This window comes from Bartonella sp. AP150HLJHH, assembly GCF_042196385.1.
Lineage (GTDB): Bacteria > Pseudomonadota > Alphaproteobacteria > Rhizobiales > Rhizobiaceae > Bartonella.
The window spans coordinates 57672-115342 of record NZ_JBHIQC010000003.1; the positions used below are offsets into that span (position 1 = coordinate 57672).

46 protein-coding genes and 5 pseudogenes (1 of these 51 only partly in view) are annotated in these 57671 nt (G+C 39.3%); 30 read left to right on the top strand and 21 right to left on the bottom strand.

Annotated features, from left to right (window positions below):
- Window positions 1-1041: 1041 nt before the first annotated feature.
- Window positions 1042-1791 (top strand): annotated as a pseudogene (locus ACFING_RS02575) (tyrosine-type recombinase/integrase); the annotation flags it as partial.
- 331 nt (window positions 1792-2122) lie between these two features.
- Here ACFING_RS02575 and ACFING_RS02580 read toward each other — a convergent pair.
- The 4 genes from ACFING_RS02580 to ACFING_RS02595 all read right to left on the bottom strand — a co-directional run bounded on the left by ACFING_RS02580 (window position 2123) and on the right by ACFING_RS02595 (window position 5529).
- Entirely contained in the window at window positions 2123-2311 is a 189-nt protein-coding gene (locus tag ACFING_RS02580) for a hypothetical protein (protein WP_375629671.1), read from the bottom strand.
- Window positions 2312-2697: 386 nt separating this feature from the next.
- The gene (locus ACFING_RS02585) at window positions 2698-3282 is read right to left on the bottom strand and encodes a CarD family transcriptional regulator (RefSeq protein WP_273790499.1); all 585 of its coding nucleotides are present in this window, start codon (window positions 3280-3282) and stop codon (window positions 2698-2700) included.
- Between the two features lie 303 nt (window positions 3283-3585).
- Window positions 3586-3927 carry a ferredoxin FdxA gene (fdxA, locus tag ACFING_RS02590; protein ID WP_015856977.1) on the bottom strand — a complete coding sequence of 114 codons (342 nt, stop codon included), beginning with the start codon at window positions 3925-3927 and terminating at the stop codon, window positions 3586-3588.
- 21 nt (window positions 3928-3948) lie between these two features.
- Window positions 3949-5529: a hypothetical protein gene (locus ACFING_RS02595; RefSeq protein ID WP_375629674.1), complete on the bottom strand. Its 1581-nt coding sequence runs from the start codon at window positions 5527-5529 to the stop codon at window positions 3949-3951.
- A gap of 577 nt (window positions 5530-6106) precedes the next feature.
- Here ACFING_RS02595 and ACFING_RS02600 point away from each other — a divergent pair.
- The gene (locus ACFING_RS02600; RefSeq protein ID WP_375629677.1) at window positions 6107-7018 is read left to right on the top strand and encodes an RNA polymerase factor sigma-32; all 912 of its coding nucleotides are present in this window, start codon (window positions 6107-6109) and stop codon (window positions 7016-7018) included.
- A 325-nt stretch (window positions 7019-7343) separates the two neighbouring features.
- Here ACFING_RS02600 and ACFING_RS02605 read toward each other — a convergent pair whose 3' ends face one another.
- On the bottom strand, window positions 7344-8906 hold the full coding sequence (locus ACFING_RS02605; RefSeq protein ID WP_375629680.1) for a M48 family metalloprotease: 1563 nt from the start codon (window positions 8904-8906) through the stop codon (window positions 7344-7346).
- Between the two features lie 147 nt (window positions 8907-9053).
- Between ACFING_RS02605 and ACFING_RS02610 the strand changes: the two genes are divergently transcribed.
- The 4 genes from ACFING_RS02610 to rimJ all read left to right on the top strand — a co-directional run bounded on the left by ACFING_RS02610 (window position 9054) and on the right by rimJ (window position 13173).
- Complete coding sequence (locus ACFING_RS02610) at window positions 9054-9689, top strand: thiamine diphosphokinase (RefSeq protein WP_375629683.1); 636 nt, start codon at window positions 9054-9056, stop codon at window positions 9687-9689.
- 100 nt (window positions 9690-9789) lie between these two features.
- Window positions 9790-10176, top strand: coding sequence for a hypothetical protein (locus ACFING_RS02615; RefSeq protein WP_375613186.1), 387 nt, complete (start codon window positions 9790-9792; stop codon window positions 10174-10176).
- Window positions 10176-12038: an ABC-F family ATP-binding cassette domain-containing protein gene (locus ACFING_RS02620; RefSeq protein ID WP_375629752.1), complete on the top strand. Its 1863-nt coding sequence runs from the start codon at window positions 10176-10178 to the stop codon at window positions 12036-12038. Before ACFING_RS02615 ends, ACFING_RS02620 begins: the two co-directional genes overlap by 1 nt.
- A 571-nt stretch (window positions 12039-12609) precedes the next feature.
- Window positions 12610-13173 (top strand): ribosomal protein S5-alanine N-acetyltransferase, encoded by a 564-nt coding sequence (gene rimJ, locus ACFING_RS02625; RefSeq protein WP_375629686.1) that lies wholly within the window; start codon window positions 12610-12612, stop codon window positions 13171-13173.
- Between the two features lie 545 nt (window positions 13174-13718).
- Here rimJ and ACFING_RS02630 read toward each other — a convergent pair.
- Entirely contained in the window at window positions 13719-13979 is a 261-nt protein-coding gene (locus tag ACFING_RS02630; protein ID WP_005774567.1) for a DUF2312 domain-containing protein, read from the bottom strand.
- A 262-nt stretch (window positions 13980-14241) separates the two neighbouring features.
- On the opposite strand from ACFING_RS02630, the gene ACFING_RS02635 reads away from it, so the two are divergent.
- Complete coding sequence (locus ACFING_RS02635) at window positions 14242-14730, top strand: DUF1036 domain-containing protein (protein WP_273790491.1); 489 nt, start codon at window positions 14242-14244, stop codon at window positions 14728-14730.
- The gene (pyk, locus tag ACFING_RS02640; RefSeq protein WP_375629688.1) at window positions 14727-16163 is read left to right on the top strand and encodes a pyruvate kinase; all 1437 of its coding nucleotides are present in this window, start codon (window positions 14727-14729) and stop codon (window positions 16161-16163) included. The genes ACFING_RS02635 and pyk overlap by 4 nt, the downstream gene beginning before the upstream one ends.
- A 1493-nt stretch (window positions 16164-17656) precedes the next feature.
- Here pyk and ACFING_RS02645 read toward each other — a convergent pair.
- Complete coding sequence (locus ACFING_RS02645; RefSeq protein ID WP_375629691.1) at window positions 17657-18046, bottom strand: cell division protein ZapA; 390 nt, start codon at window positions 18044-18046, stop codon at window positions 17657-17659.
- 12 nt (window positions 18047-18058) lie between these two features.
- Window positions 18059-18334 (bottom strand): DUF4164 domain-containing protein, encoded by a 276-nt coding sequence (locus ACFING_RS02650; protein WP_005774573.1) that lies wholly within the window; start codon window positions 18332-18334, stop codon window positions 18059-18061.
- A gap of 334 nt (window positions 18335-18668) precedes the next feature.
- Between ACFING_RS02650 and tkt the strand changes: the two genes are divergently transcribed.
- The 6 genes from tkt to ACFING_RS02680 all read left to right on the top strand — a co-directional run bounded on the left by tkt (window position 18669) and on the right by ACFING_RS02680 (window position 26599).
- Window positions 18669-20675, top strand: a complete 2007-nt coding sequence (tkt, locus tag ACFING_RS02655; protein ID WP_375621006.1) for a transketolase — start codon at window positions 18669-18671, stop codon at window positions 20673-20675.
- Between the two features lie 202 nt (window positions 20676-20877).
- Window positions 20878-21885, top strand: a complete 1008-nt coding sequence (gene gap / locus ACFING_RS02660; protein ID WP_375629694.1) for a type I glyceraldehyde-3-phosphate dehydrogenase — start codon at window positions 20878-20880, stop codon at window positions 21883-21885.
- A gap of 513 nt (window positions 21886-22398) precedes the next feature.
- Window positions 22399-23592, top strand: a complete 1194-nt coding sequence (locus ACFING_RS02665; protein ID WP_375621050.1) for a phosphoglycerate kinase — start codon at window positions 22399-22401, stop codon at window positions 23590-23592.
- Window positions 23593-23698: 106 nt separating this feature from the next.
- Window positions 23699-24730, top strand: coding sequence for a class I fructose-bisphosphate aldolase (locus ACFING_RS02670; RefSeq protein WP_375621004.1), 1032 nt, complete (start codon window positions 23699-23701; stop codon window positions 24728-24730).
- 662 nt (window positions 24731-25392) lie between these two features.
- Entirely contained in the window at window positions 25393-25830 is a 438-nt protein-coding gene (locus ACFING_RS02675) for a hypothetical protein (RefSeq protein ID WP_375629697.1), read from the top strand.
- A 613-nt stretch (window positions 25831-26443) separates the two neighbouring features.
- Window positions 26444-26599, top strand: coding sequence for a hypothetical protein (locus tag ACFING_RS02680; protein WP_375613193.1), 156 nt, complete (start codon window positions 26444-26446; stop codon window positions 26597-26599).
- Window positions 26600-27773: 1174 nt separating this feature from the next.
- Here the strand turns inward: ACFING_RS02680 and ACFING_RS02685 are convergent.
- Entirely contained in the window at window positions 27774-29564 is a 1791-nt protein-coding gene (locus tag ACFING_RS02685) for an ABC transporter transmembrane domain-containing protein (protein ID WP_375621002.1), read from the bottom strand.
- A 187-nt stretch (window positions 29565-29751) separates the two neighbouring features.
- Between ACFING_RS02685 and rpmE the strand changes: the two genes are divergently transcribed.
- The 5 genes and pseudogenes from rpmE to ACFING_RS02710 all read left to right on the top strand — a co-directional run bounded on the left by rpmE (window position 29752) and on the right by ACFING_RS02710 (window position 33908).
- Entirely contained in the window at window positions 29752-29973 is a 222-nt protein-coding gene (gene rpmE, locus ACFING_RS02690) for a 50S ribosomal protein L31 (protein WP_005774581.1), read from the top strand.
- Window positions 29974-30259: 286 nt separating this feature from the next.
- A complete protein-coding gene (locus ACFING_RS02695; RefSeq protein WP_375629700.1) occupies window positions 30260-30589 on the top strand; it encodes an ATP-binding cassette domain-containing protein in 330 nt (109 codons plus the stop codon).
- Window positions 30590-30673: 84 nt separating this feature from the next.
- Window positions 30674-30920, top strand: a pseudogene (locus ACFING_RS02700) (ABC transporter); the annotation flags it as partial.
- Between the two features lie 917 nt (window positions 30921-31837).
- Entirely contained in the window at window positions 31838-32005 is a 168-nt protein-coding gene (locus ACFING_RS02705) for a hypothetical protein (RefSeq protein ID WP_273790483.1), read from the top strand.
- Window positions 31965-33908, top strand: coding sequence for a hypothetical protein (locus ACFING_RS02710; protein ID WP_375629705.1), 1944 nt, complete (start codon window positions 31965-31967; stop codon window positions 33906-33908). Before ACFING_RS02705 ends, ACFING_RS02710 begins: the two co-directional genes overlap by 41 nt.
- 122 nt (window positions 33909-34030) lie before the next feature.
- Here ACFING_RS02710 and ACFING_RS02715 read toward each other — a convergent pair.
- From ACFING_RS02715 to ACFING_RS02765, 11 genes and pseudogenes are all read right to left on the bottom strand, one after another.
- Window positions 34031-34769: pseudogene (locus ACFING_RS02715) on the bottom strand (inositol monophosphatase family protein); the annotation flags it as partial.
- A gap of 8 nt (window positions 34770-34777) precedes the next feature.
- Entirely contained in the window at window positions 34778-35569 is a 792-nt protein-coding gene (locus ACFING_RS02720; protein WP_375629708.1) for an inositol monophosphatase family protein, read from the bottom strand.
- An 11-nt stretch (window positions 35570-35580) separates the two neighbouring features.
- Window positions 35581-36156 carry an elongation factor P gene (gene efp / locus ACFING_RS02725; RefSeq protein WP_015856958.1) on the bottom strand — a complete coding sequence of 192 codons (576 nt, stop codon included), beginning with the start codon at window positions 36154-36156 and terminating at the stop codon, window positions 35581-35583.
- A 441-nt stretch (window positions 36157-36597) separates the two neighbouring features.
- Window positions 36598-36993 (bottom strand): annotated as a pseudogene (locus ACFING_RS02730) (helix-turn-helix domain-containing protein).
- A gap of 338 nt (window positions 36994-37331) precedes the next feature.
- Window positions 37332-37730 carry a hypothetical protein gene (locus tag ACFING_RS02735; protein ID WP_375629711.1) on the bottom strand — a complete coding sequence of 133 codons (399 nt, stop codon included), beginning with the start codon at window positions 37728-37730 and terminating at the stop codon, window positions 37332-37334.
- A 630-nt stretch (window positions 37731-38360) separates the two neighbouring features.
- Window positions 38361-38729 (bottom strand): helix-turn-helix domain-containing protein, encoded by a 369-nt coding sequence (locus ACFING_RS02740; RefSeq protein ID WP_375629713.1) that lies wholly within the window; start codon window positions 38727-38729, stop codon window positions 38361-38363.
- 606 nt (window positions 38730-39335) lie between these two features.
- Window positions 39336-40379, bottom strand: coding sequence for a tetratricopeptide repeat protein (locus ACFING_RS02745; RefSeq protein WP_375629715.1), 1044 nt, complete (start codon window positions 40377-40379; stop codon window positions 39336-39338).
- A gap of 365 nt (window positions 40380-40744) precedes the next feature.
- A complete protein-coding gene (locus ACFING_RS02750; RefSeq protein WP_375629717.1) occupies window positions 40745-41110 on the bottom strand; it encodes a helix-turn-helix domain-containing protein in 366 nt (121 codons plus the stop codon).
- Window positions 41111-41357: 247 nt separating this feature from the next.
- Window positions 41358-41609, bottom strand: a complete 252-nt coding sequence (locus ACFING_RS02755) for a hypothetical protein (RefSeq protein ID WP_375629720.1) — start codon at window positions 41607-41609, stop codon at window positions 41358-41360.
- A 64-nt stretch (window positions 41610-41673) separates the two neighbouring features.
- The gene (locus ACFING_RS02760) at window positions 41674-42414 is read right to left on the bottom strand and encodes a TIR domain-containing protein (RefSeq protein WP_375629722.1); all 741 of its coding nucleotides are present in this window, start codon (window positions 42412-42414) and stop codon (window positions 41674-41676) included.
- A 310-nt stretch (window positions 42415-42724) separates the two neighbouring features.
- Window positions 42725-43387, bottom strand: a complete 663-nt coding sequence (locus ACFING_RS02765; RefSeq protein WP_375629725.1) for a thiamine phosphate synthase — start codon at window positions 43385-43387, stop codon at window positions 42725-42727.
- A gap of 365 nt (window positions 43388-43752) precedes the next feature.
- Between ACFING_RS02765 and ACFING_RS02770 the strand changes: the two genes are divergently transcribed.
- The 11 genes and pseudogenes from ACFING_RS02770 to tolB all read left to right on the top strand — a co-directional run bounded on the left by ACFING_RS02770 (window position 43753) and on the right by tolB (window position 55898).
- A complete protein-coding gene (locus ACFING_RS02770; RefSeq protein WP_375611754.1) occupies window positions 43753-44895 on the top strand; it encodes an OpgC family protein in 1143 nt (380 codons plus the stop codon).
- A 180-nt stretch (window positions 44896-45075) separates the two neighbouring features.
- Window positions 45076-45594, top strand: coding sequence for a DUF1465 family protein (locus ACFING_RS02775; RefSeq protein WP_375629728.1), 519 nt, complete (start codon window positions 45076-45078; stop codon window positions 45592-45594).
- 22 nt (window positions 45595-45616) lie between these two features.
- Window positions 45617-45842, top strand: a pseudogene (locus tag ACFING_RS02780) (DUF1465 family protein); the annotation flags it as partial.
- A 1327-nt stretch (window positions 45843-47169) separates the two neighbouring features.
- A complete protein-coding gene (gene ruvC / locus ACFING_RS02785; RefSeq protein WP_375613206.1) occupies window positions 47170-47685 on the top strand; it encodes a crossover junction endodeoxyribonuclease RuvC in 516 nt (171 codons plus the stop codon).
- A gap of 13 nt (window positions 47686-47698) precedes the next feature.
- On the top strand, window positions 47699-48313 hold the full coding sequence (ruvA, locus tag ACFING_RS02790) for a Holliday junction branch migration protein RuvA (RefSeq protein ID WP_375611757.1): 615 nt from the start codon (window positions 47699-47701) through the stop codon (window positions 48311-48313).
- A 13-nt stretch (window positions 48314-48326) separates the two neighbouring features.
- On the top strand, window positions 48327-49421 hold the full coding sequence (ruvB, locus tag ACFING_RS02795) for a Holliday junction branch migration DNA helicase RuvB (RefSeq protein ID WP_375613207.1): 1095 nt from the start codon (window positions 48327-48329) through the stop codon (window positions 49419-49421).
- A 211-nt stretch (window positions 49422-49632) separates the two neighbouring features.
- The gene (gene ybgC / locus ACFING_RS02800) at window positions 49633-50073 is read left to right on the top strand and encodes a tol-pal system-associated acyl-CoA thioesterase (protein ID WP_375611759.1); all 441 of its coding nucleotides are present in this window, start codon (window positions 49633-49635) and stop codon (window positions 50071-50073) included.
- 1684 nt (window positions 50074-51757) lie between these two features.
- Entirely contained in the window at window positions 51758-52471 is a 714-nt protein-coding gene (gene tolQ, locus ACFING_RS02805; RefSeq protein WP_375606538.1) for a protein TolQ, read from the top strand.
- 15 nt (window positions 52472-52486) lie between these two features.
- Window positions 52487-52939: a protein TolR gene (gene tolR, locus ACFING_RS02810; protein ID WP_375611761.1), complete on the top strand. Its 453-nt coding sequence runs from the start codon at window positions 52487-52489 to the stop codon at window positions 52937-52939.
- Between the two features lie 107 nt (window positions 52940-53046).
- Window positions 53047-54534 (top strand): cell envelope biogenesis protein TolA, encoded by a 1488-nt coding sequence (locus tag ACFING_RS02815; protein ID WP_375629731.1) that lies wholly within the window; start codon window positions 53047-53049, stop codon window positions 54532-54534.
- A 38-nt stretch (window positions 54535-54572) separates the two neighbouring features.
- Window positions 54573-55898, top strand: a complete 1326-nt coding sequence (gene tolB, locus ACFING_RS02820) for a Tol-Pal system beta propeller repeat protein TolB (RefSeq protein WP_375613209.1) — start codon at window positions 54573-54575, stop codon at window positions 55896-55898.
- Between the two features lie 1067 nt (window positions 55899-56965).
- On the opposite strand, the gene ACFING_RS02825 is transcribed toward tolB, so the two are convergent.
- Window positions 56966-57671, bottom strand: partial view of a YebC/PmpR family DNA-binding transcriptional regulator gene (locus ACFING_RS02825; protein WP_254492472.1) — the 3' portion only. It continues 41 nt past the right edge of the window; only the last 706 of its 747 coding nucleotides appear in the window; the start codon falls outside the window, past its right edge; the stop codon is at window positions 56966-56968.

The following is a 57671-nucleotide window of genomic DNA, read 5'->3' on the forward strand; positions in this document are numbered from 1 at the left end:
GTATTGATATAAGTTAGCTCAGTAATAAAATCATTTTGTATCGCACTTAATCTTTATTGACTGTAGAGAGAATCCTATTAGACCGTAAAATATCGTCGTTTAAGGCGGTTGATCCATGTAAGGCTTTAAGCATACCGGTGTTTTTTATGAGAATATTTAAGGCAATGGTTTGTCTATAGGCTTATATTGTGACATGTGATTCTCCTTAAAAAAATAGAGATCGACATCACATTGATTTATAAAGATCATTTGTTGTTTTGCACCTTGAATGGAAGGTCTATCATAGGATTTTCTCATTTCAAATTTTCCCCCATGTTGAATCAATGACAATCACTTGCTTTTCGGTCACAAGTGGGGCTGGCATGTGGGTGAAAACTCTATAAAAAAGGAAAAATGTTTATAATGCATATTTTCAAATGTAAGAATTGTTGTAACATTGGGGTTAAGTGTATGCTGATGCCAGCGTGCTTTCTTATGAGCAGAAAAGAGAAAACCGTTACAAGACAGAAGGTGTACACATTCAATAACCTTTAGTGCTTTTTATGATAAAGGTACATGAGACTTTTCTATGAATATCACGCTGTATTTTCATGTTTTTGAACTAAGAATTGTCTATATATTTTTCTTATTTTTGTGAATATAAGGGATTTGTTGCGAACAGCTTGTAAAAATAAGTAAACTTAAAACCAAATATGTTATGTGTGGGGGTGAGCAAAGTATTTTATCAAAGCCGGTACGACTCTCCAGTTCATAGCTTGTTTATGAATGATTTTATGGTGTTGCTTACCTAAGTTTATGATTTTTTGTTATCTGTTCATAATTAGACAACATATTGATTTATATATATAATTCACTTTTTTCTATTGAATTAGAACCCCGAATAACGTAAGATTCACTCATTTCAAATCTCTCTATCTAGAATCAATCAAAACCACTCGTTTGCACGTCACAAGTGGGATGAGTGTGTGGATAAAATTTGTATAAGAAAGAACTAAAAATGGTTCTTATGAAGAGTCTTAAGAGCCAAGGGTTGTCGCAACATTGGGGGCTAGCAAATATAATGATGGTGCCGGCTTGCTTCTTCATAAACGTAAAGATGGTGGTGCTCAATGGCTTTATCGTTATACCATTCATGGTCGGCGCCGTGAAATGGGCTTGGGTGCCTTGCGAGATGTTTTTTTAAAACAAGCCCGTGAATTGGCAACTGGATGGTGGGCTGTTTTACGTGAGGGGCGTGATCCCATTAAAGAACGTGAGAAACAAAAGCGTGAGGCAATGCGCAATCTCCATTATTTAAAAGATATCGTGTTGGATGCTTTTGAAAGCCGTAAAGCTGAATTAAAAAATGATGGTGAGGCTTGTGATTGGTTTTCACCCTTACACCTTTATATTTTCCCCAAATTAGGCTGTCTGCCTGTTTCAGAGATTACGCAAACAGAGATACGCAATACCCTTGCCTCTATTTGGCATACAAAAGCTGCAACAGCAGATAAAGCACTGAAGCGTCTTAATCTTTGTCTCAAACATGCGGTTGCATTGGGTGTGGATGTTGATTTACAAGCAACGATAAAAGCACGCGCGCTCTTAAGGTAAGCAACGTCATAAAACTATTAATAGACTAGCCATGGATTGGAAAGAAGTCACTGCCTTTTATCAGTTACTCTGTAAAACATAACATAACTGGCTTTGCGTTTGCTTGTCCTGATAGGCGTTCGTACTAATCCTTTGCGTCATATTCGTGAAGATCAGATTGAAGATGATAACTGGACAATTCCTGCTGAGAATATCCAATCTTTAGCGGTCTGTTTAAAATAGAGATTGAGACTTTTAAGAGTTCTATGAATCGTTCTAGATTTTTTGTGTTCGATTGGAATAAGAATATTGCGTATATCTCGTAATCTCTGAAATAAGAAACCTCATTTGGGAAAAATATGAAATTGAAAGGGGCAATGCTAACGTTCATTTTTATTGTTATTTTTTAAGTTAGTTTTACAGCTTTCAAAAGTATTTGGAATGCCTTTTACAGAATGGAGATGATGGTTTTAGTTCATGCTTTTTTTATCGCGTTCTTTAATGGGGGGAATGCTTCTCATGCAAAATAGAGCGCCCAAGACAAAATATCTTATGTTGTACTGTCACGCATTTTTTTAAAGGAATATTTTTCAATATTTGTGGCATTCATTTTATGACGGCGTTTTTGAATGTTACAATGGTTTTGTAGAAGGGGGTCAATGGTAAAGTTTCGGTGTAGTGTATAAACGGCACTATGATCTTTACGCTTAATAAAAAAGCAAGCCCCGCCCTTACACATCTTGCCAGATTCCAATGTTGGTATATCCTTTGGTGTTTGAGACAGTGTCTCGCTCTTTTTGTACAGTTTTTACCCACAGATCAACTCCACTTGTGATTGACAAGCAAGTGATTTGATTGCTTCAACATGAGAGAAATTTGAAATGAGAAATCTTACCATATTCAAGATTCTAATTTAATAATGAATAATGCTAGATTATGATGATTAATCAGTTTATTATCTATGAAGAAAGAAAATGAGGAAGAGGAATTTGTCGAAAAGTTAGATTGTTTATAGATTGGCGCTGGTTAAGAAACTTTGTCCTTAAGGGCAGAGAGGATGTTAAAAAATAAAACCAGCTTTTCGCTGGTTTTATCGAAATATCATCATTATGATGAAAGAGTGTATTATGCAGCGTAGACAGCTTTACTGTTTTCATCTGTTTCTTCTCTCTCAGTTTTAAACTCGCGTTCCGGCTTGTTGGAGAGATGCATCTCTATGAGATTGATAGCTTCTGTTTCAGAAAGACTATTAATAACCGCAATTTCGCGGGCCATTCTTTCAAGAGCAGCTGTATAAAGTTGGCGCTCAGAGTAAGATTGTTCAGGTTGTAGATTAGAGCGGAAAAGATCACGGACCACTTCAGCGATACAAATAAGATCTCCTGAGTTGATTTTAGCATCATATTCTTGTGCACGACGTGACCACATGGTCCGTTTAACGCGTGCTTTTCCGCGTAAAACTTTTAAGGCACGTTCGACAGAATCACTAGCAGATAATTTACGCATTCCAACGGAAAGGGCTTTTGCAATGGGGACTTTGACATCCATCTTATCTTTCGCGAAATGAATGACAAAAAGTTTTAATTTATGTCCTGCAACTTCTTGATCTTCAATCGCTATAATTTGTCCTACTCCATGCGTAGGGTAGACGATATATTCAGAGGTTGCAAATTCTTTGGTCTTGGAAGACGTTCCATGTTGGGATGCCATATTTTAGTTTACTCCCTTATGATCAACAAATGTATCGGAAAACAGGTTATAAACCTGAGGGTTGAGTTTTCTTTAACCAAGTATATTGTACCAATTAAGTGAGCATAAAAGCCGAGTACTTTTAAATCAAAAAAAAATACACCGCTTTACTATAACAAGCAAAGAAAAATACTTAGAAAGATGATCATGTTAAAATAACACTAACATCAAAATTTAAAAGAATCAATCATTTCGCTTAAGGATTTTTTATTTTTACAAGAGAAGTCTTTCAATCGTTGAAGGAGGAGAGTGTACACTTTATCATTACTCTTCGCCACTTCCTGGATTTTCTGAAAAATACTTTTCTAATTTATTTGGAACACCATCCATTTCTTTTGCTTGAGGAAGAGGATCTTTTTTGGTGGTTAGATTAGGCCATTTGTTTGCATAATGAAGATTGAGTTCTAACCACTTTTCTAATCCTGGTTCTGTATCAGGTAAAATCGCTTCTGCTGGGCACTCTGGCACGCAAACACCACAATCGATGCATTCATCGGGGTGAATAACAAGCATATTTTCCCCTTCATAAAAACAATCAACTGGGCAGACTTCAACGCAATCCGTATATTTGCAGTGAATGCAGTTGTCGGTTACTACGTGGGTCAAGATCAAACTCCATTTGTTACTTTAATTCTCTTTAGAGGAAAGTGTGTGCGTGTTTTTATGATTGGTGAGTTGATCGCGTAGTACAGCTAGTTTCGCAAAAGGTGAATCAGGATTAAGGCGCTTTTCTTTTTGAAAGGGCTTATGATTTGCATGTTTTCCTTGGGATTTGTGGAACTTATGAGAGCGTTTTGCTTGTGATGGTGCTTCTTGAGGGGAATTTTCATTTTTGTATTCCGCTTTTTTTACAGCGTTCTTCGATTTATTTTGCCACTTATTTCCTAATTTATCACGTTTTTTTTGTGCATGGTGGGGAAATTGATGCTTATAATGCCATAACAAAATAACTTTATCTTCTTCTGTAGAGCGCGGGGATTTGGCAAAATTCCCAACAGGTTCAGCTGCTGGTAAACGATTGGTTTTATGGAGATGTTTTTCAATACCAGAGGATGCAGTGTTTGGGTATGAGATATTTTTTTCTTCTCGTGTTGTTTCTAAATCGCTTATTGTTTGCCATTGACTTCCAACGCATTCTGCTGCAGGAACATCTTGCATTGCCCTATTGACAGGGGAAGAGGCTTGGTGTGCAAAGAGATTTTGTTCAAAAACAGTATTGCTTATGCTGTACGATTGATAACCAAGTCCTTTGAGGATTTCTTCCATATCGTTTCCGTTGGCCCCAAGAATGGACATCATGGCTGGTGTAACAAAAAAACTTTTGCCATCATAGGCTCCATCGGGTCTGGGATCACTTCCTTGTTTCCAATGAAGTGCGGGACGGATGAGATTGGCAAGACGTTCTAAAATATCAATCCGTACAGCACGTTGTCCTAAGATTCGGTAGCCGGCTAATTGATAAAATTGGCGGTTATAGGTAGGGTCAACAATTAAAGAGGTTCGACCAGCAGATAATGCTGAAAAAACTTCACCCAAACCAGTTTGATCTTGTCCCGCATTTTGAAGATTCCACAGGAGAGTAATGGCTTGAACCGGAGCAGGTTTAAGCATTCCGGCAACATAGATATGAAAAGCGCCAAAACGCACGCCTAGACGCCGAAGAACGGCACGTGATTCTTGCGCAAGGTTTTTGACAATGTCTAAGACTTCGCGGCGTGGTAAAATCCCTAAAGAGTTAAAAAGTTGTAAAGCAAGACTGTTTGTTGAATCCGTTAAATTATCAGCATTGCGCAAATCAAACAGGGGTTTTAAAGTCGTTTCAAAATGAAAGGTGACAAAGCGTTCTAATCGTTTCACAACGTTATTGCGGGATTCTCCCGTGAGTTGTTCATCTGCTAAAACAATCAGTTTTGGTTTGAAAAAATCTTCTGTTGCTACAAGTTGTCCTACGGGTTGACCAATCCAGCGCACAATTCCATCAGAACTGAGGGTAAAATCTCCATTTGCAGAAGCACAAAAACGTGTCGCGCGTTTGGAAAAAGCAAGAATCAAACTCTCATTCTCTGTTGAAATTTGCTTCTCAGCTATTTGATCGGTACTGTTTTTGTTGGCATAAAAACGAAAACCTTCAAATTTACCCCTTCCGTGTTTTTCAATGAGAATATCATCTTGAAGAATCTCATTCTGTTGAACAATCTTGCTATCCATGATCATTTTCTTTCTCAGTGTGACACTGGTCAAAAGCTTTTTGCGACAATTTCATAATGGTGCTCTTTCTTTAACACGTTTGTTGCGTTTGCTTCAATCACTCTTGTCATTTTTTGCTGTTTCTTTGCGCCTTTAAAACTTGAATGATTCTTTTTTCATTCAGTTTTCATTCAGTTTGGATGCTTTATATTTGCAAATTACACTTATTAGTTGTATTGTAAAGCTAAAAGCATAAATAAATTCTTCAATTTAAAAGGAAACGGAACCGGTTATCAAAAAACGGCATTTCTTTTGCATGATCACTTTATTTTTTTGCTGTTTTGTCATGAAAAGTGAAGAGAAAGTTTTTTCAAATATTTCATAGGCTAAAAGGCATATTGTAAAGGCATTTTGCAGGTGAAATTGTGTCTTATGACAAGAAGTTTTACCATGACAGTAAAAAAAAACAATTGCGATTATAAAATTACACGTTAAAGTAGTGGTCACAGAAGTTAACAACTTTTGCGTTCTTTTTAAGCGAAGAACAATGATGTCGTTGCCAAATCAATTTTGATAATTTTAATCGCAAGGGGTTATTATGGGTAATCTTTCAAATGCTGTTTATAAAAGCAGCAAAAATTATAGCGATGCAGACAAAAGCTTAGGACGTAATATGATGCGTTCTGCTATGCAAGCACCTTATCTTGAACGACAAAAAGAGCATGATTTGGCTCTGCGGTGGAAAGACAAACGTGATGATGATGCCATGCATCAAATTGCAGCGGCTCATATGCGTTTAGTGATTGCTATTGCTAATCGCTTTAAACGTTTCAAAATGCCATTGGGGGATTTGGTACAAGAAGGGTATGTGGGACTATTGGAAGCAGCTGCACGTTTTGAACCTGATCGGGAAGTGCGTTTTTCAACATATGCAACGTGGTGGATACGCGCTTCTATTCAAGATTATATTTTGCGAAATTGGTCAATCGTTCGAGGGGGAACGAGTTCTTCGCAAAAAGCACTTTTCTTTAATCTTCGGCGTTTGCGTGCAAAACTGATACAAGATGATAGTGCTTTGTCAAAACAGGATATTTTTCGCACAATCGCTGAAAAACTCGGTGTTTCCGTGCGCGATGTTGAAACGATGGATTTTCGTTTTTCCAGTTCTGATAATTCCTTGAGTGTTTCTGTTTCTGAGAACAGTGATAATCCCATTGCTAAGATGGATATTTTGGTGGATGATAGTCCTCTTCCTGATGCTTTAATTGAGCAAGTCATTGATGGTCAACGGCGTACACAATGGCTTTACGATGCGTTGCAAATTCTCAACGAACGGGAGTTGGAAATTATTCGCTTTCGTCGCTTAAATGAAGAGGGGGCGACTCTTGAAGTTTTGGGTGAAAAGTTAGGAATCTCGAAAGAGCGCGTGCGTCAAATTGAAGCTAGGGCTTTGCAAAAATTGCGTTCTGCTCTCCTTACGGTTCATTCAGAAGATGCTTACGATATATAAGCAGTGAAAGGCTTTGGGGGGGGGAGGAAAGAGAATGTATTAAGTGGGGGCATATGAGAATATGATAAAGTCAGTTTTAGGGGGTGTTCATATTTGTTTAGGAATATGCCTCCTTGGGGGCGCTACTGATAAACAGAGGAAGATAGGGGGCACAGTTAGTTGGAGGAAATATGTATCACACGGAGGCCTATAAAGGCATGATGAAGTTGGATTTTAAAGTGTTCCTCTTTATTTTCGAATATGCTTTAAGGCGGAGGGCGTGATACAGACAGAAAAGAATCAAAACTGTAAAAGAATCAAAACTGTAACGGATGAGAAGAAAGGCTTATTCTGTAATAATTTTCACTTTTGTACCTGCAGGTAAAGTTTGCGCTGGTGAGAGGGCGTTGAGGATGCGAAAGAGTTTTTCTTTATAGGGTGTGTATTGCATTTTATCTGCAAGATTGGCAACGGTTTCTCCTTGTTTAACACGGACAACACGGATTTTTAAGGGCTGCAATTTTTTTAACTGTGAAGATGAAAGAGAATGAAAGCTTTGTAGCGTTTTTTGGGCAACCTCTGCAAAATTTCGAGAATTATGTGGAGCGGCCGTCAAAAAACGAAAGATGTGGTTGTTGAATGGAATGACAACCACATCAAATTGCCATTGATCATTGGTAGCATGGGCCCGCGCTCCAAGTAAACTTTGGCTTTGAAAACCTTGACTTGTAAGTCCTTGAATTGTGATGGGGCGGATAGATGATTGGTCTAGACCGATAATCCAGCCGCTTTTCAAATAATCACTCGCAGATATTTCAGCAGGATGTGGAATAGCATCAAAACGAATCGCAATTTTATCTGGTCCACTGGCCCAAACAGTGTGTGCTGAATGTTCTATTGTAAAATTGTTTGGAACAGAAAAAGCTATGCGCAATTGTGGGTGAATAAATTGGTTGCCTCGTACAAAACCTGTATAAAAGCCTCCTCCAAAAATTATGCCATCAATGCTTTTGAGAAAAGAACCATGATCGGATATTTTACTATTCCCTTTACTGATTTTACGCGCTTTTTCTATCGCAAGCCGAATGCGTTGAGGGGTAGTTGGGTGGGAGGCTAAAAAATCTAGAGAGGCATTTTGGGTGCCAGAAATATTACGAAAAGCACTATAGGCTTCCATTGTTTGAAGAAAGCGCGGTGAAGCAAAAGGATCATATCCTGCTTGTTGGAGCATTTCGAGCGCAAGGGAATCAGCTTCCAGCTCTTGATTGCGGGAAAATTGCGCGAGTTGTTGCTTGTTTTGCATAGGGTTATGAAGTTTTTTGCCAATAGAAGAAAGAAGACGTGAAGACATGTGATTGGTCATCTTTAATTGGGCTTCTTTTTGCAGGCGTAAAATGCCATGATTGGCTCTGATATGTGCTATCTCATGGGCTAAAATGGCTGCAACTTCTGAAGAATCATTGGCTAATGCCAGCATACCACGAGTGATGTAGATCGAGCCGTTGGGGAGCGCAAAAGCGTTGATAGTTTCTGAGTTTAAAATTGTTACAGAATAGCTTTGATGAGAACTATGGGATGCAACTGCCAGTTTACAGACAATCTTTGCTAAAAGGTGTTCAAGTTTTGCATCATGATAAGCGCCACCATACATTTGCAAAATACGTGGGTGTTGCAGAGCGCTTAATGTGACATAGATATTGTGGTTGTTGGTACGTTTGATCGTTTTAGAAGAAGTGGAAGAAAGCCTATCATTTTGAGAAAGTGGTGTATGACAAGCCGAAAGGAGAAACGTTAGACTTATGAGAGTGGCTTTATACAGGCAAGAGCGAAAAAGAAAATTGCGGTGAAAAATGGGGTGCGTTGGACCATGGTGCACATTATTTCTGCGGAGTAATTTGGCAAATTGCATGTGTATCTTTGTATCGTATGTTTCTTTAAGAAAGGCATTAAGAATAAGGATTCGTTTGGCTATATCACGCTTTTTGTTTATAAAAAATGACTCTCACTTATAAAAAGATGCACTGTAAAGAAAATTTTGTGAAAGGCAAAGTATGGCATGACAACATTTACGATATTATTAAATGGGGATGTTCATATCACTGATCGTTTGCTTAATCAAATTCAAAACAGTCGGGTAATTGCTGCTGATGGTGGTATGCGTCATGCGGCAGCGCTTAATGTGACGCCTGAGTTGTGGTTAGGGGACTTTGATTCATCAGATGAGAACTTAATCCGTCAATATAGTCATGTTCCGCGTGAAGTTTTTCCCTCTGATAAAGATATGACAGATAGTGCTCTGGCATGTGAAAGAGCGCTGCAAAATGGCGCTAAAAAGCTTATTTTGTGCGGTGCTTTGGGAGGGGAGCGAAGTGATCATAGCCTTTCTCATATGACGCAAGCGTTGATGATGGCTGAAAGGGGTATTTCAGTGTTGTTGACAAGCGGTTCGGAAGAAGGTTGGCCGGTTTTGTCAAAACCTTGTTCGTATGATTTGCCTAAGGGATGTTTGTTTAGTATTATCGGCTTTTCTGATTTAAAGAGCTTAACTCTTAAAGGGGTAAAATGGCCAATTTGTGACAAAAATGTGTCATTTGGCTCTTCTTTAACACTTTCTAACCGTATTTGTGGAACCTTTTCTTGCCATTTAGGTTCTGGAAAAGCTATATTGTTAGCGTCTGTATCTATTCCATAAAGCTCTTCCAATATATTCTGAATAAGGCAGGGGGGGGCCTAGTGATGAAGTGCCGACATAAACGATATATGTATTGATCTTGAGAAGGAAAGGTTTTGATATGTTAAAATCAATTTTTAAAGTGGCCGTTGTTTCAGCCATTGGTTTCAGTTCAGTCGCTTGTACTACAAACGATGAACGCGTTGCACGTTACGGCGTAGGAGGAGCAGCAATCGGTGCTTTGGCTGGAACTGCTATTGCTGGAAGTACGCCTGGAGCAGCACTTACCGGTGCAGCATTTGGTGCTTTGGCTGGAACAGTAACAGGTGCAGCTGCAAATCAAAGAAAACAACAAAGACAGGCATCACAATTGTGCACGTATCGTGGTCGTAGAGGGCATGTTTACCAAGCACCTTGTGGACAGAGAGTTCCTGTACGGCAATTGTGTGCTTACCGTGATGCAAGAGGGGTGATGTATAAAGCACCTTGTCCGCGCCGCGTTCGTTAATGGCGGTGCCGCTTCTGCGGCTTGACCGCATTTTCTTAAATTTTGGAAAAACGCCTTTGCTCAATCAAGCTTCTTTATCGGTTGAGCAGGGGGCGCGTATTGCGTTGGTTGGCCGTAATGGTTGTGGAAAGTCGACCTTATTAAAAATTGCCGCAGGAATATTAGAACCTCATGGTGGCGAAATTTTTCGCCACCCGCGAGTAACGCTCCGTTATGTCTCACAAAATCCGGATTGTTCAGGATTTGAAGATATTAATGCTTATATGGAAGCGGGGCTGGATGATATATCTGATGTTCAGTGGATTAATACGCTTCGCACAAATTTAGGGTTTTCTGGGACGGAAAAATTGGAAACGCTTTCGGGAGGCGAAAAGCGGCGTGTTTCATTGTTACGGGCCATTGCTGCAAAACCCGATATTTTGTTCTTAGATGAACCAACCAATCATCTTGATTTACCAACTATTGAATGGCTGGAAGCTGTTTTGGCTTCTTTGCGTTCAGCGATTGTGGTGATTTCCCATGATCGACGATTTTTAGAAAATGTTACACGGTCAACGGTATGGCTTGATCGTGGCACAACCAAAAGACTGGAAAAGCGTTTTTCTGAGTTTGAAAATTGGCGTGATAAAGCACTGGAAGAAGAAGCCATCGAACAGCATAAATTGGGGCGCCAAATTGCTCGTGAAGAGCAATGGTTGCGTTATGGCGTGAGCGCACGGCGTAAGCGTAATGTACGGCGCTTAGGCGAATTAAAAGACTTAAGACAGCGTCATCAAACCTATAAAGGGCAGCCAGGAAATGCACTTTTGACAGCAGCAAAAAGTCATGATTCTGGGCAATTGGTGCTTGAAGCAAAGAAAATTTCAAAATCCTATGGTGATCGCATTATCGTGAAAGATTTCTCTTTGCGCATTCAGCGGGGTGATCGAATCGGTTTGGTAGGACCCAATGGAATCGGAAAGACAACGCTCCTTTCTGCATTAATTGGGCAAGAAGCCGTGGATAGTGGAACGGTGAGGCATGGCTATAACCTCTCTATGGCATTGCTTGATCAGCAACGTATTTTAAATGAAGAAGAAACTTTAGCGCATTATTTAACGGGAGGAAGAGGTGATACTCTTGTGATCAATGGGCTGGAGCGGCATGTCGTTTCTTATATGAAAGACTTTTTATTTTTACCGGAACAAGCTCGCACTCCCCTTAAAGAATTTTCAGGGGGAGAAAGAGCACGCCTCATGCTTGCACGACTTCTTTCTCGTCCTGCAAACTTTTTGATTCTTGATGAACCGACCAATGATTTGGATATGGAAACTTTGGATTTGTTGCAAGAATTTATTGCTGATTTTGCGGGGACAGTATTGTTGGTCAGCCATGACAGAGACTTTTTAGATCGTACTGTAACGCATATGTTGGCACCTCAAGGTGATGGTCATTGGGTTTTGTATGCGGGCGGCTATAGTGATATGATGGCGCAGAACCAGCATGCTCTTCGCTTACAACGCAAAAGAACAGAATTATCGCAGCGTAAAGCACCTTCAAAATCTCATGCGGGAGAGCTTTCAAAACAGGATACATCAATAGATCATAGCTTGATAGGGCGAGAGAAAAAAACACGAAGTAAATTGTCTTATAAGCAGGTTTATGCATTGGAAAAATTGCCTGAAGAAATTGCTGTTTTACAGGACGAAATCAAAAAAATTGAGCAAGAACTCTCTGATCCAGCCCTTTATCGCAGTGATAAAGAGCGTTTTGAGCGTTTATCAACAACGTTGGAAAAAAAGAAAAATACTTGCACACAAAAAGAAGAAGAATGGTTAGAACTTGAAATTTTACGCGAAGAAATGGAAGCGTGTTCACGGTAATGTTTCAGATATTAATATCTAAACATTTTAATTCGTATTGCATCATCGCTTTTCTTTAATTTGTTACAAGAGTTTGTGGCTGATTTAGCGGGAACAGTGTTGTTGACGAGTTATGGCAGAGACTTTTTAGATTGCACTGTAACATATAGCATCTCAAGGCGATGGTCATTAGGATTTGTATATGGGGGGACAGTGATATGATAGCGCAAAACAAACATGCTCTGAGCTTACAAGGCAAAGAAACAAAACTACCTTTGCCGTGAGTTTTTTCAAAATTTCGTATATGGAAATATGCCAGTTCCATTGCATATTTTGCTCGCTCTTAGTGTTGCTATAGCGCCCCTTGGAATTTGAGAGCATTCATAAGAAACATGCCCTTGTCTTTACCTTATGCTTTAAACATACCACCCCCGCTTATGATGGAAAAGCAAATGATCCTCATTAATTCTAACGTAAGAAGTGTTGTGATGAGGAAAGCTTACTGTATTTGATGTTATAATTTAAGTTTAAAAATGATGATTTGTTAAGATAAATCAACGTGTTATTGCAACATTTCTAGGAGGAGAAAATGATGGCAATTAAAACAAAGCGAACAATTTCCACATTGATCAGTTTAGAAGATGCAGCTGAACTGTCTTCTTATTTCCTCCGTAATGCGAATCATCTGCGTCCTTTTGAACCTGTTAGATCTGATGGTTACCACAGCCTAACAGCTTGGGAAACACGAGCCAATGCATTTGCTTATGAAAGCGCACAGGGACAAGCATACCGATATGCTGTACGATTAAAAAATGAAAACACAGTCATCGGTGTTGTGAATTTTACAAATGTGGTTCGGGGTGTTTTTCAAGCCTGTCATCTTGGTTTTTCTCTTGATGAAAAACAACAAGGCAAAGGTCTCATGTTTGAGAGTTTATCGGCTCTAATACGCCATATCTTTCATGTTTATCATCTGCATAGAGTGATGGCAAATTATAGACCTGAGAACATAAAAAGCGAACGTTTATTAAAACGCCTTCATTTTGAAAAAGAAGGCTATGCCAAAGACTATTTGATGATTTCTGGAAAATGGAGAGATCACATTCTAACCTCTCGAATCAATGATCTTTATGAGTCCGTTAATAGATTCGAATAAAGTTTTGTTAAGGGTCTTTTTATCAAATGTGTAAATATGCTGCACTTTTCCCTATCCTAAAAGACGAAGATCCTTAACCACCTCTTCTTTTGTAAACAGTTCAGACTCTCGTTTAGCGGATTTCAACGGCTGACCGCTTTCATATGTTTCTTTGCGTAGATAATAAATTGATTTATCATCATAATTCATTTTTTTCAATTTGAAGAGAGTCCTCAATATCGGAAGACTTTCTCATTTCAAATTTATTGATGTTTAATCATAAAAACACCTCTCTTGCACATCACAAACTGAGTTGGCATAGGTTGGCATACAAGTGAGGGTTTATGTGGATAAAAATTATTGAAGAACAAGAATAAAAATTCTCTGTATAAATCCTTTTAAATGTGAGGGCTGTTGCAATATTGTGTATTCTGTGACCGATAGTCTCGTTACAAGTTACACAAACGGCTTATTGTTGGGTGAAATTTTTATACATTCATTTATTTTTTGCCATTTGTTTTTTGTATTTTCTTTTCTTAAGAAAATTTCCAATGTTATCAATGGTTTTAATTCATACCAAGCGCATTTTTATAAAGTTCAATGATTGCTTCTTCTTCCATTCTTTCATGCTCTTCTTTTTTACGCAGCCGTATAATGCTTCGAACAGCTTTACTATCAAAACCAGAGCCTTTAAGTTCAGTGTAAACGTCTTTAATATCATCAGAAATGGTTTTTTTCTCTTCTTCTAGTCGTTCAATACGTTCGATAAAAGAGCGTAATTGGTTTACGGATATAGCGTGTGTTTGATCGGTTACTGTATCGTTCATTGTATTTTTCTCCAAGTTATATATTTTAAGTTGTTTTTCGACGACGAATTTATGTTAAAAAAGCTTGAAAACAAAAAGTAAATCAAGCTACACAGCTTTTTTACAAATTGACTTTAAATATTTTGTAAAATTTTTAAGATATATGCATTGATAAAAGGGCTATAAAAAGAAAAATATAAAAATATACGTTTTAGATTTGAAAAGCTTTAAAAAAAGAAATGTGTAATTTGTTTTGAGAATTTGGCATTATAGAGGAAGTTTTGTGATTTTAAAAAAGCGATATTGGGTGTTTCAGAAAGGATTAAAAGTTTTTCTCTTGAGCATTTTGCTCTTGTTTCCCCTTGTTGTTTTTGCAAAAGCTGACTTTAGAGTTTGTAATACAACCCAACAGTCTGTAGGGGTTGCTCTTGGATATCGTACATTTTCAGGGTGGGTGAGCGAAGGCTGGTGGACGGTACCAGTGACGGAATGTAAAACTTTAATTGAGGGGCCCCTTGCTTCACGGTTTTATTATTTTTATGCGGAAGGGGCACAAAAAAAAGGGAACTGGGCAGGCTCTGTGACCATGTGTGTGCAAGATAGCCAATTTACTATTCAAGGGGTTCATGATTGTTTCCCTCGAGGATATCAAAAGGCTGAATTTAAAGAGATCGATACCGGAAATCAAACCAGTTGGATGGTACAGTTGACGGATGAGTCTTTGTTAAACAATTCAGTTATACCTTCTCTTTCAGGAAATTCTCCACCGTGAAACGTGCACGTAAAGTAAAAATTATTGCGACTCTTGGTCCTTCTTCTTTTTCTCGTTTGATGATTGAGAAGCTTTTTAGGGCAGGGGCAGACGTTTTTCGTCTTAATATGAGCCATACTGATCGTGATATGCTGGGTGATTTGGTCGAGTCTATACGAGAAGTTGAAAAAACAGTTCGACGCCCCATTGGTATTTTGGTGGATCTTCAGGGGCCAAAACTGCGTGTGGGGCGTTTTGCTAAGGGTCAAGAAGATTTGCGTGTTGGGCAAAGCTTTACGTTAGATAATCGCGATGTTCTTGGTGATGCACAGCGTGTTTTTTTCCCTCATGAGGATGTATTTTCGGCTGTTAAACCAGGGGACCGGTTGTTGATTGATGATGGAAGGGTGGAACTGCGTGCGCAAGTTTGTGATGGTCATTCTGTACAGTGTCGCGTGGTTGCTGGAACCCGTATTTCTGATCGAAAGGGTGTCAGTTTTCCCGATACAATTTTGCCTTTTGATTCGATGACGTCAAAAGATAAGGAGGATCTTCAGGCTCTTTTACAGCAGCCTGTTGATTGGGTTGCTCTTTCTTTTATTCAACGTCCAGAAGATATTATGGCGGTGCGTCAGTTGACGAAAAGTAAGGTGTCTTTGATGGCTAAAATCGAAAAGCCTCAAGCCTTGGAGCATATAGAGAAAATTATTGATGTATCTGATGGCATTATGATTGCACGGGGTGATCTCGGAGTGGAAATGCCTTTGGAAAAGGTCCCTGCACTTCAGATGGAGCTCATAAAAGCTTGTCGTTTAGCAGGAAAGCCTGTTGTGGTGGCAACACAAATGCTTGAATCAATGATCACATCTTCTGTTCCGACACGCGCAGAGGTGTCAGATGTTGCTACAGCAGTTTATGCAGGAACAGATGCGGTGATGTTGTCTGCTGAATCTGCTTCTGGTCGTTATCCTGAAGAAGCTGTGCTTATGATGGATCGAATCGCGCGGCAAATCGAACAGGATCACACTTATGCCGCTCAGGTTGGAGCACAACATCCAGCACCAGAATCAACAGGAACGGATGCGATTTCTCTTGCTGCGCGTCAGATTGCTGAAACACTTGCTCTATCCGCTATCGTTGCCTATACGGCTTCAGGAACAACGGGGGTGCGCGCCTCTCGTGAACGCCCTAATAGACCCATTATTGCTTTATCGCCCATTGTGGAAACAGCAAGGCGTTTGGCTTTAGTTTGGGGGCTTCATTGTGTGGTCACGCAAGATGCACGGAGTTTAGAAGATATGGTTGATCGAGCAGCAGCGATTGCATTTCAGGAAGGCTTTTGCAAAGGGGGGGATCGTTTCCTTGTAACAGCCGGGGTTCCTCTTGGAACGCCCGGTGCGACAAATCTCTTGCGTATTGCTTCTGTCTCTCAAGATGGAACGAAAGGGATTTGAGCCGTTTACGCATGGTGTTTTTTCATGCGCCTTTGAACAGGCTTTAAAAACAACGGGTGTGCGCCTCTTGTGAATGCCTCCATAGACCCATTATTCTTTATATCTTCTATCGTAAGATAGAAAGGTATTGCGTTAGGTCGTCCAGTTTGGGGATGGAAGCAGATGCGGTGATATTGGTCTGTTGATTTTGTTTTAGTTCTGAGGAAGCTGCTTTTACGGTAGGGCATTTAATGGGAGCCCCCCTTTTATTTCATTGAGACAGATTGGGGATGCTTTATTGATGTTTATACGAGCGAGATGTTTATTGATAATTGAGAGTTCATTCTTTCGCTTTTTGGATAAGAGCCTTGAAATTTTTCCCATTTTAAACTTTTGCAAACAGAATTGAATAAAATTAAAATTATGTGCCTAAAAAATCGTACTGGTATGTTATGAGAAAAAGTGATGGGTGAATGTGTTTTTAAAATATGCCTTGTCGAATCATTTACAACATATTGATTTATAATGATAATTTATCGTTATTAAACTTGAATTAGAACCCCGAATTCCGTAAGATTCTCTTAAATTTATTTATGTTTTGTTAATCATAACTCTTTGCTTGTACGTCATAAGCGGGTGGGTTTTATGGGAAAAAGCTGTACAAGAAAGGCGTCCCTCTTATGAATCGTTTTACGAGCCAAGGGGGCTATCGCAATACTGAGGGCTGACTATAATGATGATGCCGACTTGCTCTTTCTTTTATTAAGCTTGGAGATTTTGAGGGGTGGGGAGAGAGGTATGGATGAATTGTTTGTTTGTTATAAGGATAAAAATAGCGGTAGAGGATGTTTTCAAGAGCTATTATTGTTGTTTATGATGTTTGAGGTTGTATGAGATTAACATACTCTTCGGGTTTGACTTTTTTCCTGCTCTAAAGGATGAAAATACTAAAGTTCACGCTGGTTTATAAATGATACGGTTCTTTTCGGTGGGTTTCATCGGATGGATATCTCAGGTGCAAAGACTCCATGGTGCTTATAGTATCAAATAGCGGTGTTTTACGGTATAATAGATAAGGTTATTTTTTTAATATATATTGAATCTGCTTAATATTATCTAAGGGGCAAGGATTTTTGGGCATGCATTCATAGGGAACATGAATATAGCTCTTTTTTTCGAAGGGTGCTTTATTTGTTTGTTGCTGTTGTCATTTATATGATTTTTTTACAATGATGTTGATTTTGTTATCTTATTGCGCGGTTAAAAGACATCTCATTTGAAATGTGGTGATATAAGGCAGCCTCCTTGATATAGGAAGCGTTTGTGCGGAGGTGAAATATTCAGGGTAGGGCTTTCTTGTTGAGGTTTAAGTTAATCCCATAAGTCGTGAGTAGCTGGAATCCTTCCTATAAAAAACCAGACTGTTTACACACTGGTGTGGGTTTAAGAATTTTTATCCTGTGAGATGTGGCGGACAAGTCAAATCTCTGGTTTATTACGCGCTGATGTAATTTTTAGAAATCTTCCTGTTCCTGTTCTTGTTCTTGAAGGTTTGTGCAGTTTTGATCATCTTTGAGCAATTGGTTGGTGAGATTTTCAATGCGTTGTGTGGTGTCACGCATAATTTTCCCCATGGTACGGTCTCTTTCGTTGTGGAGTCGTAAAAGAGTATTGTAGTCTTCTTGTAATTTTTTATTTTCTCGTTTTATTTCTTCCATTTCATCAATAATCATTATGCCAGCCATAACCGATAAACGATGGTCGCCAATTTCACCAAAATTGTTCTTTAAATGTGTGATATATTGATCCAATTGAGCAGCAAGCGCAATAAGACGACGTTCTTGTCCTTTGTCACAAGCCATGCGATAAACTTTACCATCAATGGTAACGGAAACAGTTTCCATACATTCAAACCTTTATCTATCAATGACAACACGAATTGTTTCCATTGCTTTAATAAGACGTTTGGAAACTTCTTTGTTTACGGACTCTAAGCGTTCAATTTGGGCTTCAGCTTTGTCAAGCGCTTGGGCAAGATGGCTGCGGTCAGCATTCATTCGTTGGATTTCTTCTTCCCATTCGTTATTTTTATCAATAACGGCATTGCGGTTTATTATGGTGATCTCTAAAGTTCTAAGTGCCTTTTCTAGGTGCTCTAAAGCATCTTGTAGAACTGTAGTCTCTTGGTTCATTGCTTTTATCCTTTGGGTAATTGTATCCTTTATCAATGTGTTATGCAAAAACGAATCACTTTCACTCTTGTATTGTGTGCATTTTATTTTTAAGTATGTAGGATATTTTAGCAAGCAAAGCAGGGGATAGATATAAATTAAAAGCTGGATTTTTTGCGCGTATTGGCATAAATGACATGGATATACAGAACGCGTGAGGGGAATGTTATTAATATTATTGAAGTGGTGGCAAAAAGTCTCACGCTAATGGTTAGAAAATAGTATTTCTTGAGAATTTTAAGAGAATACGGAAAAAGCAACAGAATAACGTATTTAACGAAATGGTCGATTATTCATGACAAACACCCACCAACAGAATCAGATGGCCAATGCTATCCGTTTTCTTGCTATTGATGCGATTGAAAAAGCAAATTCTGGTCATCCGGGCTTGCCAATGGGAGCAGCCGATATTGCTACGGTTCTTTATACAAGATTCCTTGCTCATGACCCCAAAAAACCTCGCTGGCCTAACCGTGATCGTTTTGTGTTATCAGCAGGACATGGGTCTATGTTGCTTTATGCTCTCTTGTATCTTTCTGGTTATGAAGATATTGGCATTGAAGATCTCAAAAATTTTCGCCAATTAGGAGCAAAGCTTGCTGGGCATCCAGAATATGGGCATGTGGCAGGAATCGAAACAACGACTGGTCCTCTCGGACAAGGATTGGCTAATGCCGTGGGGATGGCTCTTGGAGAGCGTTTGCAAAATGCCCGTTTTGGTGATCTTATCAACCATTACACTTATGCGTTGGTGGGCGATGGATGCCTTATGGAAGGGATATCTCAAGAAGCACTTTCCCTTGCCGGTCATTTGAAACTCAATAAGCTTATTGTGTTGTGGGACGATAATAATATTTCTATCGATGGAAAGATTTCCCTTGCTGACAGTACAGATCAGATTGCGCGTTTTAAGGCATCTGGTTGGGAGACACATAAAGTCAATGGGCATGATCAAGCAGCAATTGCGCGAGCTATTGAGGCGGCACAAAATTCCGATAAACCAACTTTGATCGCTTGTAAAACAACAATTGGCTTTGGAGCACCCAATAAAGCGGGTACCAATAAAATTCATGGAGCTCCTTTGGGCGCACGAGAAATCACTGAAACCCGTATCGCGTTAGGGTGGGATGCTGAGCCTTTCGTTATTCCAGCCGATATTCTCGATAATTGGCGCTTGGCTAGTCTCAATGCTGCTAAAAAACGCCAAAAATGGGAAGAAAAATTTGCTGATCTTCCTGTCTCAGAGCGTGTGGAGTTTGAAAGATTGATGCGGGGCGATCTCGTGGGCGGATTTGATGGCGCTATTGATACTTATAAACAGAAATTGGTTGAAGAGCGCCCCGTTGTTGCTACGCGTAAAGCTTCGGAAATGGCTCTTGAAGTGATCAATGAGGTCGTTGTTGAGACTATTGGTGGTTCGGCTGATTTAACCGGATCTAATAATACAAAAAGCAGCCAGATGAAAAGTATCTCTGCTGAAGATTTTTCAGGGCGCTATCTGCATTATGGAATTCGCGAACATGCAATGGGAGCTGTGATGAATGGTCTTGCCCTTTATGGCGGCTTTATTCCTTATGGGGGAACCTTTTTATGCTTTTCTGACTATATGCGTCCTGCTATGCGTTTGTCTTCTCTCATGGGGTTGCGGGTGATTTATGTCATGACTCATGATTCTATTGGTCTTGGTGAAGATGGTCCGACCCATCAACCCGTAGAGCATTTGGCTTGCCTGCGTGCAATGCCTAATCATTTTGTGTTCCGTCCTGCCGATGCTATGGAGACAGTTGAGTGTTGGCAATTGGCTTTGAAAGCATGCGGGACGCCTTCTACCTTGGCTTTAAGTCGACAAAATCTACCGCTTTTGCGTCAAGAGTATGAAGAAGAAAATCTCTGTATGCTTGGTGCTTATGAATTCCTAACAGCTAGCGATGATGCACAAGTGACGCTGTTTGCTTCTGGTTCAGAATTGCAAATTGCAGTGGAGGCACATGCGGTGTTAGAAGAAAAAGGCATCCCAACGCGTGTGGTTTCTGTGCCTTGTTTTGAACTTTTTTCTCAACAATCTCTCTCCTATCAGCGTGCTCTCATTGGAGATGCACCGATTAAAATTGCCATTGAAGCTGCTGTCGCCCAAGGATGGGATCGTTTTATTGGCTGTGATGGTGTGTTTATTGGTATGGAGGGCTTTGGGGCAAGTGGAACAATTGATGCCCTTTATGCGCATTTTGGTATTACTTGGGAAAATGTCGTTGCCACCGTTGAAAAAGAGCTGGAAAAGATCAAAGAGGAAAAGACAAAGTGACAGCTTGTGTTGTCATGAATGGGGTGATTGTAGGGCATCATATTCTGTGCAGTGCTGTGGATGATCTTGTGCATTATTGTGGATAAGTGAGTGAGTGATCAAGATATTGACATTGTGGGAATTAATGATTTTGGATTGGTGAAATACCCATTTATTGTGTTTTAAATGTTGTGCTTAAAAAATTGATGAGGAAACATGTGAAATGACAGTTCGTGTTGCAATTAATGGGTTTGGTCGTATTGGTCGCAATATTTTACGTGCACTTGTGGAAAGTGGACGACAAGATGTTGAAGTGGTTGCAATTAATGATTTGGGATCGGTGGAAACAAATGCCCATTTATTACGCTATGATTCAGTTCATGGGCGTTTTCCTGGTATCGTTAAGGTGGTAGGGGATGCTATTGATGTGGGAGGTGGTTTAATAAAGGTATGCGCAGAGCGTGATCCTGCTCAATTGCCTTGGAAAGATTTGGATATCGATATTGCTTTGGAATGTACGGGCATTTTTACTGCGCGTGATAAAGCAAGTGCTCATTTAGATGCGGGGGCAAAGCGTGTTCTTATTTCTGCGCCTTCTGAAGGAGCAGATTTTACGGTCGTCTATGGGGTTAATCATCAATCTTTAAGCAGCGAGCATCGCGTTGTTTCAAATGCTTCTTGTACAACCAATTGTTTGGCGCCTGTTGCACAAGTTTTACACAATACGGTGGGCATTGAAAAGGGCTTTATGACAACAATCCATTCTTATACGGGTGATCAACCTGTATTGGATACAATGCATCGGGACCTTTATCGTGCACGTGCGGCAGCTCTTTCTATGATTCCTACCTCAACAGGAGCGGCAAAAGCTGTGGGATTGGTCTTGCCAGAATTAAAGGGATTGCTTGATGGTGTATCGATTCGTGTTCCGACCCCTAATGTTTCTGTGGTTGATTTGACATTTATCGCTAAGCGTTCCACAACAATCGAAGAAATTAATACAGCTATTGCTACTGCTGCACAGGGTTCTTTGAAGGGCGTTTTGGACACTACAGAAGAGAAACTCGTGAGTTGTGATTTTAATCATAATCCTCATTCAGCTATTTTCCACAATGATCAAACCAAAGTGATTGATGGTAAGCTCTGTCGCGTTCTGGTTTGGTATGATAATGAATGGGGCTTTTCTAACCGTATGAGTGATACGGCAGTGGCTTTTGCTCAGACAATATAAGAGGACCTCAGGGTCCTCTTTTTATAAGGAAAAGTCTCATTTTTGTGCAATTTTGAGAAAAACAGATAGAGGCTGTTGTTCTCATGCGCTAGAGAGAAGAGGCTATTGAAACATTGATGATGTATTTTGTTTTAATACTGTGTCAATACGTGCTTTTAAAAGATGAATGAAAGAGTAAACTTTAAAAAGTAAGATCTGAACGAGATACCCTTTGAGAAAACGTTAGAAAACAGGAGATGTAAACTCTTTTTCCTAGAAGTAAAAGGAAGCTTTAATAGAGATCAAGTTGAGCCAATGCATTTGTTTGCCACAATGGAATATGAAGATTAAGAGCAATGGTGGGCTTTTGTACATTTGACGATAAAAGCTTTGGCTTTTCAAACAGAGGGTGAGAGATGGGCTGTCGTGGATCTCTTGTAAAAGCAAAGAGGGGGGGATAAGTGGAAAGAAAAGTGGGCAGGGTTGTTGGATGCGTTTTTATTTGAAACAATGGAAAGTGAAGAGGAAGCAGTGATGGGGTTTCGTACACTTGATGATGTTGATGTTTTGGGTAAACGTGTTCTGGTGCGCGTAGATTTTAATGTTCCTATGGCGCAAGGTAAGGTATGCGATGAGACGCGTCTTGTACGACATAAAGAGACACTCGTTGAGCTACAAAAGCGTGGTGCTAAACTTATTCTGCTTTCTCATTGTGGTCGCCCCAAAGGAAAGGTAGAGCAAGAGTTTTCACTCCGTCCTGTTGTGCAAGTGCTGGAAAAGATCATTAATCAGCCGGTTGCTTTTGCTCCTGACTGTATCGGTTCGGCGGTGCAGGTTGCAGTTGAGTCATTACAAAATGGTGGTGTTTTACTGCTTGAAAATGTTCGTTTTTATGCTGGTGAAGAAAAGAATGATTGTTCTTTTGCAGAAGCTTTGGCTCATAATGGAGATCTCTATGTCAATGATGCTTTTTCAGTTTCTCATCGTGCCCATGCTTCGGTGGAGGGAATAACGCATTTGTTGCCTTCTTATGCAGGACGGTCTTTGCAAGGTGAATTGCAGGCATTAGAAAAAGGACTTGGCAATCCAGCACGTCCTGTGGTTGCTCTTGTGGGAGGAGCAAAGGTTTCTAGTAAGCTTTTTGTGCTCAATCATTTGGTGGAAAAAGTTGACTCCTTAATTATTGGTGGGGGGATGGCTAATAGTTTTTTAGCAGCGCAAGGTATCCATGTAGGGAAATCACTGTGTGAACATGCATTGATGGAAACGATAAAAAAAATCATTAAAAAAGCGCAAGAGTGTCACTGTACGCTTCTGCTCCCTCAGGATGCTGTTGTGGGATTTCGTTTTGAAAAAGATGCACCGCATCGTCTTTATGACATTGAAGATATTCCACAAGATGGCATGATATTGGATATTGGGACGCGCTCTATTGCGCATATCAATACTGCGATAGATGAAGCTGCTACTCTTGTGTGGAATGGACCCCTTGGTGTTTTTGAGATGCCTCCCTTTGATAAGGGAACCATTGCCGTTGCACGCCATGCAGCAGAACGTAGTTTGACGGGAAATTTGGTTTCAATTGCGGGAGGGGGCGATACGGTTTTTGCCCTTAATCATGCCGGTGTTGCCAATGATTTTACTTATCTCTCAACTGCTGGAGGAGCTTTTTTGGAATGGATGGAAGGTAAGGTTCTTCCTGGTATTCTTGCTCTTATGCAGGCTTAAAGGGCTTCTTTGAAGGGAAGGTTAAAGAAAAGCTATACAATCGTGTAGAGTGTTTTGATAGTGTTGCGCATTTTTAGAAATTAAGACAAAATAAGAGGAATTTTTTATGAATGAACGGCTTGAAGATATTGCACTTGCTTTGGTGCATGCGGGTAAAGGTATTTTGGCGGCAGATGAAAGTACGGCGACCATTGGAAAGCGTTTTGAAAGCATTGGTGTTGAATCCAATGAAGATAAGCGCCGTGCTTATCGTGAAATGCTTTTTAGTACAAAAGAAGCGATGGAAAACGCCATCTCTGGGGTTATTTTATTTGATGAAACCATTCGGCAAAAAGCATCAATTGGGAAAATGTTGACGGATCTTATTCGGGATTCAGGCGCTTTGCCAGGGATTAAAGTTGATACCGGTGCAAAACCCTTGGCTGCTTTTCCCCAAGAAACAATTACCGAAGGGTTGGATGGTCTTCGTGAGCGGCTAAAAGATTATTATGCTTTGGGAGCACGTTTTGCTAAATGGCGGGCGGTAATTGCTATTGATGAACACACTTTGCCAACAAGAGGCGCCATAAGACAAAATGCACAAGCTCTTGCACGCTATGCTGCCTTATGTCAGGAGTTCAATATTGTGCCCATTGTTGAGCCGGAAGTGTTGATGGATGGATCATCGTGTGGGCATTCAATTACACGCTGCTTTGAGGTGACACGCACTGTTTTGCAGGCTGTCTTTAAAGAATTGTTTGAAGCTCGTGTTCTTTTGGAGGGGATGATTTTAAAACCCAATATGGTGATTGATGGAAAGGATGCTCGCAAGGCTTCTGTTGAAGAAGTTGCTGAAAAGACTGTCCAGGTGCTTAAACAGACTGTTCCTGCCGCTGTTCCCGGAATTGCTTTTCTTTCTGGAGGACAGTCTGATCAGGAAGCAACGGCGCATTTATCTGCTATGAATTCTTTGGGCGCATTGCCTTGGAAATTGACCTTTTCCTATGGACGCGCATTGCAAGCAGCTGCCTTAAAAGCATGGGCTGGAAAAGATGAGAATATTGCTGTTGCACAGAAGGCATTTAGTCATCGGGCTCGGATGAACCATCTTGCGGCTTTGGGACAATGGACAAAAGAACAAGAAAAAGCGTGCGATTGAAGCACAAGCTCTGTTCTTAAATGCGGAGAGATTTTTCATATTTCTGCGTGATTTTTTGGGTGCCCTCATCATGATAAAAATGGCGGGGGCATTTTAGGCTTAAAAGCTTTCTCAGAGAGTTTTTTCCTTGGACCTTTTAAAAGTCTTTAATGGGTGCTATCGAGAGATAAGATTGCGGGAGAGGTGCAATTTCGAGAAGGGGAGATAATGCTAGGAAATTTGTGAATGCACAGCACTTTAGTATGGTGTCGTTCATGAGGTGGTACTTACTTTTTGAGTGAAAATCATAAAGCTCATACTGTATTGAAGAGTTTGATATTGTGATATTTTTTCTTTTTCATGTTATCATTACTTGTCATCAGCAGAATTCATTTGATTGCAGTTTTAAAGGTGGATTAAGCGGGTAGATTAGAGAGTTGCGATTTCTGAGCGGATTGGAATACAGCTTATGAAGCTTTTCTGCATCAGGGTAGCTTCTTCTTCAATGGGGGTAGACTTTCTATTGGCGAACGAATTGAATAACTCTTGCGAAAGAAAATAGATTTGCCCCTCAATAAAACACCTATTTTTTCGTTAAAATGGATAAATTTTTCTTGTATTTTTTGATGATATAATTACAAATGTCTAACTTCATAGCATCTTGGCTTAAAACGGGGGGAGTTGTGGACGGTATATCTTCTAAAAATAACAGTATATCTTCTAAGAATACAAGCATCAAAAGAAAAAATCAATACGCAGAACAGAGCTTTTCTGCAATTATGATGCGAAAATTGTGCAATATGGTGCGTGGGGTATTCGAAGGGATCTTTACAGTATTTACTTTCATAATTTTTATTATCTTGCTCAACATACGTGGACCGGTTCATGCCATACTAAGCTTCTTTTCGGGTGCGAGTGGATTAGCGTGCTTTTTCTTTTTTGTCGGATACTACTTACAACGCCGCGAAGCAACAGCAGATGAAGCCGGTATATCGCTCACATTAATCTTAGCAATTGGTGAAGGCGTTTTTTCTATTTGCTGCATGTATGCTATGTGGGGTTACGACGCTCTCTTGTTCCGTTTAGCACCTCCTGGGTATGTTCTTATTCTCCCTGAATAAATAGAGTGCAATTCGTTTGCATACAAATAAAAATGAGAGGCTGTCTGCCTCTCAAATTCTTAATAATCGCTCTCCAAAATCATAACATCAAACCCGCTTTTAATGAAGGGACTAACAAGCCTTGGGTCCTTAAGCCTCAAGGCAACCCTTTACAAGGGCGGTGCGCCTAACGGCATCCTTGACCTTAAGACACTCAAACGGCTTATTTTGTTTTTCTCATGTATGATATAAGGGGAAAGCTTCTCATCGTGCCTAAATGGTAACTTATCGTGTGTTAAATGGAAAAATGAGAAAAAGCATCTTTATGCAATATAATCCAATTATGATTTTTTGATTTGAAGATAAAGGGTTTAAAGTTCTACAAGACTGATACGATAAAGGGGGGAAGTTGCCTATCTTAGAAACTAAGGCGTATTTTAGGTGCTCTTGATATAGCTATCTCACCAAATGGTTTTGAAGACTTATCCTTTTAGCTCTATTCACTAAAAGGTCATTTTGAGGGGGCTTGGCTAATGAATGTAAAGGAAAATTAGCATGTAATATTTCGCTTTTCTGGTATAGATGCTGAATGAGTTAATTATCTAGAGGATCACTGAAGAGGGAGCGCTAAAAAATGATGGAAAAACCGCTGCATTTTGGTGAATTCGTGGTTGAAGATATAATCGTAAAACTTGGCTTATCTGTTCCTGAAACAGTTGAATGGTTTGAAATGGTTAGGGTGTCAGTTCTGCATATGCTTGGCTCGCTATACAAAAAAATTATGATTTAGTGCAAGCTTTTAAACATAAATACCCTAAAGATATATCTTCTTTGTATATGTTCTTATCATCGTTAATGTGCCTTCTTAAAGCATGATAGGGGGTGCTATAAAGTTGAGGGCTGTAAAATATATGGGGCTTGGAGGGGGTGAGAAGATGGTGTTCAATCGAAGTACTCTATCCTTATTTTTATGGGCTATGCCTGAAAGAGAGAGCTGGAGAGACAATTTATGAGCAAAGAGAACGGTGTTTTGAGGTTGCGGTGTCTGCAAGAGCAGAACAGTGATCGTGGTGATATTTACAAACAATAAATTTGATAAAATTTTACAATTTTGCCAAAAGCCGGTTTATTATAAAAGCTGTTGCTCATGTGCTCTCACAAAGTTATAAGAAGCCAAAAAGTGCTAAAAGAGTCTTTGCTCTTTTTCAATAATATGGATCTGCAAACAGTGTTCAAAAAGTGTTCGTTTTTTTGAAAGAGAAGAAAAGGATATTCTTGCAATAGAGAGAAGCGTATTTGTGAATTACAATTTGTCATGATTTTCGGTAAACACTATTATTTATAGCGGTGAGAGAGGGTATGAAAAGTTTTTCATATTCAGTTTTTTTAAAGAGTGTGGTCAGTCTTTAGGGTAGTGCTTGTGTCCCTAGAGCCTATCAAGTGAGCCCGCATAAAGGCTTCAAGAAAGCGAGCACCTATTATACTTTTTGCCAGCGTATACTCTTTTGTCAGCGCCCCAATGTTTTGACAGCCCTTAGAACGTAAAGGGGCAAGGGAGGTATTTCATTCCTTTCTTGTACCGTTTTACTCCACACGCCAACTCTGCTTGTGATGAGCAAGCCAAGAGATTTTGTTTGATTCACTATGAGGGTTTGACATGAGAAAATCCTATGGTATTCATGATCTTTCATGAAGAACAATGAATTATCCTTATAAATCAACGTGACAGTGCTGTTATGAAGAGAACTCCTTGCACATCTTAATAGCCCATAGCGATTAACTTGGTATTATTTTATATTCTGTACACAGAAGTGTCTTTATAAAAATACTCCATCTTGCGCAGAAAAAAGAAAAACATCTCAATGCTTGCTTTTCTTTTTTCCATGAGAGATTTAAATTGATAAGCCTGTCTGAAAAAAGTGCTGTTTATGCCCTTAAAGATATTGCTCTTGTATCAAGATTACTTATTCGGGTGAAAATTGGAGTTTTGCGAGGTAAGCATAAACGCCATTTTTTGCCACAAGTTCGGCATGGGTTCCTTCTTCCACAAGGGCGCCTTTATCCATAACAAGAATGCGATCTGCTTTTAAAATTGTTGCCAAACGATGTGCAATGACCAAGGTTGTGCGGTTTTGCATCAACCCTTCTAAGGCGTCTTGCACCAACTTTTCACTGTTCGCATCTAAAGCAGATGTTGCTTCATCAAGCAGCAACAAGGGTGCATTTCTTAAAATTGCCCGCGCAATACCAATGCGTTGTTTTTGCCCCCCAGAAAGCATGGTACCGCGTTCTCCTACTTGCGTATCCAAGCCATCTGGTAAAGCTTGAATAAATTCAAGTGCATTAGCCGCTTTAGCAGCAGCAAGGATTTCTTCTTCATGGGTATTTTCAGTTCCAAAAATAATATTATCACGCAATGTTCCATCAAAAATAGCAACATCTTGTGGAACATAGGAAATTGCACTGCGTAAATCTTGTAAAGAAAGGCGATTAATTTCTATGCCATCCAACCGAATTGTTCCATTTGTCGGGTCATAAAAACGAAGGATCAAAGAAAAAATGCTGCTTTTTCCTGCTCCGGAAGCCCCAACAAAAGCAACCGTTTCGCCTGCTTTTACAGAAAATGAAAGCGAGCGTAAAACCTTCTCTTGTGGTCTAGAAGGATAGGTAAAATCAACCTGATCAAAAACAAGTTCACCTCGAACAGGTTGCTCTAATGATAAAGCATTTTTAGGAGCTACAATAGTAGGTTGTTCTTGTAACAATTCGGCAAGCCGTTCAGCAGCGCCGGCTGCTTGGATTAATTCTGCTCCCAGTTCCGATAATTGCGCAAAAGTAGAAGCTCCAAAAACCGCATAAAGGACAAATTGCCCTAATGTCCCTCCTGTCATCGTTCCATTCAAAACATCACGCGATCCAATCCATAAAACAGCAACCACACTGCTAAAAACCAAAAAAATTGCAAACCCCGTAAAAAAGGAGCGCAAGATTACAGAAGCACGTGCTGTTTGAAAAGCACGTTCTATCAATTGTGAAAAACGTATTGTAACGAGTTTTTCAGCGGTAAAAGCTTGCACAGTGCGAATAGCACTTACCTGCTCTGTAGCAACAGCATTGGCATCTGCGAGACGATCTTGCGCCGCGCGGGTACGAGAGCGAACTTTACGTCCAAAGACTACCAAGGGAATGGCCACAACAGGAATAGCAGCTAAAACCAACAAAGACAATTTAGCATTGGTGATCACCATCATCACGACGGCTCCGATCACGATAATCAGCTGACGCAAAGCGGTAGAGGCGGTAGAGCCCACAGCTAATTTTATTTGTGTGGTATCTGTTAGAAGCCTTGAAACAATCTCTCCTGAATGTGACCGATCAAAAAAAGCAGGAGAAAGTTTCATAATATGGACAAACACATCACGCCGTAAATCGGCAACAATCCGTTCTCCTAAGGTGATAACACAGTAATAACGGGCTGCTGAAGCAAATGCGAGAAACAAGGCTAAGATAAACAAAATTCCAAAGTAAAAATTGATATGTCCATGGCTTGAAGTAGAAAACCCATGATCAAACATTTGGCGGATAGCCACAGGCAAAGCTAATGTGACTAGAGCAGCAACAGATAACGCTAGAAAAGCAAAGATAAACAACCAACGATAGCGCAAAAGATAAGGAACAAAAATTGCAAGCGAAGAGAATGAAGATTTTTTAGGGGAAGACTTTGTCGATTTTTCTGAACGAGAACGTAATGTCATAAAATTTTGCTCACTGTATTGGATTTGTAACACTTGATACAATGATGTATCTTGAACACTTGTTTTTTGATGCGTGCTCAGTTATAGGAATAAATACTTTAAATCAATGTATCAAAAAGACAAAGGAAGTGCACTTAAAAAAACAAGCAAGTGCTATTTCATTCTATAAACGCAAAAGGTTTGACGCATGAAAGCGAATATTCACCCCAACTATCATAAAATTACCGTTGTTATGACGGATGGAACCCAATATACGACGCGCTCTACTTGGGGAAAAGAAGGCGATACTCTTAATCTAGATATTGATCCAAGAACGCATCCGGCATGGACAGGTGGCTCCCAAACACTCGTAGATCGTGGTGGTCGTCTTTCTAAATTCAAAAATCGTTTTGGTAATATTGGCATGTAAAAGCCTCCTTTTTATGGGGAACAAGGGTTTTAAACAAATCGATTGCAAACGATGAGTTTTTTATCCTATCAAAGAGTGCACTTTAAATATTAATTCAAAAACGCATCCGACATAAACAGATGAGTCTTAAACACTTATAAATCATTGTGGTTGCGTTTTTAAATTCAAAAATCATTTTGAATATATGCATAAATCCTTTCTTCCCTAGAGTATAAAGACTTGAAATAAAATAATTGTAAACTTTTCTTCTTTTTTTGGAACTGAACATACCCATGGAGAGGAAATTTTGGCCACTTCTAAAGCTGCCAATGCATTTGAATTTATTCAAGCTTTACCAGATGGCTTGGATACGCAAGTAGAAGAACGTGGTACCATGCTTTCTGGGGGGCAAAAACAACGCATTGGTATTGCATTGGCGATTTTAAGAAATGCAGCCCTCTTGTTGCAAGCCGGCACCATCATTATATTTGCCAACTCGTGGATGTTGCTACAGCCCTTGGCACTTGAGATAATTTATTATAGGCATTTTAAGTCCTTTCTTAATAGTTTTTTTATTCACGCGGGCTCTCTCCGCTTGGTACGTGCAAAAGGCATGGTTTTGATTGGTTCACCATGAAACATGGTTTGAAATGAGAGAATCTTACGGTATTCGGGATTCTCATTCAACATATAAAACAATGAATTATTATTATAAATCAAAATGTTGCCACTTGATGAAGCAAGATTTGCTTTAGATGCAAACAGTGAAAAGTTGGTGCAAGATACCTTAGAAGGATTGATGCAAAATCCTAAATCTTGGTCATTGCACATCGTTTGGCAACAATTTTAAAAGCAGATCGCATTCTTGTGATGGATAAAGGCGCCCTTGTGGAAGAAGGAACACACAACTCATTATAAAAAATAATGTTTATGCGCATTTGGCTCAACTGCAATTTTCATCTGAGTAAGTGATTCTTGATACAAGAGCAGTATTTTTAAGGGCATAAACAGTATTCTTTTCAGACAGGCTTATCAATTTGAAACTCTCATGGAAAAAAGAAAGGCAAGCATTGAGGTGTTTTTCTTTTTTAACGGGCTGTTCTTTTTTCTGCCTGACATTTTTATAAAGACACTTCTGTGTATAGAATGTAAAACGATATCCAGTTAAATCGCTATGGACTATTAAGATGAGCAAGGAGTTCTCTTCATAACAGCACTGTCACGTTGATTTATAATGATAACTCATTGTTTTTCATGAGAGATTTTACATGGAATTTATCGTTTCAAATTTGGTTATGTTGCATTAGTCAAAACCATTTCTCTTGTATGTTGCAAGCAGAGAGAGCTCGCGTGAAGTAAACACTTTAGAAAGAATAAGTCCTCTTCATGAAGCGTCCCAAGTTTTAGGGGCTGTAGTAATATTGAGGGGATTAGGAAAGTGTATGATGATGTCGCTTTACTAAAAAACAGCCGATAAATGAGTAGAAAGACGCTTTTTATCGATGCTATAAACAAGGTGAGCACGCAGCCATGTTTTGCTGTGTTAGGCTTTTGAGTACTTTGAACCAATATTGTGGGAGTGCATTTTAAGAATTATAAAGCTCTTCTTAAAAGTGCATAAATCATTAGAGCAGTACAATTAAATACAAATTGTTTTATTTTACCAATAAAAACATCTATATTTTGTGTATTGTTTTTATTAAAATAGAATATGTAGTGATTTTCAAATCATATATACACACAATGATACAATATCGAGGGATCGATAAAAGAGCTGCGTTAAATGTTGGTGAGAATAAAAGAAGGCAAGAATGGAAGAAGACATAAAATTGGCAATAGCTTTCATAATAGCTATAATTAAGGTCATTTGGAAATGGGGGAAAAAATGTGGGAGTGTAAGATGCGGCGTTATGATTTTCTGCATCATATGGATGGGGAAGTCGTGGTATTCGGGATACTCAGTGGATTTTTTGTTCGGTTTGGCAATGATAGTGTGTTGTGGGGGAAGCTTAATGCTTGCATTGGCAATTTATCAGAACAAGCATTTAACTAAACAACTTGAGCAAAAAGAGCAAGAATGCGCTGGACATAAAGATATTATTGCTCAAGGGGAACAGAAATGTCTTCAATTGACTGAACAACTTGAGAAAAAAAAGCAAGAGTGCGTTGGATATCAAGATATTATTGCACAAGGGGCATATAAGTGTCTTCAATTGACTGATCAACTTGAGCAAAAAGCGCAAGAGTGCGCTGGATATCAAGATATTATTGCACAATGGGAACAGAAATGTCTTCAATTGACTGAACAACTTGAGCGAAAAGAGCAAGAGTGCGCTGGACATAAAGATATTATTGCACAAGGGGAACAGAAGTGTCTTCAATTGACTGAACGACTTGAGCAAAAAGAGCAAGAGTGCGCTGGACATAAAGATATTATTGCACAATGGGAACAGAAGTGTCTTCAATTGACTGAACGACTTGAGCAAAAAGAGCAAGAGTGCGCTGGATATCAAGCTATTATTGCACAATGGGAACAGAAGTGTCTTCAATTGACTGAACAACTTGAGCGAAAAGAGCAAGAATGCGCTGGACATAAAGATATTATTGCACAATGGGAACAGAAGTGTCTTCAATTGACTGAACAACTTGAGCGAAAAGAGCAAGAATGCGCTGGACATAAAGATATTATTGCACAATGGGAACAGAAGTGTCTTCAATTGACTGAACGACTTGAGCGAAAAGAGCAAGATTGCGCTGGACATAAAGATATTATTGCACAAGGGGAACAGAAGTGTCTTCAATTGACTGAACGACTTGAGCAAAAAGAGCAAGATTGCGCTGGATATCAAGCTATTATTGCACAAGGGGAACAAAGGCTTGTTAAAAAAACTCAAAAAATATCGCAGGAATGGTTGAAACAATGGGATGAGGGAGTAAGGCTATGGGAAAGAGACGTACTGGGGATAAAAAATCCTAGGGAAGATATGAAATTCAGTGGAGATCGGCTTCCATTGGTAAAGGATATTTGTGTTCGAGGGGATCACAAAGTGCGTTTATTGTACAAGCAAGCACTTGGAAAAAAACTTACTTATGAACATTACAAAAAAATATGTAGTCTCTTGGATACCTCATATTTTAGGAAATTTTTTGTAAAAGCAGTGCGATTAATGAGCAAGAATGGAATAACTCTGCAAAAGTTTGTAGATCCTCTTACGAACAAAAAACGGAGTCAACCTACGATGTTATTACTTCATTGGTGGTTATATGTTCTTGATGATATGATTACAGCTGAATGCAAACAGCACCAAAAGGAAAACTTTACAGGGGAGGATGAAAAGAAAAAATTTACAGATACTTTGTGGGACAACATATCTATAAGTATAGAACACAAAGAGATAGAGAAAATGCTAAAGCTTTCGGAATCTTGGTCTGGTGAGTGTACTTTATTATTATATTGTAAAAAGAATGTGTTGTTGTTGTTGTGTGATATTTCCAGTGATTATAAGGAGGCAAGAGAAACTTTCATTTACTATAAGAAGCTTATTAAAACAGTGAAAAAAGGCTATGTTGCCTTTGATAATGGTTGCCATTCTGTCACAGTTAGAGAAGTAATCAATACTTGTCAAGAGAATGACACAAATAGAGCAAAAAATCTTTCCATTGTTGAAGGGAATCCAACATTTGAAGAAGCTTACAAATTAGGCGTTAAAGAGTGGATGAAATCATCAAATGAGAAATGCGATAACCGATTGATCTTTTGGGAGAAGCTTGTTGAGGAAAAAAAGTTAAAAGAAAAATTAAAAGTTATCTTTGGGGATAAGAAGGTAAAGGCGCTGAAAGAGGCTATTGAAAAAGATAAAGAGCAGCTTGCAAGTGAAATGCAGAAAGCAATTTTGGAAAACAAAGATTTTTGTTACTATAAATCTCGAGAGTATTTCATAGACTATCTGAGATAATGGTTAAATGAAGGGGGGGGAATGGCTGTATAAATCAATGGATTTGCTAAAATTTCTGTTGTCATGTAGAGGTGAAAACTATGAGAGGCATATGTGATAGCCCTTAGCAGAGAGGGGATATTTTAAATTATAGTCAATCTTTTTTGCTGTGTAGGCGGTGATTTCTTAAGAGAAGTAGGGGAGAATGTTGGCTTCTGATGTCGTTGTTGCTTCTTGGGGCGTTTTGTTGTGATGATATTTTTTTTGCGAAATATATCGCTGCCGCCTTCTTTATCGGTGACAAAACCACCGGCTTCACGAACCATCAGTATTCCAGCAGCCATATCCCAAATTTGCAGGTTATCTTCCCAAAAGCCATCGGTTCTGCCAGAAGCAACATAAGCTAAATCAAGAGCAGCAGCACCAAAACGGTGAAGTCCGGCAACTTCCATCATTATATTGCGTAATTCAATAAGATAGGTTCCATGACCTAGGCGACCAAAATGAGGCATGCTTGTAGCAATGACACAATCTTCCAGTCTGCGTCGAGCAGAAACGCGACAGCGTCGGTTATTGAAAAAAGCACCATACCCGCGTTCTGCGGTGAAGAGTTCATCACTCACGGGATTGTAAATGACACCAGCAACGACTTTCCCTTGGCTTTCTAAAGCAATGGAAACAGCAAAAAAAGGAATGCCATGGAGAAAATTTGTGGTGCCATCTCAAAGGGTCAACAATAAAACGGTGTTGTGAATCTTCTCCAATGATTTCTTCTGACTCTTCCATCAGAAAACCAAATTTGGGGCGCGCTTTGCTTAATTCATTGAAAATAATTTTTTCCGCTTTGCGATCTGCTTGGCTGAGGTCATCTGCTAGATCTTTTCTGAGGTCTAAATGCCTTTTTTGAGGGTTTTTTCTAATTTTAGGCGAATGTGTTCATTGCCGGCAATGATATTTTTTTTGCGAAATATATTGTTGCCGCCTTCTTTATCGGTGACAAAACCACCGGCTTCACGAACCATCAGTATTCCAGCAGCCATATCCCAAATTTGCAGGTTATCTTCCCAAAAGCCATCGGTTCTTCCAGCAGCCACATAAGCTAAATCAAGAGCAGCAGCACCAAAACGGCGAAGTCCGGCAACCTCTGCCATCACATTACGTAATTCAATAAGATAGGCTCCATGATTTGGGCGACCAAAATGAGGCATGCCTGTGGCAATGACACAATCTTCTAGTCTGCGTCGAGCAGAAACGCGACAGCGGCGGTCATTGAAAAAAGCACCACACCCGCGTTCTGCGGTGAAGAGTTCATCACTCACGGGATTGTAAATGACACCACCAACGATTTTTCCTTGGCTTTCTAAGGCAATGGAAACAGCAAAAAAAGGAATGCCATGGAGAAAATTTGTAGTACCATCTAAAGGGTCAACAATAAAACGGTGTTGTGAATCTTCTCCAATGATTTCTTCAGACTCTTCCATCAGAAAACCAAATTTGGGGCGCGCTTTGCTTAATTCATTGAAAATAATTTTTTCCGCTTTGCGATCTGCTTGGCTGACATAATCTGCTGGTCCTTTCAAAGACACTTGCAAATTTTGCACTTCACCGTAATCACGTACCAACGAGCGTCCTGCTTTCATTGCAGCTTGCACCATGACATTCATGACTGCAGAATGGGCCATTTTTTATTCCTTTATTTATCTTTTTCATTTGCGCGACGCAAATAAATCAACTCATTGGTGTCTACAATGATACGTTCACCAGCATTCATAAAGGGGGGAACAAGAATACGAATCCCGTTTTCAAGAATGGCGGGTTTATAAGAGGAGGTAACCGTTTGTCCTTTGATGGCAGGGTCGGCTTCTGCAATCGTGACAGCAACTTGATCAGGAAGTGAGATGCCAATAGGCTTTTCTTGATAAAGTTCAACTGTGACAGTCATCCCATCTTGGAGAAACGCAGCACGTTCACCAACAAAATCCTTTTGAAGTTCTAGTTGTTCATAAGATTCTGAATCCATAAAGACCAAAGCATCCCCTTGTTGATAAAGAAAGGTGAAATCTTTTTGTTCAAGGCGCACGCGTTCAACTGTCTCAGCAGCGCGAAATCGCTCATTAAGTTTTGTACCATCAATCAAATTTTTCATTTCAACTTGGTTAAATGCACCACCTTTTCCTGGTTTTACAGCGTTGCATTTAACTGCAACCCATAAGCTTCCTTGATGTTCGATCACATTACCAGGGCGAATTTCATTGCCATTAATTTTCATCGTTTCTATCCAATTCTATTCTTGCAAAAAGAACTCTCTTGTTGTCTTTATGGCGCTTTTCTTTGCTGCCTTTAACAGTCAAGCTCTTTTGTTATTTTCGGGCTAAAATCCCTTTGATTAACCTTGCTGCTCTCTCATGGTCCTGTGTGCTCTTTATGGGCTTTCTCCTGCTTTTTGCAAAGAGAAAAGCTTAAGTAAAAAAGGACCTTTATGTATTTTTGCTTTTCAGCTCTTTGCAAGACCATAAAAAGCGCTCAGACGCAAGCTTTTTAAAAATTTGCACAAAAATTTTTTAGAATTTTGGGGGAAATTTATCCCGTTGTGTCGTAAAATATCATCATTGATGGCAATAATATAATTGATGGCAATGATATAAGTTCCCTAAAACCATGAGATGTTTTTAATTAAGAATATGTGATGAATATGTGAATACGGAGTTTATTATAGTGTCTCATGGGATAGAGCGTGGTGTGTTGTCACAGGGTGTTCGTTTGTATTCTCATCAGAGATGAGCTGTAAAATGGCTCTTTGTTTTATCGAGGTTAGGACTCTAAATTTTTTGAGAAGCAGGTATTTTTCTGTACTTGATGCGATTTCATCATGAGAGTACGGGGGCTGTTGTTTTGTTAAGATATCAGCATAGAAAAAGAGAAGTGGAACATTTGAGATAGCGGCAATTTATTTTAAACGCCCTATGCTGACACGATTTAATCCGTTTTCATATTTCTGGATTTGTTGGAAAGTGGCACTTAAATGTTGACCTAATGTTTTGTAAGACATTTTAAGCATTTTTCGTCTCAAACGAATTTTTTTGCCAATGAATTTGCCACTGAAAATGTCGTTATAAGGATTTTACCAAGACCCTAGAAAATGCTACACGGGATATAGAAAACTCTTCAGCTGCTTCAATCACAGATAGTCCAAGTTTTGCATTTACATCTTCGCGTAACAATTCACTAGGGTGTGGGGCATTTTCATTATTTTTAGTATTCTTCTTTTCTTAAATCTCAAAGCTATAATTTACACTATTTTGTATTGTCACAATCTATAATAAAATTTATCCACTCTGGCTAAAAATGAGGTTTTTTATTGAGGTGAAAATCTCTTTGCCTTTCGCAAGAGCTTTTAAGTCTTTACGTGTAAAATATAGAGTATGTTTACATTAAATAGCGGGTTCATCTGGGCTGAGTATTTATATAAGAACGCGGCTCTCCGTTCACGTTATACTGAAAAAGAGACACTATAGTGCTACTATTTAATCTTATTCTATAACTCAAATTCACACCCATGTTTTGTTGCTTTTGAGGTTGATCTGTATAGATCACATTATATCCATTCCGTCGCAACAGATTGATAAATAAAGGAGTAAAGTTGTCTGCTGTATTATTTTTCTTTATAAGAAGTGTGGTTGTAGCTGGTGGTAAAAACCCTTTGTTACCGCTAATAAATTTGTTAGCGACTAATTGTGCCTGACGCTTTGTAAGACTTTGATCAACATAATTTGATGAATAATTGCCTACAGATGCGCAACCAGCCACCAACACAACCGGTGACAGCAATAAATATTTTAACATCTTTAATTCCCCTTACTTATTGTTGCTCTTTATTTGCGAAGCTCCTCTTCCAGAAATAAGAGCAACTTTACGCATAGCACATTAACAACATATCGGTATCTAATCAATCGGTTAATTAATCAATGAATAATGGTTTCAGCTGTAAAGGCTGCTTGAAGTGCTTCTGGTGGCGTATATTTTAATAAACTGCTGCTTTTAGTGATTATGATAAAAAAGCAATTTTTTGCGTTTGCATGTTAAGAGCATGTCCTCTATCACTATTATAAAATGATGTGTTAAGTGTTATTCCAGATTGATCAAAAAAATTTTCAAGCATTGCTTTTTGAGGGCTGTCTTTTTTTAAATACGTATGAATGTTTATTCTGTTTTTTTAAATACTATCGTTTGAGGTGTGGTGCTATAAGACATAAAACTTTGCACATGTGATGTTTTTATGAGAGTGTGTGGTGAATATTTGAGGGAGAGCTTGTCCGGATAATCTTGTGAAATGAACCACATAAAATGGGAAGCTAAAAGAGTTCTGTTCTGAGAAGACGGATTGTTTCCCAACTGGATAGGGAAGGGGCTTCTGTCCTTTGAGGGGTGGGAGGCAAGTCAAGAATAGAGAGTGTAGCGCCCTATGTCATGATGTTAAAAGCTTTCATTTTGATCAGAGAGTAATTGTAAAATGGCTCTTTGTTTTATCGAGGTTAGAACTCTAAATCTTTTGAGCAGCAGGTATTCTTCTGTACTTGATGCGATTTCATCATGAGGGTATGGGAGCTGTTGTTTTGCTGAGGTGTCCGCATAGAAAAAGACAAGTGGAACATTTAAGATATCGGCAATTTCTTTTAAACGCCCTGCGCTGACACGATTTAAGCCGTTTTCATATTTCTGGATTTGTTGGAAAGTAACACCTAAATGTTGACCTAATGTTTTTTGAGACATTTTTAGCATTTTTCGTCTCAAACGAATTTTTTTGCCAACGAAAATGTCATTATCAAGATTTTTGGCTCGCATTTTAAAGCCCCCTCCGAGTGCGAGCGCCCTCGCATTGGTATTCCGGGAGTTAAAAACACTGAGTCCGAATCAGCATTTTGCTTTTAGTGCTTAAAGCACCTGGACATAGCAAAATCTCCCGGAATTCCGGGATACCCACAGAGTGGGTTCATTTTTATGTATCGGACCTTAGGGTTTTTAATCCCCGTTGATCGTTGCGTATACGATCAAAAATACCTTTAAATATGTAAAGTAATTTCGGAGGCTTGGCAATAAAAAATAGTTTTTTTATAAGAGACGGCGTGTTTTTCGTCCAAGCAAAAAGAATGAAAAAATAGAGCTTGCGGAATTTTCGGGATAGTCTAGCTCTTTTGCTTATTGGATATTGTTTGTTAAGCAAATGATACCAGTGCATTTTCTTTACCAATGAAAATGTCATTATCAAGATTTTTGGCTCGCATTTTAAAGCCCCCGCCGGTTGCGAGCGCCCTCGCGTTGGTATTCCGGGAGTCTAAAAACACTGACCTCGAATCAGCCTTTTTGCTTTTAGTGCTTAAAGCACCTGGACAGAGCAAAATCTCCCGGAATTTCTATAAATTTTATCTTTTTGAAGCAGAGAGGAGTATTTTAAAAAACAGGAAGGAGCTTTATTGCTTCTTTGTGCGCTTTTTCTAGTTGTGTCTTGTCCATGCCTTGGAGCATTATTTCAAGATCAGGAGCTTGCATTTTTGCTTCCTTTGCGAGCATATACCATGCCGCTGCCATTATTATATCGCCTTTTGTTCCTGTGCCATCTCGATAAAGCCTTGCAAGGGAAATCTGTGCTGGTGCAATCATGTTGACGGCATTTCTGTGAAGTAAATGAAAAGCACGCTGAAAATCTGTTTCTCCTCCACGCCCCTGTACAAGCCATTGTGCTAAATGAAGCTGAGCTTTTAAGTGGTTGTTTTGAGCCGCTACCTCCATGAGCTTGCGGGCATTGCGATCATCTTTTGGTCGCTTTAACGTGCCTAAGGAAAGAATTTTTGCAGCAGAAAAAGCCGCTTCAGCATCGCCAAGAGCAGCACCTTTTAAGTACCATTTTAAGGCTTGCTCGATTGCTTCATTTTCACGACTTTGGGAAGAAACACCAGGGAGAGCTTGTTTTTCCTGTGAGGCTTTATAAAGAAGCAGTTGTCCATAATAAAAATAGGCTTCCTTGACGCCTGCTTTGACAGCTTTTTGAATGAATTGCGCACCAAGTTCTTGATTTTGTTTTATAAAGTGACCATCAAACAACATAAGTCCATAGCGTAGTTGTGCTTGGGGTTCCCCCTGTTTTGCAGCGCGTTCAAACCATAAAGCAGCACGCGCACCGTCAATAGGAACAGCACATCCTTCCATATAAATTCGGGCAAGAAGAGTTTGTGCAAAAGGATCATTTTTTTCAGCACGTCGGAGTGCTTCACGAAAAGCTTTTAAATAATAACCTTGGATGTAATAGTCATAGGCTTGGTCATAGTCTCCAGCTTTTAAGGGCTGAAAGGGTTCTTGAGTGTTTGAAGCTTCTTGAATCGTATTGAAAGAGCTTTCAGAATTTGAGATTTCTTCAGTGTTTCCCGCTGAACTTACAGCAGAACTTGCAAGCCCAATCACGCCTAAGATGAGCAGCTTCACGCTTCTCTTGATCATGGTGTTTTCTCCTCATTACCGATCAGAATTTTCACATTTTTTTTTCATCATTACAAGCCGTATAAGAATTTCATTTCTATATTACTTTTTATCTCTCAGTTTTTCGTCTTGGTTCAAGGTAGGATTGGGTAAGTTAAAAAAGTAGCATAAATGTCGACGAGAGACAGACTGTTTAAAACAGTCCTGTTAAAAATAATACAGTCCTGTTAAAAATAATAATGATGAAGGGTTATCGTATGTAAAGATGCTTATCTTCTATTATATCAAGGGCTTATCCCCCCTAAAATGAAAAAATGCTTACAATGGAGGTTGCTTTTAAAAATACGTATGAATGCTTATGAATAGCGCACGCTATCCGTGTGATGTTAGCTTGCATTCTCATCAGAGATCAGCTGTAAAAAGGCTTTCTTTTTTACCGTTGTTAGAACTCTAAATCTTTTGAGCAGCAGGTATTCCTCTGTGCTTGATGCGATTTCATCATGGTGGTATGGGGACTGCTGTTTTGTAATGATATCGGCGTAAAAAAAGGCAATGGGAACATTCAAGATATCGGAAATTTTCTTTAATCGCCCTGCGCTGACACGATTTAAGCCTTTTTCATATTTTTGAATTTGTTGGAAGCTTACGCCTAAAGCGTGCCCTAAAGTTGTTTGAGACATTTTTAGCATTTTTCGTCTCAAACGAATTTTTTTGCCAATGAAAATATCATTATCAAGATCTTTGGTTTGCATTTTAAAGCCCCCGCCGGTCGCGAGCGCCCTCGCATGAGTATTCCGGGAGCTTGAAAATACTGAGTTCTAGTCAGCCTTTTTGCTTTTAGTGCTTAAAGCACCTGGACATAGCAAAAACTCCCGGAATTCCGGGATACCCACAAAGTGGGTTCATCTTTACGCTAGAACTTAGGGTTTTCAAGGCCCCTTTTGGTCGTTGCGTATGCGACCAAAACATCTTTTAATTCATAAAGTAATTTCAGGAAATTTACAATAAAAATAGTTTTTTACTTACAAAATTTGTTTTTTTATGAGAGGCTATCCGCTTCTTAAATCTCTCTGGAATGATTGTCAAAATCATGACATCAGCCCCGCGTTTATTAAAGAGACTAAAATGATCTTCTACGGTAGTGAATTTACACGCGGTATCTTCATTAAAATTTGCACAATCGCTTGCTGTTTGAGGAAGGGTGGGGGATGATCGTTTCTCTGTGCTATAGGATGTGTGTGTCTGTGGCATGTGGTGAGGTGCCTTGTGGTTTTGGGCGTGCGCTTTAAAAAATAAACATAAGCATTATTCAAATTTAACGTGATGCTGTAGCAAATTTTTTTGCATCTAAATTGTAGCCAACTTCACATAGTCGATCAAAAAGATCCGGAAGTGTTTCTTTTACGTGTTCATTAAAAGGAATGTATTTAAGCCCACCAAAATCTGAAGGGAGTTCAAGGTCTTGTTTTTTTAGAATAGCGACATTTTTGCGAGAAAGTGCAGCGGTTAACATGCCCATTTCGAAAATAACGTTTTGTCGTGCACGAAATTGTTCTTTTTTTTCTCTGTCAGATCTAGCATAGCCTATATCATCGGGAGTAAATAGTACAATACCAAATCCTATAGAATCTTTACAAGCTTCTTTTTCCAAAATTTCAATGAGGGTTAAACCATTACCACCAGTATTTTTTAAGATGTATGGTTCGAGACCAAGCCTGCGAAGAATAAGTTCAAGTTGCTCTAGAGCAATATGGTCATGGCCATGAACGATAAAGATTTTTTTATTTGAAGGATTGGAAGCAGTTTTTGAGGAAGGAATCGTTGATGTTTCTTCTAGATGCTTTGCTAAATCTTCTGTTAGCTTTTGTTTTATGTTTGCGCTGCCTTGAACTTGAAGTTTTCCTGTGCTTTTAAACCAATTAGTAGTGCCTCCTTCGTAGGTTTTGATCTGATATCCTTCAGGGGATGGATGTGATAGAGGTTTAGTTTCTTTGATTTGATATCCAGCTTTGCGAATTATGTTTTTAAGATCTTCAAGTGTTCCGCTATATTGCATTTTTATGTCCCCTGCATATTTGTATCGTCAGCTATTGGTATTCAGTACCAATATTGAAAATGACCATTTTCCCCAATCACAATGCTTTGTCTTTATAAGACATTGAACGAGAAAGTTTCTATGATCCTTTTTTCTATATATTATATGAAAAAAGACGCTAGTTTTTTTTATCAATTTGATTGAATTATTAAGCAATTTTATTGAGTTTCGAGGTATCCTCTTTATCTGTTATTGTGTGTTCTATATAAGTAATATAGTGGTGAGTGTTTGGATTTTTATTAACGCTTTATTTATAAATTCTCCTCCTATATTACAAGGGGGTTTTCTCACATTTTTCTTGCATTGTTTTAAGCAGCATTAAGGGGTTGTCGTTCCCCAAAATGACTTCTTCTACAGCAATGAATTCACATCCAGTCTTTAAGACTTCATCAAAGGTTGAAAAATCGCTCCCTGCTTGGATAATGGCGGGGGTTTGCATAATCTCTGCCCACCATGTTGCTAACTGGAGATTGCGGGGGTGCGCTTGGGGTTTTTTATCAGCCCCGAGTTTTCCAAAGAACAGGTAATCAACACCTGTTTCCGCTGCAAGCATAGCACTATGGCGATTGCGTAGATTGCCAAAGCCTATGATTTTTTGTTCCTTTTGCTGATTTTTGAAGCTTTCAAGAGCGTTAAGATCATCTTCTATGTGCAATCCATCAGCCTTTATGCGCCCAGCAATGCGGCTGTCACCCGCGATGAGAAGAGCGGCATCATTATTTTGAATATCTTCTGCGTAAATTTGCGCTTGTTGTTGCAAAAAAGAGCTATCATCTTTCAACTTTTCAGAATCATAGAGGATGACGCATGCAAAAGACTTTGTTTGCAAAATTTGCCGCAATAATGCGTGTGGGGTGTTGCGCCGAACATCAAGTGTTAAAATCAACTGAGGGAAAAGAGGTGGATCAATTGGTTTATTTTTTTGTTGTGTCATGTCAAATCCCTGTTTCTTAGAAAAAATAACGCTTAAAAATTAAAGTTTCATTCTATTATGCTTATTTGCAATGAAAGTGACCACCATTTTCACGTAATTTAAAGGATTTGTGGGTGTGTGGAAGCCTGTTTATGAGAAATGAGAGTGTTTTTAAGCATAATATGTTACCTTTTCGCTGTGATACACGTATGGACGCTTTTCGTTCTTTTGCCTTTAAAAAACTTTTGCTTTTAAAAAAATAAACGCTTAAAATGAAACTTGACTCTTAAAAATTAAAATTTCATCCTGTTCATGCTTGTTGGCAATAAGGGTAAGCACCATTTTTATGGGACTTCAAGGGGGGTGCAACGTGTGGGAGTCCACTGATGAAGTACCAAGGTATTCTTGAGCATAATACTCAACCTTCTCATCGTGATACACGCATTGACGTTTTTCGTTCTTTGGCCTTATTGACGATTTTCATCAACCATATTCCCAGAACGATCTATGAGTCTTTTACTCATAGAAATTTCGGTTTTTCTGATTGTGCAGAAGTGTTTGTTTTGCTTTCAGGGATTGCTCTTGGGTTAAGCTTTCATGGACGGTTACAGCAAAAATCCTTTGCTTTTATTATCCGAAAACTTTGGTACAGAGCTCTGCAGCTCTATGGGGCATATCTTTTTACGACTTTTGTCACGTTAAGTCTTTTTTTTGCTGCCTTTTTATTATGGCGAACAGAAAAACTTTTATCGATGAACAACGTGGGACTCTTTTTTAAAGAGCCTAGTATCGCATTTTTGAGTACCTTAAGCTTTGGGCATCAATTGGGATATAATAATATTCTTCCTCTTTATATCGTTTTGATGTTTTTTGCGCCTTTTATCCTTTATTTGAGTTGTAAGCAGACAAAATGGCTGCTTTTGGGCTCCTTTACACTGTATCTTATCTGCGGATTTTATAAAATTGCTCCTCCTTCTTATCCTTTAAAGGGAAAGTGGTTTTTAAATCCTTTGTCTTGGCAATTCTTATTTGTCATAGGATTGACCAGTACTTTAGCGCTTAAACAAGGAAAAAAAATCGCTTTTCAGTCTTTTTGGATTGTTTGTGCGGCAGCGTATCTCTTGTTGGCGCTGTTATGGGTTCGCTTAAACTGGTGGGGCATTTTGGGGTGGCTTGGCTGGTCTTCCCCATTGTTGAACTTTAATAAAACCTTTTTAAGCTTGCCACGTTTACTCCATGTTCTTGCATTAGCCTTTCTCATTCTTTCTTTGCCGCGCATCAATAAATGGTTTTATGTCTCTCCAAAACATCCTTTAGCAATTTTAGGAAAACATAGTTTACCGGTCTTTGTAACGGGAACCATTTTTGCGATGTTTGGACAAATTATAAAAACAGTGATGACAGAAACGTTTTTTTCCGATACCCTCTTAATAATAACGGGTATTGCTTTGCAATTTGGAGTCGCTTATTATTGTGAAAAACGGCAATCTTGGCAGTGGTCCTTTTCAAGGAAAATGATCCGTTTATAAAAAATATTCCTGTAGTGTTTGTTGGGCACGTTAACCTTAGTATAAAAAGTGCGTTGCGCAAAAAAATTAAAAGAGGTAGCAGTTTTAAAAAAAAGCGTTCTATACAGCAACAAAAGAAACTTTTTAATACTCTATTCGTTAAGGGGTATGATTTTGTGCTGATACTTGGAGTATAAAAGCGTGAGTGTACATAAACGTCCATATGATGAACCTATTATCATGATTGAGCATAATGCTTTTGAAAATGCTTTTAATCGTCTCTATGAAGAAACAATGGCGCTGATTGAAAAAACCGCAGCGTATATTGACTCAGAAGGGAAATTAGTAGCACGCTCTCTTTCGGCAGAGGTTTCTGCAGTTTATGCGAAAGAGGCTATGTATTTAAGTACACGACTTATGCAAATCGCTTCTCAACTCCTTCTTCTTCGCGCAGAGCGTGAAGGGGAAATGTCATCAGAACAAATAAAAAAAGAAATTGTAAAAGTGTCACTTCATACACCGACATTGGAACTTGAAACCCCTCATTGGCATGAATTGCCAGAAATTTTTCGCCAATTTGTTTCTCATTCATTGCGTTTAGAAGCGCGCATAACCTATATGCGTGCTGGGTGGGAAACTGCGGCCTCCTCTGCTCTAGAAGATGATAATCCAGTAGGAAAACAAATCGAATTGCTCAAAACAGCCTTTGGGCGTTCTTAGAGGGACTCCCCTTGCTTTGTGCGAAGGAGAAATATCATCAGAACAAATAAAAAAAAGAAATTGTAAAAGTGTCACTTCATACACCGACATTGGAACTTGAAACCCCTCATTGGCATGAATTGCCAGAAATTTTTCGCCAATTTGTTTCTCATTCATTGCGTTTAGAAGCGCGCATAACCTATATGCGTGCTGGGTGGGAAACTGCGGCCTCCTCTGCTCTAGAAGATGATAATCCAGTGGGAAAATAAATTGAATTACTGAAAACAGCTTTTGGGCGTTCTGAGAAGAATAGCTCCTTGCTTCTTTCTTACGATATTTAGAGCAGTATACCCATTTTTTTTTACAACCGAAATTTCACAATTAAAACTAATCTAGAGTGTTTTTTTCTGCCTAATTTCTATTTGGCGTAGAAATATCTTGAGCTTATAGCTTAGAGGGGGTGTATAAGTATTGATTTCGAATATGGCATGGGATGGAGTATGGTTGGTCTTATGGAAATCGACTTTGGTTGATTGCAGCTGGAACACTTTCTGTTGATCTATCGTGTGATTTTGTTTTGGCTCTGATAATGATCTGGCTCTAAGATAGAGTAGGGGCTTGTACATCAATTTATTTGTGCTCTATAATTTATGCCTATAAAGCTGCTGTAAAGTGTGTGTTAATGAGGATGATACACATTGTTGCAGTTTTGGGGCTTCTTTTGTTTTGAATGGAAGTTATTTTTCCTCGCGTAAAATAAAATATCCAAAATAAAGTGCCATATAATGAATGCCCCATGGGTTCCCTGTGCCCCCATGCAATGTCCCTCTCTACGCAATGTCATTGTGGTGTGATGGGTATATTCAAAAACACCTCTCAGTTCTTATTCATATCCGTTGAGCTCTCCTCATCTTTACGTTTGCAAAGGAGAAAGCCGGCACGATCATCATATTTGCCAGTTCTCAATGTTGCGACAAGCTCTTGGCACTTGAGTCAATTCATTAGAGGCATTTTTAGTCCTGTCTTGTACAGTTTCACTCTATACGGCAATCCCACGTTTCATATGTAAGAGAATGGTTTTGATTGCTTCAATATAAACAGATTTGTAATGAGAAAATCTTAGGATATTCGGGATTCTTATGCAACATACAAAATAATTAATTATCTTTGTAAATCAATGTGTTGAGTTATTGTGGTAGCGTCATGCTATAATGTAAAAAGTTTCCGTAAAGTGTATACTATCCATTGCATAGCCTCTTTATACTTATGAATGTGCAATCCAGCACTGATCTATTTGCTCGTTTGCGATGTTTAACCATTATGGCATTGGAAATGATACAGAAAGGGAATTTTTATGCTTTAGAGGGTGCTTGATAAGGTGCTTGCTTGTGATGTGTGAATGGTTTTGATTGATTTCAGTTATGCTTCATGAAGTGTGTTCCATAAAGATGCTGTTCGTTGTGTGTTATAATTGTATAAATTTGGGGGATATGATTATCTTTTTACTGGTTTTGTCTTGGGTTGCTGGTTTCTTTGTGGTCTTGTCTTTATTCACATCTTTATTCACAGGGGGGAAAAGTGTATAGACTGTAGTTTATGGCAGAGACGATTCGTATTATAGGCATTGATCCCGGATTACGGCGTACAGGGTGGGGCGTTATCGATGTTGCGGGTAATCGTCTTCAGTTTATTGCAGCAGGGACGGTTTCTTCTGATGTACAGTGTGAGCTGGCTTCCAGACTATGTCAGATCCACAAAGGTCTTTCAGAGGTTGTGCATCAATTTATGCCCCATGAAGCTGCTGTAGAACATGTGTTTGTCAACAAAGATGCTACAGCAACTTTAAAACTTGGGCAAGCGCGTGCAATTGCACTGCTGGTTCCTGCGCAAGCAAATCTTCCTGTTTTTGAATATGCGCCCAACAAAGTGAAAAAATCAGTTATTGGGGTTGGACATGGGGCTAAAGAACAAATCCATATGATGGTCAAAGTTCTCCTCCCACGGGCTGAATTTGATAGCAGTGATGCGGCTGATGCTCTTGCTCTTGCTCTTTGTCATAGTATGCACCGTAACAGTATTGACCGATCTTATCAGGCAAGGATGGCGATATGAGTGGGGTGGAAGCATGATTGGCAAATTAAAGGGCACTCTTGAACATATCTTTGATGATCATATCCTTCTTGATGTTCACGGTGTGGGGTATGTTGTTTTTGTGTCAAATCGGCTGCGTCCTTCTTTACCCTCTGTTGGGGAGGCGTTAAGCCTTTTTATTGAAACGCATGTTCGGGAAGACGCAATCCGCCTTTTTGGTTTTGCTACAAGAGCTGAACAGGAGTGGTTTTGTCTTCTACAAAATGTTCCTGGAGTAGGGGCAAAGGTTGCTTTGGCAATCTTGGGTACTTTATCGCCAGATGAACTTGCACAGGCTATTGCTTTAAACGATGTTGCGATGATTAGTCGAGCGCCGGGCGTTGGTAAAAAAGTCAGTGAAAGAATTGTGGGTGAACTGAAAAGTAAAACACTCCCCTTTGAACAAGCTGTCAAGACTGTTTCGGTTTCTCAGCGTGAGATGACCAATCAACCTGCGCATGATGCGCTTTCCGCGTTGATGAAGCTAGGGTTTGAACGGGAGCATGCATCTCGTGCTCTTGCTCTTGCGATGAATGCTCTTGAGGGGGAAACTGTTTCTTCTGCCCTGCTGATCCGCCATAGTCTCAAATTGCTTTCTTCTCCTACTTAAAATCAAGGTAACAATGCATAAAGATGAAGATAAACGCCTTCTGGGTTCCGCCCCCCTTCCTAACGATCCAGATCGTTCCTTGAGGCCACAAGTTCTCGATGACTTTATTGGTCAAGAAGCGGCGCGGGCTAATTTAAAAATATTTATTGAAGCAGCAAAAACGCGGCAAGAAGCGCTGGATCACGTTTTGTTTGTAGGGCCACCGGGGTTGGGAAAAACAACGCTTTCACAGATTATGGCAAAAGAATTAGGCGTTAATTTTCGCTCTACTTCAGGGCCGGTCATCGCTAAAGCAGGAGATTTAGCCGCTCTCTTGACCAATCTTGAAGAACGTGATGTCTTGTTTATTGATGAAATTCATCGCTTAAATCCGGCGATTGAGGAAATTCTTTATCCAGCCATGGAAGATTATCAACTTGATTTGATCATTGGGGAGGGGCCGGCCGCACGCTCGGTGAAAATTGATCTGGCTAAATTTACTTTGGTGGCAGCAACCACACGTTTGGGGCTTTTAACCACACCTCTACGAGACCGTTTTGGCATCCCAATTCGTCTCAATTTTTATACGATAGAAGAATTGGAATATATTGTGCAGCGTAATGCACGACTTTTTGCCGTTAAGATCAGTGATGATGGTGCTCATGAAATTGCACGCCGAGCACGCGGGACGCCTCGTATTGCCGGACGGCTTTTACGGCGCGTTTGTGATTTTGCTCTGGTTAAACAAGCAAAACAAATTGACCAAAAAATCGCCGATGAAGCCCTTTCGCGCCTTGAGGTTGATCATCTTGGGCTTGATCCGCTTGACCGCCGCTACTTGCTCCTGATTGCGGAAACTTTTTTAGGGGGACCGGTGGGGATTGAAACGATTGCTGCTGCTTTATCAGAACCACGCGATGCCATTGAAGATATTGTTGAACCGTATTTGCTCCAACAAGGTTTTATTCAAAGAACCGCTCGTGGACGCATTCTAACTGAAAAGGCTTGGAGCCATTTAGGGCTTTCTGCTCCAGCCTCTACAACGTCTATACAAAGGCGTTCTCAACTTTCTGATGCTCAAGACAATTCATCACTTCAGACGTCTTTATGGGATGGGGAAGATGATTAAGACATTCTCTTTATTAAAAGAAACTATGTGAATATTTTATAGCAAGGTCATAAAATACAAGAGACGTGCCTTCTTTTAGCATATTCTGGCTAAAAAGGTTTGGCACTATTAAAGATTTTTTGCTTTTCACAACTTCAACACAAAAATGTGTTCAATCTTTTGATTGATAGATAATTTGCTATATTAGATGATTTTATGGGATATGAAGTCGATGACAGAAATAACACCTTTTAAGAGCAATCATACAAACGCTTTTCATAATTTTCAGGTCCGCGTTTATGTTGCGGATACAGATTTTTCCGGTGTAGTTTATCATGCGCGTTATCTTGAGTTTTTTGAACGAGGACGTTCAGAGTTTTTACGGGATACCGGTTTTAATAATAAGATGTTAGCAGCAGGGGGTGAGGGGGAAAAACTATTTTTTGTTGTTCGTCATATGGAAATTAATTTTTCAAGACCCGCTAAAATTGATCATCTTTTAGTCGTTAAAACACGTGTTACTCATATCCAAGGGGCCCGCTTTTTTATGGAGCAATCTATTTTGCATGAGATGACTACGTTGGTAACAGCCAAAGTTGAAATTGCTCTGATTAATGAGGAGGCAAAACCGCGACGTTTACCCAAAGAACTTTTTGCAAAAATGCTTGGTTAAAAGTGTTATTCATTGAATTAGCAGTTTCAGGAGAGATCAGCAGATATAAAGTAATCTACAATCTAAGACTATACATTTATCATAGCCTAGATGTTTTCTAACAAGGTTACACGATACAGCAAAAGAAAGCACCTCTGCTACAATAACTACAATAAATTGAAGATGATATCCCACAAAATTAAACACACCTCATCCATGTTATGATTCAAAAACAATGTCATATCATCCATTTTCTTCTATAAACTCAAGATATTTTTCTTTCTTTTGAAGAAAGGTTTGTTGGCATCGGAAAGCAGCGAAAAGGTACAAAATATAAAAAAATAAAAATGTATATACCCAGCAACATATTGCAATAAAGGGATAATAAGCTATTAGGTCGAAAATTGTCTCAAAATACTTAAAGGTTTTTTTTAAGCAATTTGATTTGTTTTTTTACTGGACTGTCATTTGGCATCACAAGAGCGCGTGTTTCATCCATTTCTATCCATCATGCATCACTTTATGTGCGCTTCTAAACGTAGTGAATGAGTGAGAGATCAATGTATACAAAGCAGAAATGCATTCTTGATTTAAAGTTTCAAAAGCATATTATTCTATATAATATATTGACTTAGAAAGATAAATTATCACTTCTCACGGGTACAAACCCTAATAGAGGAATAAAATACTTTGCATTTCAAATCTGTTCATGTTGAAACAATTAAAATCATTTGCTTATACATCATAAGAGAGCAATATAAATCATTGAAAAAATTGTAAAAATGTTCCTTATGTATCATTCTCAATGCAATAACGATCAAATATCGCAAGTGAGCAAAGAGAGCGAAGAAGCTGGTTTTCATGAAGTAAAGACGTGAAAAGACTTTTTTCATGTCACAGAAGCTTTTACGTTATACCATAGTGCCAGAGAGATGATAGGCATTGAAAGGGGCTAATTCACAACACAATGAGATTACATGAGACTTACACTAGATTATATAGGACTTATAGGGGGCCTAGGTGAGGTGCATTGTTGTGAGGCGTTTTAGGGTGGTTTAGTGTCGTTTTTTGTGCCCGATGGTGTGATCTTATTAAAGAATGAGAGAAACAATAGCCTGAGGCAAAGCGTCATCTTTTATGATGATAACATATTTATTTACAATGATAATTCATTGCGTTGTCACTTTCAGATAATTCTGAAACTTGTAAAATTTTTTCTTTTCAAGCTCTATTGCTGCGAATTAATCAAAAACATTTTCTTACATGTCACAAGCGGAGTTGATGAGTGGGTACAAAAACACTTAAGAAAGGAATAAATGCCTCTTATGAATCTTTTCAAGTGCTAAGACTTATCGCTGTATTTTAAGCTTAAAACGCGTATGATGATTTAGCGTTCTTTTCATAAGCGTAAAGATGGTGGTGCATAATGGATTTTATATCATGCATTTTTATGTCTTTTATTTTTATAGCATTTATGGAGAAATCCTGATCGTTATATTTTTCATAAATGCTGTTGTGAAATGAGGGGGGTGTGCATTGAGGGATGTCTCTCGTCATCACTTTTTAAGGAAATTTAAGAAACAAGTCTTGTTTTAGCGCATGGATTTATGTGAAACTAAAGTCTTTACTTAAATTTAGAAACTATAAAATAATCTATTTTATAAAACTTTTAAAAATACACCTTTCATTTAGAGGGATAAAAATTATGCCGCATGGTGAACTAACAAATCCGGAAACAATTGGAATGTTGCATTTGTTTATGCAAGCGAGTTGGATCGTGAAAGGTGTTATGATTGGGTTGCTGCTCGCTTCTATCTGGAGTTGGGCAATTATTTTTGATAAAATTTTTACGTATCGGAGAATACGGCGTGAAATAAAGCAGTTTGAACGCACATTTTGGTCTGGCAAAGCGCTAGAAGATCTTTATGCATCATGCAAAAGTCAACGTACCAATAGTATATCCGCAGTTTTTATGGCAGCAATGGTTGAATGGAAAAAATCTCTTGAAAAAGGGACCCATACATCGAAAAGTTTGCAGAGCAGAATTGATAAGGCTATGGATTTGACGCTGGGACGTGAAAGTGAAAAAATAGAATCAAAATTAAGTTTTCTTGCGACACTGGGATCTGCGGGACCTTTTATCGGACTTTTTGGAACAGTTATTGGTATTATGGAGTCTTTTCTTTCTATTTCAGCTTCTCAAAATACATCACTTGCCATTGTCGCGCCAGGGATTGCAGAAGCGCTTTTGGCAACCGCTATTGGTTTGTTTGCAGCAATTCCAGCTGTTATTGCTTATAACAAGTTGACTCATGAAAGTGCGCGCATCATTGCACAAATAGAAAATTTTGCCGATGAATTTTCAACAATTGTATCGCGGCGTATTGATGAAACACGCACAGCACCTTCCTCTTTATAAAAAGGATCTTATCCCATGGGCTTTTCTGTTGCTTCTTCTTCTCGCAAAAATACACGTAGGCGGCATCATTCACGAAGCCAACTGATGAGTGAGATCAATGTCACTCCTTTTGTGGATGTCATGCTGGTCTTGTTGATTATTTTTATGGTCTCTGCCCCCCTTTTAGTGAACGGTGTTCCTCTAGATTTGCCTCGTAGTCAAGCGGGTCCCGTACGAGCTCAAAAAACACCTCTTACGGTTTCACTTGACGCGCAAGGGCGCTTTGCCATTAATCAAGATTATTATGAAACGTCACAGTCCCTGATTGCACACCTGAAAACTCTTCTGGAAGCAGATGCTACACAAAAAGATCAACGGGTTTTTGTACGGGTTGCTAAAACTGTTGAATATCAGCAAGTATTAAAACTGCTGGCAGATATTCAAAAAGCGGGGTTTTCTCAAGTCGCGTTAGCAAGTTTAGCACAATAAATAATAAGTAATAAAATTGTGCATAACCGGTTGTTTTTAAGATGTTTTTAAAAGAGCATAGAGTGATTAAAAATGAAAAAATGTAAGGCATAAGTAAGGCATAAAGAATGAACAAAGACTCCTATCATAGTATGAAACGAGGCTTGGCTTTATCCCTTGTGGTCCATGTCATTTTTCTCAGTTGGGGAGCTATTCAGTTTACAAGCTCTGTCTCTTTACCACAACCGTTGGAAGCAATTCCCATCACTCTTGCTCCTTTGGTGGACGAGTTTTCTTCTCAACAAGGAGCCGTGAAGGCTCCTATACGTGCAATCCCTGCCGTCAAACCAACTATGCAACCACAAGAGAAAGAAGATGCACGCCATATTGGAGAGGGACAAATAGATAGTCTTGCACCGTTTCAACCAGAGGAAAAGCTGCGTCCCGTTGAAACAGCATCGCCACCATCAAGCGAGAACACGTCAGAAACATTTGCACCCGAACTTACAAAACCAGAATTATTAGAAGCAAAAACAGAGGAGATTTCAAAAGAACCAGAGAATGAGCTCAAGGTTGCGTCTGAGATACCTTTGAAAGTACCGGAAGATGCGCCAAAGCTTGCACCTGAGATACCTTTGAAAGTACCGGAAGATGCGCCTAAGGTTGTGCCTGAGATGCCTGTGAGAGTACCGGAAGATGAGCCCAAGGTTGCGCCTGAGATGCCTTTGGAGGCACCACCGGAGGATGCACCCAAGGTTGCGCCTGAGATGCCTTTGGAAGCACCGAAGGATGCGCCCAAGGTTGCGCCTGAGATGCCTGTGAGAGTACCGGAAGATGCGTCAAAGCTTGCACCTGAGATGCCTTTGGAGGCACCGGAGGATGCGCCCAAGGTTGCGCCTGAGATGCCTTTGAGAGTGCCGGAAGATGCCTCTAAGGTTGCGCTCAAGCCTGCGCACAAAAATGAAGAAATGATATCGCCAAAAGAATTGGCTCCAACGGTCCCAAAAGTACCAGCAGAGCAGATTGTTCATCAAGCGCCCAAAATTGTACTTCCAGAAAAATCTCTTCTTCCACAGTTTAAACCAAAGTTTGACGGAGAATTTCCAAAGAAGAATGAGGCTGCATTGAATCAAAAGACGCCAAAGCTTAACAAGAAAAACCAAGAGAAACAGACCATTGAAGATATTTTAGCTCTGGAGGAAAATAATTTGCTCAATCGTGCGCGGTCACAAGGAGGGGGAGCAAAACGTTCTCATACACCAGAAGCTTTGGGTGCAAGAAAAAATATTAATGATACCACAAAAATGGCACAAACATTGGTCAATATTGCGGGGGGATGTATTCAACAGAAGCTTAAACTTGTGGCGCTTGGCGGCGATTTAAAAAATCGTCCGGTCGTGCGGTTGCGATTTTATTTAGACCGTGAAGGGATGGTTGTGGGCGATCCTATCATTGATCCCATAAGCGGCCTTGAGAGTCAACAAGCTATTATGATAAGGCAGGTGTATGCTGCTGTCTTTTCATGCCAACCTTATGCAGATCTCCCACGTGATCAATATGATCTATGGGGGCAAGGTTTTGACTTTAATGTTGATCCCCTCCAAGAAATAAGATGATAAACGAGAAAAAAGCGCTTAACGAAAGGACACATTCCATGATGACTATAACGAGACATAAAGTTTTTGCTTGGTTTATTGTCACTTGTGGGGTGTGGCTTTCAAGTATTTCATCGGGTTATGCGCAATTGAAAGGAACTATTTCGAGCGCTGATTTTAATCCCATTCCCATTGCAATTACAGACTTTATTTCCAATGATTCGATTGGGTTGAAAATATCTGCTGTGGTGACAGCTGACCTTGAACGGTCGGGGCTTTTTTTACCGCTTGATAAAGCAAATTTTTTGGAAAACATTTCTAATCCTAATAAACAACCACATTTTGCTTCTTGGCAGAAAATAAAAGCGCAAGGTTTAGTTACTGGGCAAGTCATGAGAGAAATCGATGGACGTTTGAGGGTCGATTTTCGTTTATGGGATGTGTTTGGACAAAGACAATTGAAAGGACGGCGTTTTTATACTGCGACAGAACGTTGGCGGCGTGTGGCACATATGATCGCAGATGAGATCTATAGTGAGATGACAGGAGAAAGTGGTTATTTTGATACACGAATTGTTTTTATCGATGAAACAGGTCCTCAAAATGCACGCATTAAACGTTTAGCAATGATGGATCAAGATGGAGCAAATTTGATTTATATGTCTGATGGAAGTGAATTGGTGCTTACACCGCGGTTTTCCCCAAAAAGACAAGAATTGACCTATATGGCTTACGAGGACAATCAAGTACCTCATGTTTATCTCCAACAAATTGAAATGGGGCAAAGAGAGTTGATCGGAACGTTTAATAACATGACAATTGCTCCGCGTTTTTCTTCTGATGGACAAAAAGTTATTATGAGTTTGTTACAAAATGATGGGAGTGCCAATCTTTACACTATGGATTTACGAACCCGTACGATGACGCGACTTACAACAACTTCTGCTATTGATACTTCTGCTTCTTATTCACCGGATGGAAAACAAATTGTCTTTTCTTCAGATCGTAGTGGAAAGCCGCAAATCTATAAAATGAATGCGGATGGGAGTGATATTCAGCGTATTTCTTCAAACGATGGGAGTTATTCAACACCTATTTGGTCTCCACGGGGTGACTATATCGCCTTTACAAAACAATTAAGCGGACAATTTTCTATCGGTGTTATGCGCCCTGATGGACAAGGAGAACGAATTTTAACCACGGGGTTTCACAATGAAGGACCAACGTGGGCCCCCAATGGTCGTGTACTGATGTTCTTTCGCAAAAATCCCGGTATGGGACCAAAAATTTATACGATTGATATTACGGGTCGCAATGAACGTCAATTACCCACCCCCAATGATGCTTCAGATCCAGCATGGTCGCCTTTGCTCAATGTACAGTAAAACAAAATGCTTAAAAACAGAGTATAGAAGGAATACAGTCTCAAGTTTAAACAATCTCAATAGTTTTTTAATTATTTAAAAGAAGGAATTGATTATAGTGGGTATGGGGAGTTATGTAGATTTCATCTATCATCTACGGTTGTTGATCGATAATGGAATTTCCTTGGGGGAAAATGCTTAAAAAAATTCAAAACAAGACCTTGAAAAAATAGAGTCGAAAATTCTGAGGTCTTTAGATTTCAACTTTTTATTCAAAGTGTCGCTATATATATTTTTTTAAACTTCTTCTTCAATTTTGTTTGTGAAGAGTTTGGTCTTGTCAGGGGGGGCTGTTGCTCTTTGATGTGTTTTATTCAAGTACGCGGTTGTTTTAGATCTGAATCTTGATTGATTGGTAAGAGCAAAAGGACAGATTTTTAAGATAAATGACGTTATTTTAGAAATATACGATGCCATAAAGTCAAAAATTTATCCGCAACGGATTAGAGAGATGTACCGGCTTTTTGTACAATACTTTGCTAAACAATCAGCTCTGGCTTTCCATTTGCTTATTTTTATTCTGTGATGTTGTAAAAACACTGTCCTTTGAAGTGTGGTGATATAGGGCGTATAAATAGGACAAACCTCTTGCTATATTTAAGTGTTTTTTAAGTGCATGGCGAATATTTAGGGGAGTGCATGTGTGTTGAGCCTTAAGTTTCAAGCGAATTCCATGGGTGATTCGTCATAGGAATACGTTAGGAAACCCCTAATTGTTTAGAGGCTAGATCATTTTCATCACTTGAGAGCGGAGAGAGGAGGTTCATCTTAAAGAACAAAAAGATCAAATGAGAGAGGGGATATAGGGATAATCTTTGGGGCATGTAAGAAGGGCGTGAGGCTACAGAGTTTTGTATGCTTTCTTTTTGGGATTATGTTTTCTGAAATTAATTGCGGTTTTCTTGTTGCACTGACAGCTTTTCCCCGCTATTGACGCGGGGCTTTTATATGTGCGGATAAAGAGGAGAGGTGACAGATGCTTTTGAAGCCCTCATGCATGAAGAGAGGGCTTATGCAAATGATGGGAATTATACAGACAATTTTGCCAAAATCTCATCACTGACATCAAAATTGGCATAAACATTTTGCACATCATCATCTTCTTCTAATGTTGAAATCAGCCGTAAAACGGACAAAGCTTTTTCTTCATCTATTGGTGCAAGGGTGGTGGCTTTCCAAATCGTTTTAATCGATTCTGCTTCACCAAGTTTTGCTTCAAGTGTTTTGGAAACTTCACCAATATCTTCAAATGCGCAGGTAATATGATGTCCGGTTTCTTCTGATTGCACATCTTCGGCACCGGCTTCAATTGCTGCATCCATGATGTTATCGGCTGTCCCTGCTTCTGGCTTATAGATTATTTCACCAATCCGATTAAACATGAAACTGACCGATCCTGTTTCCCCTAAGGCTCCTCCTGATTTTGTGAAGGCGGCGCGCACATTTGAAGCGGTGCGGTTGCGGTTATCAGTTAAAGCTTCAACAATGACGGCAACGCCACCTGGTCCATAGCCCTCATAGCGTACTTCATCATAATTTTCGACATCGGCGCCTGACGCTTTTTTAATCGCGCGTTCAATATTATCTTTCGGCATCGATTGTGCTTTGGCATTTTGAACAGCCAGCCTTAAACGTGGATTCATGGCTGGATCAGGAGCACCTTGTTTTGCTGCTACGGTAATTTCGCGCGCAAGCTTAGAAAATATTTTCGAGCGCATTGCATCTTGACGCCCT

Coding starts and splice junctions, on each gene's coding strand:
- tolB (WP_375613209.1), top strand. CDS start 54,573: ATGATGACTATAACGAGACATAAAGTTTTTGCTTGGTTTATTGTCACT.
- efp (WP_015856958.1), bottom strand. CDS start 36,156: ATGAAAATTAATGGCAATGAAATTCGCCCTGGTAATGTGATCGAACAT.
- ACFING_RS02615 (WP_375613186.1), top strand. CDS start 9,790: ATGTTAAAATCAATTTTTAAAGTGGCCGTTGTTTCAGCCATTGGTTTC.
- ACFING_RS02605 (WP_375629680.1), bottom strand. CDS start 8,906: ATGCAATTTGCCAAATTACTCCGCAGAAATAATGTGCACCATGGTCCA.
- ACFING_RS02735 (WP_375629711.1), bottom strand. CDS start 37,730: ATGTTAAAATATTTATTGCTGTCACCGGTTGTGTTGGTGGCTGGTTGC.
- ACFING_RS02755 (WP_375629720.1), bottom strand. CDS start 41,609: ATGCCACAGACACACACATCCTATAGCACAGAGAAACGATCATCCCCC.
- ACFING_RS02770 (WP_375611754.1), top strand. CDS start 43,753: ATGAAGTACCAAGGTATTCTTGAGCATAATACTCAACCTTCTCATCGT.
- tolQ (WP_375606538.1), top strand. CDS start 51,758: ATGCCGCATGGTGAACTAACAAATCCGGAAACAATTGGAATGTTGCAT.
- ACFING_RS02685 (WP_375621002.1), bottom strand. CDS start 29,564: ATGACATTACGTTCTCGTTCAGAAAAATCGACAAAGTCTTCCCCTAAA.
- ruvC (WP_375613206.1), top strand. CDS start 47,170: ATGGCAGAGACGATTCGTATTATAGGCATTGATCCCGGATTACGGCGT.
- ACFING_RS02720 (WP_375629708.1), bottom strand. CDS start 35,569: ATGGCCCATTCTGCAGTCATGAATGTCATGGTGCAAGCTGCAATGAAA.
- ACFING_RS02680 (WP_375613193.1), top strand. CDS start 26,444: ATGATGGAAAAACCGCTGCATTTTGGTGAATTCGTGGTTGAAGATATA.
- rimJ (WP_375629686.1), top strand. CDS start 12,610: ATGGCAATTAAAACAAAGCGAACAATTTCCACATTGATCAGTTTAGAA.
- rpmE (WP_005774581.1), top strand. CDS start 29,752: ATGAAAGCGAATATTCACCCCAACTATCATAAAATTACCGTTGTTATG.
- ACFING_RS02750 (WP_375629717.1), bottom strand. CDS start 41,110: ATGCAAACCAAAGATCTTGATAATGATATTTTCATTGGCAAAAAAATT.
- ybgC (WP_375611759.1), top strand. CDS start 49,633: ATGACAGAAATAACACCTTTTAAGAGCAATCATACAAACGCTTTTCAT.
- ACFING_RS02600 (WP_375629677.1), top strand. CDS start 6,107: ATGGGTAATCTTTCAAATGCTGTTTATAAAAGCAGCAAAAATTATAGC.
- ACFING_RS02710 (WP_375629705.1), top strand. CDS start 31,965: ATGCTTGCATTGGCAATTTATCAGAACAAGCATTTAACTAAACAACTT.
- ACFING_RS02745 (WP_375629715.1), bottom strand. CDS start 40,379: ATGATCAAGAGAAGCGTGAAGCTGCTCATCTTAGGCGTGATTGGGCTT.
- ACFING_RS02645 (WP_375629691.1), bottom strand. CDS start 18,046: ATGGAAACTGTTTCCGTTACCATTGATGGTAAAGTTTATCGCATGGCT.
- ACFING_RS02610 (WP_375629683.1), top strand. CDS start 9,054: ATGACAACATTTACGATATTATTAAATGGGGATGTTCATATCACTGAT.
- ACFING_RS02815 (WP_375629731.1), top strand. CDS start 53,047: ATGAACAAAGACTCCTATCATAGTATGAAACGAGGCTTGGCTTTATCC.
- tkt (WP_375621006.1), top strand. CDS start 18,669: ATGACAAACACCCACCAACAGAATCAGATGGCCAATGCTATCCGTTTT.
- ACFING_RS02650 (WP_005774573.1), bottom strand. CDS start 18,334: ATGAACCAAGAGACTACAGTTCTACAAGATGCTTTAGAGCACCTAGAA.
- ruvA (WP_375611757.1), top strand. CDS start 47,699: ATGATTGGCAAATTAAAGGGCACTCTTGAACATATCTTTGATGATCAT.
- ACFING_RS02670 (WP_375621004.1), top strand. CDS start 23,699: ATGAATGAACGGCTTGAAGATATTGCACTTGCTTTGGTGCATGCGGGT.
- ACFING_RS02765 (WP_375629725.1), bottom strand. CDS start 43,387: ATGACACAACAAAAAAATAAACCAATTGATCCACCTCTTTTCCCTCAG.
- ACFING_RS02665 (WP_375621050.1), top strand. CDS start 22,399: ATGGGGTTTCGTACACTTGATGATGTTGATGTTTTGGGTAAACGTGTT.
- ruvB (WP_375613207.1), top strand. CDS start 48,327: ATGCATAAAGATGAAGATAAACGCCTTCTGGGTTCCGCCCCCCTTCCT.
- ACFING_RS02705 (WP_273790483.1), top strand. CDS start 31,838: ATGTGGGAGTGTAAGATGCGGCGTTATGATTTTCTGCATCATATGGAT.
- gap (WP_375629694.1), top strand. CDS start 20,878: ATGACAGTTCGTGTTGCAATTAATGGGTTTGGTCGTATTGGTCGCAAT.
- ACFING_RS02620 (WP_375629752.1), top strand. CDS start 10,176: ATGGCGGTGCCGCTTCTGCGGCTTGACCGCATTTTCTTAAATTTTGGA.
- tolR (WP_375611761.1), top strand. CDS start 52,487: ATGGGCTTTTCTGTTGCTTCTTCTTCTCGCAAAAATACACGTAGGCGG.
- ACFING_RS02595 (WP_375629674.1), bottom strand. CDS start 5,529: ATGGATAGCAAGATTGTTCAACAGAATGAGATTCTTCAAGATGATATT.
- ACFING_RS02580 (WP_375629671.1), bottom strand. CDS start 2,311: ATGTGTAAGGGCGGGGCTTGCTTTTTTATTAAGCGTAAAGATCATAGT.
- ACFING_RS02740 (WP_375629713.1), bottom strand. CDS start 38,729: ATGCGAGCCAAAAATCTTGATAATGACATTTTCGTTGGCAAAAAAATT.
- ACFING_RS02585 (WP_273790499.1), bottom strand. CDS start 3,282: ATGGCATCCCAACATGGAACGTCTTCCAAGACCAAAGAATTTGCAACC.
- ACFING_RS02760 (WP_375629722.1), bottom strand. CDS start 42,414: ATGCAATATAGCGGAACACTTGAAGATCTTAAAAACATAATTCGCAAA.
- ACFING_RS02630 (WP_005774567.1), bottom strand. CDS start 13,979: ATGAACGATACAGTAACCGATCAAACACACGCTATATCCGTAAACCAA.